This is a genomic window from Paenibacillus sp. FSL L8-0644 (assembly GCF_038008165.1).
Classification (GTDB): domain Bacteria; phylum Bacillota; class Bacilli; order Paenibacillales; family Paenibacillaceae; genus Paenibacillus; species Paenibacillus polymyxa_D.
The window spans coordinates 2190416-2248086 of the sequence record NZ_JBBOYN010000001.1 but is presented as its reverse complement, the minus strand read 5'-3'; the positions used below and the strand labels follow the sequence as shown (position 1 = coordinate 2248086).

Below are 57671 nucleotides of genomic sequence, written 5' to 3'. Positions count from 1 at the left end.
CTGCACCATGGACTCCAGAGCATCCAATCCCTTAAATAAGGTATCGAATATAAATTCATGCATCGCCAGCTTGTTGTTACGTACAAGATCAAGAACGTTTTCCATTTGGTGGGTAAGCGATGCTAGGTCTTCAAACCCCATCGTAGCAGCCATTCCCTTGAGGGTATGGGCAGAACGGAAAATCACCTGAACGATACCTAGATCAGTTGGATTGCTTTCCAGTTGAAGCATTTTTTCGTTAAGAGATTGCAGATGATCATTCGACTCATCAATAAACATGTTTAAATATTGGTTCATGTCCATTGTGAGACACCTCCTCCATGAGTTACACTCCGATTATTTCACAACTTGTACAAGCTTGGGGGCGATCTCCTGCATTGGCAGAAGGTGACGCACACATTTTAACTCTACTGCTGAGCGGGGCATTCCGTACACTACACAAGTTTCCTCATTTTCAGCAAATGTGGATTGTACCCCAGCATCATAAAGCTTCTTCATCATTTTGGCCCCGTCGCTCCCCATTCCAGTGAGCAATACTAGATGCCGCTCCAACGAGGTTAACGAGAGCAACGATTCAAACATCGTATCTACGGAAGGACGGTGACCATTGCGAGCTTCCTCCGTCTTCAGTGACACAGTGTATTTACCACCAGCTCCTGGTACAATTCTTAGTTGATATCCCCCTGGGGCAATGTAGGCCGTTCCAGTCTCCAACGTCATTCCCTGCTCAGCCTCCACAACTCGGAGTGGACTTAACGTGTTTAAGCGTTGTGCCAGCGAACGAGTGAAGTTTGGCGGCATATGCTGAACGATAACGATTGGAGCAGGAAAATCACCAGGAATGCGTTCCAACAGCGTCTTAAGCGCCCGCGGACCGCCCGTAGAACATCCCACCGCCACTAGTTTGCGAAAGTTGGACGTGTGCACACCTTTTTTAAGTGACAATCCCTTAGGTGCGGCAGGAACTGTAGGTGCCGCTACTGGAGGCGTAGCAGCCGCAGGAGTACGAGTAGCTGATGAAATCACCGTCTTATGGGGCTCCGGCTTAACCAAGCCTGCTTTATCCTTACCATGCAGCGATTTGCCAGCGGCCGTAGTAGTACTGTTTAGTTGCCCTGGTGTTCGTCCTATCCCCTTGGACAAATCTTCCTTCTTCTGAACAGTAGGTGCTTGGACTGACTTATTGCTTGGCTGAGCAGCTGGCTGCTGTTCTATGCGCCCCGCTGTAACAGATGTTCCAGACTGTTGTCGTTTAGTTTCCTGCTTGGCTACTGCCGGGGCGGACTTGCCAACATCACGCTTCGGCTGAGCTGATACAGCAGGTGAAGGAGCAAGCGGAACAACAGGAGACTTGTCTGTCGAAGCTTGACTGCCTGATCGCTTCTCAGTCACAGCCTGTCCTGGAGGCTTTTGCTGTGGCGTTTTTTTCGCTTGTTCCAATGCAGCTTTGCGCTCATTAGCTTCCTTGCGCTCCAGACGACTCCGCACTGCTTGCATAGCAGTGTGCATCTGTTCCAGCAGCGCCTTACTCACTTGCTCAATATCTTGCGCATGAGCGATGGAAGGCTTTCTTATAAAATCGAAAGCTCCTGCCTCCAGAGCCATGATGGTCTCCTTCATGCCTTGTTCATTAATGCCTGACAGCATAATTACAGGTAGCGGATGGGCTGCCATAATCAATGGCAATGCTTCAAGACCATTCATTTCAGGCATCTCGACATCCATGGTGACCAAATCGGGCTGCAATTCCTTCACTTTCTCTACAGCCTCTTTGCCATTGGCGGCTGTACCTACGATGTTGAACGACTCATCCCTTACAATTAAATCTGTAATAATTTTGCGCATAAAGGCCGAATCATCTACAACCAGCACCCGGTAAGCACACATGTTAAACACCTCTGTTTCCTCTCATCAAAATCAATGTACAGAACGCCGCAACCATTTTTGCATAAACCCTTTAATTCCACTCAATGCACCTGATTGCGGAATCTGTGGCATTGCTGCAAAACGGTGTGCCAGATTCAATACATCTCTTGAAGCCGCACATCCCGGAAAAGCAACCATAAATGGTACTTGCCTTTTGACTGCTTGCATGACATGAGTATCATCACTGATATGTCCAAGCAACGGGATATCGATCTCCAAAAAGCGTTTCGCAACCAGTGCGATCTTATCGGCAACTTGACGGGCCTCATTATCGTTATCGGCACGATTGACTATAATTTTGAATACCGTATCCTTTTGCAAACCGCTGACGACTTTAATTAGCGCATACGCATCTGTTAAGGACGTCGGTTCTGGCGTAGTTACAACCAGGCATTCGTCAGCTGAAGTGATGAATTTAAGGTTTTCTTTGGATAAACCAGCACCTGTATCAAATAGAATATAATCCATATCTGCCGCCATTTTCTCTACTTCTTCGGCAAAATAATTCAGATCGTCATCCGATAACGTAAACAATTCGCTCAAACCCGATCCTCCAGCAATATAAGGCAAACCACCTACACCCGTTTGAATAATTTCATCAATTGATTTCTCACGTTTTAGCAGATGTAAAAGATTGTATTGTGAATTGGCTCCCATTAATACATCAATATTGGCCATACCTATATCAGCATCAAACACAAGTACCCTTCGACCAAGGGATTGCAGAGCAAGAGCAAAGTTCAGCGTGAAATTGGATTTGCCCACCCCGCCTTTACCACTGGTGATCGTTATAATTTTTGCTTGACGACTACGTGGGGGCAATCGATATTTATCCAAGGAAGAAGCCATTTGTCTAAGTGATTGGGCTTGGTCACTCATATGGAATCTCCGTTAACTCCTGTTGATGTTTTGGGTCCAAGCAGCATGCTTGTGACCATTTCTGTATCGGGATGAAGCAGGTCATCAGGAACATTTTGTCCATTGGTAATATAGGCCAGCTGCATCGGAAATTGATGCAAAAGATTAAACATTCCACCGCAGCTACCTGTCTCGTCCATCTTAGTAAATACAACCTTACCGAGACCAAACTTGCTGAAATGTCCAGTTATATTGAGCATATCTTTACTTTTGGATGTCAGGCTGAGTACCAGATACGTCTCACTTTCATTAATAGGCGAAAGCAGACTTTGCAGTTCCGAAACAAGTAATTCATTACGATAATTTCGTCCTGCGGTATCCATGAGGATCAGGTCACAATGTTCCAGCCGTTGAATGGCTCTGTGGACGTCACCAGGAGATTGCACAACTTCAAGCGGTACATTCAAAATCGTAGCATATGTTCGCAGTTGCTCGACGGCTGAAATCCGGTACGTGTCAGAAGTAATAAATCCAACTTTGCGATGATGCTTAAACAACTGCTCTGCCGCTAACTTGGCAATAGTTGTCGTTTTCCCTACTCCGGTAGGACCTGCCACATACACAATTTTGGTATCTTTGGAGATCCCTTTGTCCAGTCTTTTCTGAATAAAACTGGCCACTTCCTCACGGAAGGCTTGTTCCCAATCAAAAGTTTCAGGTGCAAAAGGATGCTCACTCCGACGCACATATACCTGTTCGAGCCAATACTCCAGTAAATCGCGTTCCACTTCCTGCTCCAGCACACGCTCACAAATCTCTTGCAATGGCTCCGGCCAAGTACTTTCCAATGAAGAATTTCGAGAAAAGCGAGTCATCATAGTCTTCATTTCCCGCAATTCATTAAGCAGAGCTTGATTTTCCTCTGCTCCGCTCTTGCCTGGAACACTTACTTCAATGGGCTGTTTAAACAGTTCACTGGATGACTTCATGTTCGAAAGCAATGCTTCATGATCAAGTGCTTGAGACATAGTCTCCATATTATTAGCAGGCCTAGATAACAAATGCTCAGCTGCTGAAGCTGCTTGTTTTGCATCATTCGTTAATTCAGCTTGTTCTTCTTTGGAACCACCCGTCATCTGCGTTACCCGCCGATAAGCTTCTGGAGCAGCTTGTCTGGGAACCACAGGCATAAATGATTTTTCTGGCTGTTCAGGAGCATTCATTGAAGATGAAGCTGCCTGGGCAAGCTCTTGTGAAGATGGTCCAAAACGTCGTGGCTTTTGAGGTTGCTTCTCCTCTACCGCAGCTACCACTTCGATTTTCTTTTTACTGAACATTCCCATGAAACCGCCGACCTTCATTTCCTTTGTACTTAAAATGACGGCGTCTGTTCCTAAGTCACCCCTGATTTGCAGCATAGCTTCTGGCATGGTATCCACTACATATCGTTTCACTCTCATAAGTTCACCACCCCGACACTTTGAATTTCAACGTTCGGCTCCAGCTCACTGTACGACAGCACTGGGACATCCTGCATCGTCCGCTCCATCACTTGCCGCAAATACATACGAATTGTCGGTGACGTTAACACAATAGGCTGCTGTCCAGATTGAATGAGACGGTTGATTTGCTCCATCATTCTTTGATACACCGTTTGCGTTGACACCGGGTCTAGAGCTAAATAGCTACCTTGCTCCGACTGCTGCACGCTTTCAGCAATTTTCTTCTCCAATCCTGGTCCCACTGTAATAACGCGTAACGTCTCCCCTTGTTGGGCAAATTGCTGCGTAATCTGACGGGACAACGCCTGACGGACATATTCAGTCAGCACGTCGGGATCTTTTGTATAAGTACCGTAGTCAGCTAGTGTTTCGAAAATAGTCACCATATCGCGAATGGAGATTTTTTCTTTCAATAGCTTGGCGAGCACTTTTTGTACATCCCCAATCGCAAGCACAGAAGGAATAAGGTCGTCCACCAGCACTGGATAATTCTCTTTGAGATTGTCGACCAGCGACCGTGTTTCCTGTCTGCCAAGCAACTCATGAGCATGTTTCTTGATCGTCTCCGTAAGATGAGTAGCTACAACTGAAGGTGGATCAACTACGGTATAACCAGATAATTCCGCAACATCCTTGGTGTTCTCATCAATCCAGAGCGCAGGCAATCCGAAGGCTGGTTCCGTCGTTTCGATTCCTGTAATAGAATCATCGTCGTATCCCGGACTCATAGCCAGGTAATGATTTAACAGAAGCTCTCCGCCGCCCACGGTATTACCTTTAATTTTAATTACATACTCGTTTGGCTTGAGCTGAATGTTGTCCCGAATACGAATGACCGGCACAACCAAACCCAGCTCCAAAGCACATTGACGACGGATCATAATAATCCGATCCAACAAATCCCCGCCCTGCTGTGTATCCGCCAGCGGAATTAACCCGTATCCAAACTCAAATTCAATTGGATCTACCTGAAGCAGGTTAATGACACTTTCCGGACTACGAACTTCTTCAATTTGTTGCTCCTCTTCCAGCTGTTCATCGGCTATCTGCTTGCGTTCCATATTGCCCTGCATTCTTCGAGCCGCGAAAAACAGCAGAATCGCCAGTGGAAGAGTTGTAATAATATGAATAGGCGTGAAAAGACCCAATAATGCAATTGTGGCAGCCACAATGTAGATCAGTTTTGGATAAGAAAAGAGCTGTCCAGTTAAATCCTCTGCCAAGTTACCATCTGACGTAGCCCGCGTAACAATCAAGCCTGACGCCGTAGATATGAGCAGTGCAGGAATCTGGCTGACCAGTCCGTCACCGATAGTGAGGACAGAATAAGTCGACAGCGCTTCTTGAAATCCTTTTCCCTGAACGGCCATACCAATAATAAAGCCGCCGACCAAGTTAATGATCAAAATGATAATACTAGCAATGGCATCACCTTTAACGAATTTACTCGCACCATCCATCGCTCCGTAAAAATCTGCTTCCCGCTCAATTTTACTGCGTCGTTCACGGGCTTGCTGCTCATTGATCAGACCTGCATTCAGATCAGCATCAATACTCATTTGTTTACCTGGCATCGCATCCAATGTAAACCGTGCGCCTACCTCAGCAACCCGCTCAGATCCCTTGGTGATAACAATGAACTGTACGACCACGAGAATGAGAAAGACAACAAAACCGACGGCAATTTGCCCTCCTGCAATCCAACTACCAAACGTAGCAACTACTTCCCCTGCATGGCCCTCACCTAAAATAAGTTTGGTTGTAGAGATATTAAGTGCCAAACGAAATAACGTTGTAATGAGCAGCAATGAAGGGAAAATAGAGAACTGTAAAGCTTCCTTCGTATTCATAGAAACGAGTAGAATCATTAAAGCAATAGAAATATTAATGACGAGTAGGATATCCAGCAGCCATGATGGGATCGGGAGAATCATCATAAGAACGATACCGATGACGCCTGCAAGGACAGTTATTTCTTTTATTTTCACGGGTCTCTAGCCCTCCGATCCCTTTATTTCACTTTACCTTTTAATTTATATACATACGCCAGCACTTCGGCAACGGCCTGGAACAGATCAGCTGGTATCGCATCCCCGATTTCGGCTCTTTGAAACAGCGCCCGCGCCAGCGGCTTGTTTTCCATCGTTATAACGCCGTTTTGCTTGGCAATTTCTTTAATTCGGAGCGCAACGTAATCTTGCCCTTTCGCAATAATCTGCGGCGCTTCCATCTCCGAACCGTCATATTTCAAAGCCACAGCAAAGTGCGTAGGGTTGGTAATGATGACATCTGCATTAGGAACCTCCTGCATCATACGCTGCATAGCCATACGGCGCTGACGCTCGCGAATTTTCCCTTTGATCAGCGGGTCACCCTCCATTTTCTTGTATTCATCCTTGATGTCCTGTTTGGACATTTTCAGGTTTTTCTCATGCTCATAACGTTGATACATATAGTCCAATACCGCTAAAACGAACAGCACCACACCAATTTTGAGCCCCAGTTCCATCGTTAATGAAGCTGTAAAGCTCAACATCTGATCGCCGGACATTTCAGACAGTTTGGGTAGGTCAGCCTTTGTTTTCCAGAGTACGCTGTACACCAGATAACCAATTACGGTCATCTTTAAAACAGATTTCAGGAATTCAACCAATGACCTCATGGAAAAAATATTTTTGAATCCTTTAATCGGATCAATCTTGCTAAACTTGGGCGTAATGCCCTCTCCGGTTAATAAAAAACCGATCTGCATGTAATTCGCTGCTATCCCAATGACAATGGCCCCAATAAAAATAGGTGCCAACATAATCAAAATTTGCACACCATATTCGCCCATCATCAGCAGCGTTGTGTTCGGCGTTACCTCCATAGAAAGCCGATTCACAAAAATATCTCGAAATAGTCGAACCGCATGGTCCTTAAAATACCCGCCGAAAATCATGAGGCAAAAAAACGTAACCAGCAGGACACCAGCGGCGGGCAACTCCATGCTTTTTGCAACCTGCCCTTTTTGTCTTGCATCCTGTTTCTTTTTGGGTGTAGCTTTTTCCGTTTTTTCCCCTGAGAACAACTGCAGGTTCATAGCATATTTAAATGACAAACTACGTTCCTCCAGACCAGATATTAAGGACGATTACCCATAATATCCAACAAGTTGCGCATGGATTCGAACATCACAGAAAACAATCTTTCGAATATAAAAGCAAAACTTGGCATGAGAAGCAGTAACATGAACAGTCCCACAATAATTTTAAGAGGTACACCAATGACAAAAATGTTGAATTGTGGCGCTGTTTTAGCTAAAAAACCGAGTCCCACATCCGTTAAAAAGGTAGCTACTACAATGGGGGCAGCAATTTGAAAGGCCAGCATAAATGATTCCGCAAAAGAACGTACCAGGAATTCAGTTACACTGCCACCATACAGCTTTACAAAAAAATCATTTGTCAACGGTACCCAATCATAGCTGTATAAGATAGCATTTAGCAGATGATGGTGCCCATTTATACTTAAAAAGAACAATACAGCTATGGCAAACTTAAAATTCCCTGTTAAAGGCGTTGAAGCCCCTGTCATGGGATCAAACACACTCGCCATTCCGAACCCCACCTGTAAATCTATAAATGAGCCTGCGGTTTGGATCGCTGTCATGAACAGATATGCAGTAAATCCCAATAACAACCCAATCAGCACTTCACGGCCCACTAACAGCACATACGCTACATCGGTCGGTACCTGTTGATGCGTACCATATGTAAGATACACGACCAAAGCTAGAAATCCTGAAATTCCGACCTTAAAGATATTAGGTACACCTCGGGTCGAAAAAATAGGCGCTACTACAAAAAATGAGGTAATCCGACAAAAAATCAGCAAAAAAACAGGAAAACTTTGTAACAATATGTTCATAACATTCAGCCTAACCTATATATTTGTACAAATTGTCCAGAATGTTATACGTAAAGTCCACTAATGTGGTCAATATCCAAGGCCCGAACAAAAGCAATGCCAGCAATACGGCGACAATCTTCGGAACAAAGGCCAGTGTCTGCTCCTGAATTTGGGTTGTCGCCTGAAAAATGCTGATAATCAAACCCACGACTAGCCCCAAAATCAGCATCGGAGCGCTCACCTTGAGTACAATGTACACCGCTTGCCCAGCCAGGGAAATAATAAACTCCGAAGTCATTGCCGTCCTCCTTGATTGCTGTCCTTGCATGAAGTACTCATGTGTTAAAACTTAGAAGCAACGATTTGACTACCAAATACCAACCATCTACAAGTACAAAGAGCAGTATTTTAAAAGGAAGTGAAATCATTACCGGTGGTAGCATCATCATCCCCATAGCCATGAGTGTACTCGACACTACAATGTCTATAACTAAAAATGGTATGAAAATCATAAAGCCCATCTGAAAGGCCGTTTTCAACTCACTGATTGCATAAGCCGGAACCATCACCGTTAGTGGAATATCCTGATAATTCTTTGGTTTTTCCATCTTGGTGTATTTCATAAAGAGCAGTAGATCCTTCTCACGTGTATGAGAGAACATAAAGGTCTTGATCGGTACCGATGCCTTGTCCAGCGCCTGAGACTGTGTTATATCCCCCTTGAGATACGGCTGAAGCGCAGTTTCATTCATAGCTGAGAACGTCGGTGCCATAATGAATAAAGTGAGAAACAAAGCCAGTCCAACAAGCACCTGATTAGGCGGCATCTGCTGGGTTCCCAGCGAAGTTCGCACAAAGCCAAGCACAATCACAATTCGCGTAAAACTTGTCATAAGTACAAGCAACGCGGGCGCTACACTAATGACAGTAATAAGTAAAATAATAGACAGCGAGGTGGCACCGGGCTGTCCTTTGTCCGAATTGCCGACTTGAATATCAATGTTCGGAATCGGTTCCGCAGAGGCCGCCGTCACCGAAATGAAGCTGAATAAGACAAGCAGCAAACATGCAAGTATAATCTTTTTTCTCATGAATCTCCCGACCGATCTGTAGTATTCTCCTCATTGCGCAGCTTTTCAAGTTTATCCTTGCGATTCGGCATTTGCCGAAGCTTGGATTCAAACATCTCGTGAAAAGATGTCTCCTCTTCAGGCTGCTGCTGTGCCGCGTTGTTCCGGCGAAGCTTATCCGCAATTTTAGCGAATAGCGGGGCAATCGGGCCGCGCTGCAGAGAAGCTTCCTGCTCCAGTGCGGCCAAAATTTGCTCCACTTCTTCAGGATCGGATACTTTGTCAACAAGCTGGATATCTTCTCCCACACCAATGAGGTACACACTGCTACCTACTTCAACAAGCTGAAGGGATTTATTGGGACCCAGTCCCACGCCTCCCAGTATGCGAACGGAGCGGTTGCTGAACCAGCTCTGATTTCTTTTACTCAAAAACCGTATCAAGTACACGATCAGTACGATGATAAAGATTAGCACGAAAAGGACCCAGGCAATGTTGCCTATATTGCTGGATGTACTCAATGCGTCAGAGGCACCCTGTTGTGTATCCATACTGGGTGCGCCTTAGACACCCAGTGTTTTGTTGATGGCTTCGATAACCCGATCCGATTGGAAAGGCTTAACGATAAAATCTTTTGCGCCAGCTTGAATGGCATCAATAACCATTGCTTGCTGACCCATCGCGGAACACATGATAACCTTTGCATTCGCGTCAATTTGTTTGATTTCCTTCAGAGCGGCAATGCCGTCCATTTCAGGCATCGTGATATCCATCGTAATCAGGTCCGGACGAAGCTCCTTGAATTTTTCAATGGCCTGTGATCCATCTTGGGCCTCTCCTACTACCTCAAATCCATTTTTGGACAGGATGTCCCGAATCATCATTCTCATAAATGCAGCATCGTCCACGATCAAAATACGGTTTGCCATCTGAAATAAATCCTCCCTAAATTATGCTTTTATTGTAATTTTTGAATACGGTCCCATTGACTTACAATATCTGTTACGCGCACACCAAAGTTCTCGTCGATTACGACAACCTCGCCCTTGGCAATCAGTTTGTTGTTTACCAAAATGTCCACCGGCTCCCCAGCAAGCTTGTCTAGTTCAATAATTGAACCTTGTGAGAGCTCCAGAATATCTTTAATTTGCTTTTGGGTCCTTCCTAATTCTACGGTGACTCTAAGGGGAATGTCCATCAATAAATTTAAATTGTTTTCATCCACTTGCGCAAATGCACCGGACTGCAAGTTAGAAAATTGTACAGGTTGTACATTTACATTACGTCCCGGTACTGCGCCGTAGTGATGAGGCGTTCCGTAAGGAGCTTGCGGCGGTACACCAGCTGGCATTCCATAACCCGGTGTTCCATAGCCTGGAGCGCCCTGCTGCCCATATCCCGGGTCTTGAGGATACATTGGCGGTTGTTGTCCATAGCCTGCGTCTTGCGGCGCCTGCGCGGCTGCAGGTGGCTGTTGATAGGCTGGTGCAGGCGGTTGCTGCGGAACGCTAGCTTGTTGCGGCACTTCGGGAGCAGCTGTTGCAGCTACCTGCTGTGCAGACGCTTGCGGTTGTTCTTCATCCTCTCCGCCATTCATTAGGATGCTCACCATTTTTTTGGCGAAATTAACAGGTAACAGTTGCATCAGCGTAGAGTCAATAAGATCCCCGATCAATAACCGGAAGGAGACTGTGATGAGCGTCTCTTCATCCGGCAGACTGGATACTCCATCACCGTGCATAGGATCCAAAATATCAATCCCCGGTGGAGAGATATTAACAAAACGATTAAACATAGTAGACATTGAGGTCGCCGACGATCCCATCATCTGGTTCATCGCTTCCTGCACAGCACTAATGTGGATTTCATTCAATTCTTCATCTGCTGGGTTTCCTTCACCACCAAGCATTAAGTCCGCTATCACTTGTGCATCACGCTTTTTGATTACGAGTGAGTTAATACCCTCGAATCCATCGACATAATTTACATGTACAGCTACGTGTGGCTTTGGAAATGCAGTTTCAAATTCAGAACGGGTAATAATTGAAACTTTAGGTGTCGTAATATCCACCTTTTGACCGAGCAGTGTGGAAAGAGCCGTAGCTGCGCTGCCGAACGTTATATTACCGATTTCCCCGAGAGCATCCTGCTCCAGAGGAGTCAGAAAATCGTCAACGGTCTTGCCTGCGGGAGTAGAATCCGTCCCCGCTTCAGACTGTTTCAGCAAGGCATCGATTTCCTCCTGGGACAAATAGTCTTTACTCGTCAATTTCTTCAACTCCTTCGTTGACAATTTCATCAATTTGTACGGCAACACGATCTCTTACCATGCCGGGACTTCCCATAAACTTCAATTTCTCGCCTACCCGGATGGATAGTCCTTCTTTGACAGGTTTGTTCAATGAAATGACATCCCCGACCGAAAGACCCAGAAACTCGGCTACATTTATCCGGGATTCACCCAACTCCGCAATAATAGGGAGCTCTGCTTTGGTGACCCGTAATCTCAAGGCGTCAATCTCTTCGGGCGCCCTTGATTTCTTTTCGGATGTAAACCACTGGTGCGTGGACAGTCTAGCCATAATAGGTTCCAATACCACATGCGGGATACAGAGGTTAATCATCCCTGTGGTATCACCAATTTTGGTACTAAGCGAAATCAGAGCAATCGTTTCATTCGGCGAGACAATCTGCATGAACTGCGGATTTGTTTCCATCGCCTCTAGGCGCGGTTCAATGTCCAGTACCGTTTTCCAAGCCTCTTGCAGGCTATCAAAGGTACGACTGAAAATTCGCTCCATAATCGTCGTCTCGATTTCGGTCAACGCAGTAACCTTTGACGGTGCCGAACCTGTTCCTCCGAGAAGCCTGTCCAACATGGCATAAGCAACGTTCGGGTGAACCTCAAGCACCATACGGCCTTCCAGCGGTTCAGCTTCAAAAATGTTTAGAATGGTCATTTTCGGAATGGAGCGAATGAATTCATCATAAGGAAGTTGCTCCACCTGAACGACATTAATTTGGACAAAAGTACGAAGCTGCGCTGAAAAATATGTGGTCAGATACCGTGCAAAGTTCTCGTGTATCCGCGTCAGACTCCGTATATGATCCTTGGAAAACCTAAGCGCTCTTTTGAAATCATAAGCGCGAACTTTCTTTTGGGTATCTTCCTTTTTAAGTTCTTCCGCATCCATTTCACCGGACGAAAGAGCTGCTAAAAGGGCATCAATTTCCCCTTGTGACAGTACATCCACCAATGTTATTCACCCCCTTACGTGTTCCTGACAAGTTCACCTGGAATCAAATGGCTGCCAGCAAAAAGTCTGTAATTTTGGCGTTCCCCAGGTGACCTTCAGGGAGCGACTTGTTGATGAGATCCGTCAGCTTGTCACTGAACTGGTCCCGGCCTTTAGCCGTTCTGAGCTCATCAGGTTTGGTGTCTGCAAGTAATTGAATAACGATGGGCTTAATACTGATGTCTTTGATTTTTTCAAAAGATTCTTTTGCTTTGGCATCGTTCAATTGAAAAGATAGGTTCATCTGAACAATGTAATCTGCGTCTGCCAGATTTGTTTTGATACCGGTAATTTCAGAGCTCACTTCCACCAATTCATCTGCTGACAATCTTGGAAGTTGTTCTGCCTGAGCAGCTTGCGCATTCGGTATGACTTCCGACTTCTTCCCGCTAAGCGCTGGTATAAGTACAAAGGCCGCGCCTGCAATCAAAGTAATCGCGAGTAAAATTGTAATGAGCCATGGCAGCATCTTCTTCATTCGTCTTCCTCCATTTGTTGCACTTTTATCGTGGCGGCATGTATGCCGATTTCACGGCTGTAACCCTTGATCAAGGAGACGACATCTGCCGCTTTTTCCAATACAATCAACCGTTTCCCCGTCACCAAAGTGACGTATGTATCCGGTGTTTCCTCCACAGTCTCAATGAGCAGCGCATTAAGCCACATAGGCGAGCCGTTCAGCCGCGTTAACGGGATCATCGTAATACCAACCTCCTGATAGGTGCGGAGGAGCCTCTACTCCTCCGCGTTTAAATGAGATTATCGTTTCAAGTTTACAACTTCCTGAAGCACTTCATCCGAGGTCGTAATGATACGCGAGTTCGCTTGGAATCCGCGCTGAGCTACGATCATTTCGGTAAATTCGCCTGTCAGATCAACGTTGGACATTTCCAGCTGACCCGCGATGATAGCTCCACGCCCCTCTGAGTTGGCTGCTCCAGGCTCAAGTTCATCAATGTTGGAGTTGACCGTTGTACGATACAGGCTGCCTCCAATTTTCTCCAAACCTTCCGGGTTAGTAACTCTGGCTATACCAATTTGCGTGCCATTATTCACTGTACCATCATCTAATTGCTGTACAATCGTACCATCCTGTGAGATAGAGACTGCCGTAACATTGTCTTCAAGTGTGATTGGATCTCCACCGGCATCTCCTACAAAAAATCCATCGGCAGTAACCAGATTTCGGTTTGCGTCTATGTGGAAATCACCCGCACGAGTCAGATAAGGAACTTCCTGTGCATCATTCATTTTGATCAGGAAAAATCCGTCACCGTTAATACGCAAATCCGTTGGATTGTTCGTAGTCATTGCACTACCTGGAAGATGCAGTGTATCAATCGAGCTGACCGACACCCCTAGACCAACCTGTTTGGCATTTTGACCTGCAGTTGTCGTAGCGTCTGGTGCGCTTGCACCTGAACTCGTTTGGCTCAAGATATCCTTGAACATCACTCGGCTGGACTTGAAGCCTGTAGTATTTACGTTTGCAATGTTGTTACCGATAACGTCCAGCTTTGTTTGAAAGCCCTTCATGCCCGATACACCTGAATACATTGATCTCAACATTGAGTATAAATCCTCCTCTGATTGGTTGCTTAGTTGACCGCATCAGTCGATCCGCGGCTTTTTCATGGCTTTCCTATTCGGGCCAGCCACTCCATATACATTTTTATGAAATAATTACAGCACTATCTATCTGCGTAAATACGTTATCCTCCATGGACTTCTTATCCATCGCGGTAACAACTGTTCGATTAGGTACACTTACAATCAAAGCCATATCCTGCATTAAAATCAATGATTCTTTGGCGCCTTTGGCAGCTGCTTTATCCACAGCAGAGTTGATTTTCGCCATTTGGTCACTTCTCAACTCTATTCCCCGCTGCTCCAGACGCTTGGCTGCATGGTTGCTCAGCTTGAGCACCTGTTCCTGCAACACCTGACCGAACGGTCTGGCATCCTTGGATACCGAATTTACTCGGTTTTGTGAGATTGCTGCCGGGGGCACGTTGGCGGGAAAAAGGCGTCCGACCGTCATTCTATCATTCATGAGTTCTCACCGCTTCCAGTAGAGGAAGAAGATGAAGTATCCGATGTATTTGTAGCGGGAGTCGTTGTATTAGCCTGACTCACTGATGTTACATCTTTTAATGCCACCTCAGCCGCTCCCATTTTGGCATACTGCACACCGTCGCGAATAACGATGGAATCCACGATTCCACTTTTTACGGTACCCGCACCTGTTTCACCTGTGATGGAGTCTTTTTTACCTGCCTCAATCCAGCTGACTTCTTTTCCTATCAAACCGGAAGCCGTACCTAAAGACTGTCCCAATGCATTCAACTGCGTAGAAATGTTCATCAGTTGTTCCACTGAGGAAAACTGGGCCATTTGAGCGATAAATTCTTTATCCTCCAAAGGCTGCATCGGATCCTGATTTTGTAGCTGGGTGATCAAAATTTTCAGAAATTGATCTTTACCCATGGTCTTAGTATCCTTAGCACTCGCCGTTTTGACATTGTTCACATTGTAATTCGGCCAGACGTTGCTGGTGGATACATTGTTGTCTGTCGTCGTCATTGTGTTCTCACCTCCATCATTACGCTTGTGCTGTAAAGGAGCCTGTCCGATTTATATCATCTGCACGTTGTTCTGCTGTCCAGTTACGGAGTTCCTCTGCCATTTCAGCTACCTTCATAGCATCTTCGCTCTCTTCTCTACCACGAGCTTTGGAACGTTGATTGGATTGCTGCTGCTGATTAGCTCCAGATCCGCGTCCATCCTGATACATATGGGAGGAAAGCGACTCATTGTGCGTTACTTCTACCTTATCCACCTGGATACCTTGGCTCTGGAGACTCGAACGCAGCTGCGACATTTGCTGTTCCAGCAAATCCTTCGCTCCGCTATGCTCAGTCATGAACTGGGCAACCAGATGACCATTTTGCATTGTCAGCTTAACCTCCAGCTGGCCCAGATGATCTGGACGAAGCATGATAGTCGCTTCTGTCAAGCCAGTGTGTTTTACAATATCAAGTTTCTGCACTACAAAGTCCGTCATCTCCTTGGCAAATTGCCGCACATGTACGACTGGTTGAGCCGGAGCCGAAGGTGTTGTTCCTTGCGTTTGTACCGAAAGCTGTCCCGCAGTCGTGATCACTGGAGTCTGATTGTCAGTTGCTGTCGAATCCGCTTGCTCAGTTGCATCTACGAATGCACTCGCTTCATCCGTTGCAGTCGTCTTAACTGCAGACTGAACGAGAATATTAGTTGATGAACGTTGCCCTTCTGAACCTTGTTGATTAGTTTTGCCTTGACTAGCTTGCTGCTGAGAAGCAACAACCTGTTTGTCTGTAGTGGCTGTAGCTACGGTCTGAGTACCATTTGTTCGATTTGCAGAAGGCTGAACTGCTTGTGAATCCCCACCATCAGCAAGTTCCACAGCTTTCATTACACCATTCCACTGCTCATCGGAAATTGCTCCCGTACCTGCCGTTGCGCTTTGGAGCGATTGTAGCAACTGTGTCACCTGGGACTTTTGGTCTCCAGAAGCCTGCTCTGCTACATTGGCAAGTTGTGACAAAGCGTCCTGCAATGCAAATCGAAGAGTAGCCGGGTTGGCTGCCAAGGCTGTTAAGCCTGTCGCCTCTGTCGTTTCTCCACCGTTTAACTGTTGATTTGTTCCGTCGCCTTGCAAAAACTGTTGTACTTGCTGAATCCAAGCTTGCAGAGTTGCAAGCAGAGCAGGATCGGCAGCTACTTGATCATCCAACTTTTCGAGATTCTGCAGCAAAGGAGCCAGTGTTTCGACCAGCGACTCCGTTGGAGCTTCCGTGGATTCTCCAGTCGCAATAAGCGGGAGTACCATAACTAATGGAGAACCGTTCGCATCTGTGCCTGCTGAGCCCGTTTGCCCGCCTGTCATCATTTGCGTAAGTGTTTGATTAAAAGCACCCGTGGTTGCTCCAGCAGCTGTGGCTGTAGTCGTTGTTGAGGCCGTTGTACTGCTAGCTGTCTGACTGGAGCCGAGCGATACACTTTGAGAAATAAGGGTCATTTATTTTTCACCTCCCTTCATTTAAATTACTTACTGCCCATCAGTTTGTTTAAAATTTTTGCGGTCTGAGCCGCATCCTTGGCAGACATATTTTGTAGTAAAGAACCACGTGTCGAATCATCTACTGTATTTAATATGTTTAATGCCTTGTCTGGACTGATTTTGTAAGTTTGCAAAATAAGTTCGGCACCGCTCTTCTTGTCCATGGAAGCAAATGTGCTACTGATTTGAGTGCTTTGCAAACTCTTACTCGTCGTGCCAGCTGTGGTACCTTGATCCTTTTTCAGACGAGACTGCAACGCAGCAACTGACAAATCCGTAGATGGCGTTACGTTTTTCAGAGCCATAGTAATATCGGCTGCTTTTTTAGCGTCCATCTTTTGCAAAATCTTCGCACTGTTGGCAGGGTCCATGTAGCTTAGCAGCTGCACAGTCTCTTCCGTAGTCAGATTCTCCATAATCGGTGCCGCTTTACTAGCTGTCATTCCTTCATACATACTAGCAAGATCTCTGGCCTGTTTTACATAAGGATCTTCATTTGTTGTTCCACCTGTAGTTTGCGTACCAGCCTGTCCCTGCTGACTGGCCTGTGGCTGCTGTTCCTGTTGCGTTTGGAGCGTATTGACCTGATTCTGCAGTTCAGTAACCTTTTTATCTTGTGTCGTCTTAGCAGCGGTAGCCTTTTTAAGCTCCTCCGTCTGCTTGGCTAGATCTGCCTTTAACTGCTGAATGGTTGCTTCAGAACTTTCGGACTGAGCCTTTTGATCTGCCTCTTTCGTCTGTGTAGCCTTATCTTTCGGTTCAGGTACCCAATTTTTAACAACTGGTATTTTGTTCCCTAATGAAATCATTTCGCTTCTGAAGTCCATATTGAACAATGTAAGCAGGACCCCGACCAGAACGATTGTGAACACAATCGGAATCAGGAAAAACATAAACCGTTCAAATCCCCCGCCTGATTCTTTTCCTAAATCAATGTCCAGTTCATTTTCTGCTAACTTCTGTGCCATCGTCTTCCTCCTCAGGCAGCTGATATGCGTATCCTATGACTTTCCGCTTACCGGGCTTTCATGGCAAATCGCACGGAAGCCATTTCATCCAGCTCGTTCTGCTCGCGCAGGAGCACTTCCTGTTGGAATTTCACGTTGGCCTTCTCTCTCGCTTTCAGCCAAACCTGTTCATCCAGCATTTTATCGGTCAAAACGGTTTGTTTGCTTTGCACATTTTGCTGCGCATATTGAACATCCCTATGCTTGCGTGTAATACATTGGTCCAGATGATTAACATAAGCCTGTAATTCCTGAATGGTAGAGAGTGGTGCGCAATCCTCGGCAGCCTTTTGAATGGCTGATATGACTCGATTCCTTTCGCCTACAAGCTGTGTTAATGTCTGCTCCTCAGCCTGCAATTGTCCAACAGCACTGGAAAGCAACCATTCGGCCTGTGACTTTTCGTTGGTTTTCAAGTCTACAACTTTCTGAAAGGAATACTGAAATCTCATCGTTCAACCTTCATCTCCTCGTAAATTCAGAAATCAAACGCTCTCTTACCTCGTCCAGCTCAGCCTTTTCATCTGTTCTTTGTCTTGTAAAATCCCATATATCCCGTATACGCTCCATGGATTCGTCAATTTCTGCATTTGAACCCTGCTGATAGGCCCCAATATTAATCAGGTCCTCCGAATCTTTGTAAATGGCCATCAAGCGCTTAATGTTCTCGGCAGCGTCTATCTGATCTCGTGGTGCGATATCCTTCATAACCCGGCTAATACTCGCTAACACATCGATTGCCGGAAAATGTCCTTTGTTCGCAATTCCACGATTCAAGACAATATGTCCATCCAAAATCCCGCGCACCGCATCCGCGATGGGCTCGTTCATATCATCACCATCGACCAGTACCGTATAGAAAGCGGTTATGGAGCCAGTAGGGCCTGTCCCTGCACGTTCTAGAAGCTTAGGTAGACTAGCAAACACGGAAGGTGTGTACCCTCTCATTGCCGGTGGCTCCCCTACGGCTAGACCGACTTCACGTTGGGCCATCGCATACCGGGTAACTGAATCCATCATCAGCATGACATTCAACCCGCGGTCCCGAAAATATTCCGCGATCGTCGTTGCTATAAGTGCACCCTTAATACGGATTAACGCAGGTTGGTCGGAAGTTGCCACAATGACCACGGAACGTTCTAGTCCCTCCGGACCTAAATCCCGTTCAATAAAGTCCAGCACCTCGCGTCCACGTTCCCCGATCAAGGCGATTACATTCACATCAGCTTCCGTATTACGGGCAATCATTCCCATCAAGGTACTTTTACCTACACCCGAACCTGCAAAAATACCAACCCGTTGTCCTTTACCGATAGTAAGCAACCCGTCAATAGCGCGCACCCCGATACTGATTGGTTCCTGCACACGCGGACGATTCAGCGGATTGGACGGAATATTGAAGGTTGAATATCTCGCCATTCGCGAGGGAATCAATGAGCCATCCAGAGGCTGACCCAAGCCGTCCAGCACCTTGCCTAACAGTTCCGACCCGACCTGCACATTCAACGGTTTCCCTGTTCCTACTACATCACAACCGGGACCAATGGATTGCAGTTCTCCAAGTGGCATTAGAAGCACTTTATTGTCCCTGAAGCCTACAACCTCCGCTTGCAACGGCTTTGCCGTTTTACCCGGATAAATGTAACAAACATCCCCGATACTGGCATCCGGACCTTCCGATTCAACCATCAGGCCGATAACCTGCGTAACCTTGCCATTTACCCGAACCGGGTCCAGCTGGCGCAAATGATCCATGTAGCGCTGCGTATTAAGCCCCTTCATGTCTTCGCTCCTCATTCTCATGTGCCAGACGCAGTAGTTCCTTTTTGATCTCAGCTAATTGCGTATCAATCCGCGCATCCACGCTCCCAAAAGAAGAACGGATAACACAACCGCGATCTTTCACGGTACCATCAGGAATAATTTGCAGTTCTGCCTGCGAATCGACAGTTAATGACAATTCTTCCCGTGCACCTTGCACAAATGCGAAATGCTGAGGCGACACACACAATGTAATGGTTCCTTTTTCCCGCTTACGAGCCAAATTTTTACGAATTAATTCAATTGTGTAGTCCGGCTCAAGGCTAAGCTGTTTCTCAATGACCTTCTCAGCAATAGCACTACTCAGTTCAACCAGAAAAGGCTCAGCTTCCTGAATTAGTTGTTCCTTTATCTCATAGGCCTGACGTAGAATATCCTGTGCTTCTTCCATCATCTGCTCTGATTTCGTCTGAAGCTCGGCCTCAGCCAGCTTCTGACCTTCTTCATATCCTTGCTGAAACCCATCAGCCTTTAACGACTGAGTGAGCTGATCGTCATGCTCGCGTCGCTCCTGCCACCAGGCTTCAATCTGCTGCTGCGCCTCCTGAAGCATCCGTTCCGCTTCTTCAGCTGCCTCGCGAACCTGACGTTCGGCAAAATCCTTAGCATCTTTCAGCATTTCATCCCGTAGCCGTTCAGCCTCATGATCTCGCTGAGGCTCCGGCTCCGTATATTCAGTTGTGATTTCTTCGTCCGTCGTTTCTGGCGCATACGTATGTGCCACATCAATTGTTTTCAAAGCCTCTACAGGAACATATTGGAAAGATTTGATCAAGTTAGACAATGATGTCATCTCCTCCGCCGCGTGCGATTATAATCTCACCGGCCTCTTCCAATCTGCGGATCGTCGATACGATACGTGTCTGTGCTTCTTCCACATCACGCAACCGCACCGGTCCCATGTACTCCATTTCCTCTTTGAAGGTTTCTGCCATACGTTTCGACATATTTCGGAAAATCACATCACGTACTTCTTCACTGGATACTTTAAGCGCCAATTGCAAATCTGCATTGTCGATATCGCGGACAATGCGCTGAATGGAACGGTTGTCCACATTGACGATATCCTCGAACACGAACATTCTTTTCTTAATTTCCTCAGCCAGTTCTGGATCTTGAATTTCAAGCGAGTCGAGAATCGTACGTTCGGTTCCGCGGTCTACGCCATTCAAAATCTGAACAATGGACTCGATACCACCTGCATTCGTATAATCCTGCGTCGCGGTTGCAGACAGCTTTTGCTCCAACACTCGTTCCACCTGGGAAATAACTTCCGGAGATGTACTGTCCATGACAGCGACACGCCGGGCCACATCTGCCTGCTTTTCCTGTGGCAGAGACGACAGAATTGCAGCCGCCTGCTCGAATTGCAAGTACGAAAGCACGAGAGCAATCGTTTGCGGATTCTCATTCTGTATAAAATTCAATATCTGGTTTGGATCAGCTTTGCGGGCAAAATCGAAGGGTCTTACCTGTAACGTCGCTGTTAGACGGTTAATGACCTCAACTGCTTTTTGCGATCCGAGTGCTTTTTCCAATATTTCTTTAGCGTAATTAATACCGCCTTGGGAAATGTACTCCTGAGCCAAACAAATTTGATGAAACTCGGCCATGATGGAGTCCTTCTCAATGGCATCGACCTTCCGCACATTGGCAATTTCCAATGTAAGTTGCTCGATCTCCTCATCACGCAAATGCTTGAATATTTGAGCAGATACCTCTGGTCCCATTGTGATCAGAAGTATAGCTGCTTTCTGTCTTCCCGTTAAACCTTGACTGCTTGCCTTTGCCAATGAACTCACCTCTATTCGTCAGCCAGCCATGTACGAAGCAGATTGACGAATTCGTCGGGTTTCTTTTTCGCCAGACTTTCAAGCTGTTTACGCACTTGACTTTCATTTGTCACACTTTCCATGGTAATAGACGGGAACTCCGTCGGCGTTGGCATAAGTTGCAATTCTTCATCCAACTCTTCTTCCTGCTTACGACGACCGCGTACGATGAGGAAGATTACACCCGCCAGCAGTGCCAGAACAGCAGCTCCGATGCCCCATAGCCAAGGGTTGGAAGCTGAGAAGAATGTATTTGTGCTCGCAGGCGCCGGAACTGCTTGTGAGAACACCGAAACCTTCTTAGCCAAATCAGCGTCTGTAATTGTAGTACCAGAATTCGCCAACGACGCTCTTACGATATTAACCAAAATATTTTGAATTGCTGTCTGAGTTGCAGTATCCAACGTTTGCTGACCTGTTGGTGGTTCAACTGCTACATTAATGGTTAAATCTTTTACAGTATACGGACTTTGGATAATATCCCTTGCAATTCGGTTAACTTCGTAGTTAATCGTACTTGAGCTCTTATCTGAGCTGGTATTGCCGGAATTAGCTCCTCCGGGGTAGCCCGGAACATCCTGTGTTCCTGTTCCTGCAACTCCTCCGGTTTGTCCACTACTACCTGTATAGCTTTCCTGAATTTGTTGGGCGCTAATTTCAATACCCTTCATTTTCGTTTGGTCAACAGGTGTGACCATTTGTTCCTTTGATGTTACTTTGTCGAAATTTAGCTGGGACATCACAAGTACATTTACCTTGTCGTCTCCAACAATTTTCGACAAAAATTGTTGAACATTATTCCTTACATCGCTCTCAAACTTCTTCTGTAGAGCCATGTTTTCTTGAACACCACTAGTGAGCCCACCTTGGCCGCCCTTGGCCGTTGGAATCAACTCATATTCCTTATTAGTGATCGTAATGTTTTCCACTGGAAGATTCGGTACTGCCGTTTTTACCAGATTAAAGTATCCATCGATCGCCTGCTGATTTGGAGTAAAGCCAGGCTCGAATTCCATTTGAATCGAAGCGGAGGCTTTGTCCTTTTCCTCAAGTCCGGCAAAAATGTTTTCCTTTGGCATATTAATGACAGCTTTGGAGCTTTGGACACCATCCATCCGTTCCAACAGTTGCTGTATTTCGCCGTTCAATGCATTATTGTACTTCACATTGAACTCGTTCTCCGTCATGCCAATGGCAGAGGAGGACTGGTCAAAAGCGCTCATGCCGATTGAACCCTTCTGAATCAGGCCTTGAGACCCAACATCTACCTTCGCCTTATCCGCATTAGCGGTTGGGACTGAGATTTGTGTCCCACCAGCATTAAGTTGATACGGTATACCCGCAGAATCGAGATATTTAATGACTCCGGCAGCATCGTTAGCATTTAAATCTCGGAAAGCCACTTCATACTCGGTTTTGGTAAACTGCATCGTTAGCACTACAACAGCGATAATGATGAATGCTAATGTCGAAACAAGTAATATCTTCTGTTTTTTGCTAAAATTATTCCAATACCCGGAAATCTTATCCCGATATTGGGCGATTCTCTCGTTCACTCCGTCACCCCATCCGAAACTTTGCTAAACCCTCTTTACATCTGTGTACGCATGATCTCCTGATAGGCTTCGATCGCTTTGTTTCGGACCTGTGTAGTAAGCTGCAGGGAAAGCAGCGCTTGTTGGGAAGTGATCATGACCTGATCTACATCAACTTTGCCTGCCATGAATTGGTCGGACATCTGGTGCGTAGCGGCTTCCTGCTGCCCTACTTCATTGAGAGCATCCTTTAGGAAGGAACCAAAGTCCTTCAAGGATTCGGAAGGCGTCGCTTTCGCCAACTCATTGTTAGGCGATTGAATCTGCTGTATTACCGGTGTCTGTACATTAAACATGGCGTTCTGAATCATGTTTTACTCTCCCTATTAAGTAATTAGTAGTCCTAGAGCTTAGCGACCGATTTCAAGCGCTTTGGAAACCATAGCCTTTGATGCATTCAGAGCTGTTACATTGGCTTCGTATGAGCGTGTTGCGGAAATCATGTCGACCATTTCTTTCATAATGTCTACATTAGGCATATATACATAGCCATCTTTATCAGCATCCGGGTGACCCGGATTGTACACAGGCTTCAAAGGTGACTGATCTTCCTGAATTTGCGAAACCTTAACGCCAGCAGCGCTAGTTCTACTTCCTTCCATTTGAGCCTTCAAAACATCGGCAAAGCCAGATTGGTTCGGCTCCAAAACAACCGTTTTTCTCCGATATGGAACTGCTTGTCCATTCTCTACTTTCGCCCGAGTTGTCTCTGCGTTGGCAATGTTGCTAGATATAACGTCCATCCGCAACCGTTGGGCAGTAAGAGCAGACGCACTAATATCAAAGCCGTTGTTAATCTTCACCTATTCCTATCTCCCTTCTACCGCTGTTCTCATCATCTTGATGCGCTCATTAATTTCTTGGATGTAGGTATTATATCTTAGTTGATTTTCAGCCATAAGACTCATTTCTCTGTCGATATCTACGTTGTTCATATTGTTATTCATGACTGAGTACCCATCTTTGGTGACCGTGGCATCTGGAATGGAGTTCACAGGTCCTATTTGAAAATGTCTTGAATTGGTTACTTTTCCACGTAGTGGTGTGACATCCCCGTCCATTTGCTGCTGAAGCAGTTCTTCAAATGAAACCTCCGAACGCTTAAAATACGGGGTATCCGCATTGGAAATATTGTCAGCCATCACACGTTGTCTCGTATTTGCCGCCTGTACACCTGCCTGAAGCTTTTGAAAGCTCATATCACCCAGCAGATTCATTTAGCTCCTCCCTCCCAGCGTCTACTCCAAAGTAAGATTCAATAAAACAAGATTTTTCACTTTTTTTCGACAATAAAATTTCATAATTATACATTTCTTTTAGGTCTTAAGTAGAAAATAATAACTTTCTGTCATATATTCTAAGTTTCGTAGAGTTGGGACCTAATTACAATAAGAAAAAAGCCCTATCTTTTTAAAAAAAGAGGGCTTTAGATGCATAAATTGTTAAATTTTTCAGGTTTTTTTCAAGAAAATGAATGTTTTCTTAGCACTTTACACCTGTAAAAGATTATACGTCCTACTTTTGGAATAGACAGAAAAATCATCAACTTGACCATTATCTAGGTCTAAATGACGGTGCAAGATAGTGTTATTCTGGACCACACACCCTATTTTTAGAAAACCCTATTCATAAAATATACTGACTAAGGTCCCTGTTTTGGGCAATATCTCCCAGCTTCTCACGTACATATTCCGGGGTAATGATCATACGATCCAATGTAAGCTCTGGTGCTTCAAACGACAGATCCTCCAGCAGCTTTTCTAGAATGGTATGCAAACGACGTGCGCCAATATTTTCGGTGTTGCGATTTACAGACTCAGCAATACTGGCAATCTCACGAATCGCTTCCGCAGAAAATTCGACTTCAATCTCCTCGGTACGGAGTAGATCAGTGTATTGCTTGGTCAGCGCATTTTTAGGCTCCGTCAGTATCGACACAAACTCATCCAAAGTCAGGCTACTTAATTCCACACGGATTGGAAAACGGCCCTGAAGCTCAGGGATCAGGTCAGATGGTTTTGCAACATGAAAAGCTCCTGCAGCAATAAATAGAATGTAATCTGTTCTTACCGGACCGTATTTGGTCATGATGGTAGATCCCTCGACAATAGGTAAAATATCGCGCTGGACGCCTTCTCTCGACACATCGGGGCCACTCCCCTTACCCTGGCTGGCAATCTTATCTATTTCATCGATAAAAATAATACCCGATTGCTCAGCACGCTTCACAGACTCCTGAATCACATCGTCCATATCGATCAATTTGGCGGCTTCATCTTGAATCAACACCTTGCGAGCTTCCTTGACTGGCAGCTTGCGCTTCTTCGTCCGCTTGGGCAGAAAACTTCCGAACATCTCCTGCATATTCATACCCATTTGTTCATTCCCTTGCCCAGCAAACATATCGAGCATATTGGGTGCAGTATCCTCCACATCAATCTCTATGACATCATCCTCAAGCTTACCGGACAACAGATCGAATTTAACCTTACGGCGCTTTTCTGCCAAAGATCCATCCTGTTGTGGTGGTTCTTCTTCTACCGAAGTTCCCGTGTTATTGCCAAACAGCATTTCAAAGGGATTACGTTGCGATTTGTTTGACTTTTCTGCAGGTACAAGGATGCTGACAATCCGTTCATTTGCCATGTCCTCCGCTTTGTCCTTCACATTCTCTGTTCGTTCCGACTTGACGATGCGAATGGAGGTTTCCATCAGATCACGCACCATGGATTCCACATCACGACCGACGTAACCTACTTCTGTAAATTTGGTCGCCTCTACCTTGACAAAAGGAGCCCCCACGAGCCGTGCAAGTCTACGTGCAATTTCAGTTTTACCCACACCAGTCGGTCCGATCATCAAAATATTTTTAGGCACAATTTCATCCCGTATGTCATCCGGCAGCTTGCTACGCCGATAGCGGTTGCGCAAGGCAACAGCAACAGATTTTTTTGCTTCCTTTTGTCCGACAATATACTTATCCAGCTCGGATACCACTTGTCTGGGCGTCAACGATTGATTATTCATTTTGCACTCCTCCACCCTTGAATACTCAGAGCCGATTTACAGTTCTTCCACGATAATCTGATTGTTCGTATACACACATATTTCCGAAGCAACCTCTAGCGCTTCCCGTGCCATGTCCTTTGCTTCCATGCCAGAGCCATGGCGTTTGAAAGCGCGGGCAGCAGCCAATGCAAAATTGCCACCTGAGCCAATGGCAAGCACATCATCATCCGGCTCGATAATTTCGCCGCCTCCAGAAATGAGCAGCATCCCGGAAGAGTCCATCACAATCATAAGCGCTTCCAGTTTACGCAGGATACGATCCTGACGCCAGTCCTTGGCCAGTTCCACGGCTGCTCTTTGAAGATTTCCGTGGTGTTCCTCTAGCTTATTTTCAAACTTTTCAAATAACGTGATAGCATCGGCCACCGAACCCGCAAATCCTGCAACGACCTGACCACGATACAATCTGCGTACTTTTTTTGCCGTCTGCTTCATTACAACACTGTTACCGAACGTTACCTGTCCATCACCCGCAATAGCTCCTTTGCCATTGTGGCGTACAGCGCAGATGGTGGTAGCATGAAAGGACATATCCATAACGCGCTCCTCCTTTTCCTTCATCCCTATGCCTGTACTTCAGCTGATATAACTCCCGTTTCATTGATATAACCGCGCAAACTTTCCAACGCGCGACTAGCGAGAGCTTCATTCTTTTCCTTTTTGTTACGAATCCGTTTTTCCAACTTTGGAAGCAAACCAAAGTTTGCATTCATCGGTTGAAAATGTTTAAAATCAGCGGTCGTAATATACCGCGCCATGCTGCCTAATGTCGTTTCTGCAGGAAATACAAACATTTCCTGTCCACGTGCTGCTCGTGCCGCATTCATCCCGGCCAGCAGACCAGAAGCTGCCGACTCCACATATCCCTCTACACCGGTCATTTGTCCGGCGAAGAATAGATTACTTCTTCCCTTGAACTGATAGGTTGGATGAAGTTGCTGCGGTGAATTAATAAAGGTATTGCGATGCATCACACCATAACGTACAAACTCTGCCTCTTCAAGACCCGGAATCATTGAAAATACACGCTTTTGCTCCCCCCATTTGAGGTGAGTCTGGAAACCAACCAGATTATACAGCGTTCCTGCAGCGTTGTCCTGCCGAAGCTGAACAACTGCGTGAGGCAGTTCACCTGTATGCGGATTTACGAGACCCACAGGTTTCATAGGTCCGAACAATGCCGTTTGTTTCCCACGTTGCATCATCACTTCGATGGGCATACAGCCTTCAAAATAAATTTCTTTTTCGAATTCCTTGACTTGCGCTACCTCAGCCGTAATCAGAGCCTCATAAAAAGCATCAAATTCCGCTTCGTTCATCGGACAATTCAAGTACGCTGCTTCTCCCTTATCATAACGGGAAGCCAGATAAACCTTGCTCATGTCGATAGAGTCCTTTTCCACAATCGGGGCCGCCGCATCGTAAAAATAAAAATACTCCTCTCCCATCAGTGATTTAATCTGTTCCGACAAAGCTGGAGAAGTTAAAGGCCCCGTCGCAATAACCACAATACCGTCCTGTGGGATTTCCTGAAGCTCTTCATTAACAACCTCGATCAAAGGATGTTGATGAAGCGTATCAGTAATATGACCGGAAAATCCGTCACGATCTACTGCCAATGCACCGCCAGCCGGAACAGCATGACGATCTGCTGCGCTCAGAATCAAGGAGTTCAGTATTCTCATCTCTTCCTTCAGTACGCCTACTGCATTCGTTAGGCCGTTTGCCCTCAAGGAATTACTGCATACCAGTTCGGCAAATTTATCTGTATGATGTGCTGGTGTTTTTACAACCGGCCTCATTTCATATAACTTGACTGGCACTCCACGGCTTGCAATTTGCCAGGCAGCTTCGCTGCCCGCCAAGCCTGCTCCGATGACCGTTACCTTTTGTAGTTCACTCACGTTTAAATCCCCCTGCTAATGTTGTTCTTAAGAAGTCTCTACACTCTCATCGCTCTCTTCCAGCATTTCGCTGTGATCGCAGACAGTACAGTTGAGCTTCGTTCCTTGTTTCGTACGTTTTTCAACCATTAGGCTACTGCAACTTGGGCAAGGCTTAATGGACGGTTTATCCCAGGATACAAAATCACATTCCGGGTAGCGGTCACATCCGTAAAAGATACGTCCCTTTTTACTTCGTCGTTCGACAACATGTCCCTCACCGCATGTAGGACAATCAATCCCGATATCCTTAACAATTGGCTTTGTGTTACGGCAATCTGGAAAAGCAGAACAGGCCAGGAATTTACCAAATCGGCCAAGCTTATAGACCATTTGGCTGCCACACTTATCACAAATAACATCGGATACTTCATCTTTTATTTCAATTTCTTTCATTTCTTCTTCAGCCACTTCAAGTCGCTTCTCGAATGACTCGTAAAAGTCACTCAACACTTTGACCCAATTACCTTCGCCTTCTTCGACGTGGTCAAGATCACCTTCCATATGAGCTGTAAACTCCACATTCAAAATCTCTGGAAAGAACTCCTCCATCTGTTCGATGACCAATTCGCCCAGCTCTGTAGGGAAAAACTTCTTCTCTTCAATAGCAACGTACCCACGTTTCTGAATGGTTTCCAGCGTCGGCGCATACGTACTTGGACGTCCTATACCCAGTTCTTCCAGCGTCTTAACAAGTCGCGCTTCCGTATAACGGGGAGGCGGTTGTGTAAAATGCTGCTTCGGCTCAACTGCTTCTTTTTTTAATTTATCGCCTGGTTGAAGTGGTGGCAGCAGTTTATCTTCTTCGGTTTTACCGTCGTCATTTCCCTCTACATACACTTTCATGAAACCTGGAAAACGAACCTTCGAACCTGCTGCCCGGAATATCGTCTCACCCGCTTCAATATCTACGGACAAAGTATCCATAATAGCAGAAGCCATCTGGCTGGCCATGAAACGTTCCCATACCAATTTGTACAAACGGAACTGATCCCGACTCATAAACGGTTTAACTGTTTCCGGTTCGCGTAACGCAGAGGTTGGGCGAATCGCTTCATGCGCATCTTGGGCGTTGGCCGCTTTTTTTGAATATTGACGAGGAGTTTCAGGTACAAAAGCTTCGCCATATTTTTGAATAATTAATTCTTTCGCTTCCTCTTGAGCTGAAGCGGCGATCCGTGTGGAATCCGTACGCATATACGTAATTAGACCCACGGTCCCTTCTTTACCTAAATCCACACCCTCATATAGCTGCTGAGCTACAGACATCGTTTTAGAAGCACGGAAGTTGAGCTTCCGAGCCGCCTCCTGCTGCAAGGAACTTGTTGTGAATGGAGGAGAAGGATTGCGTAAACGCTCTTTCTCTTTCACATCGCGCACCTTGTAAGACGATTTTCCGATAGCTTCCAACACTTCTTGTACATCCGCTTCGCTGGAGAGTTCTTTCTTTTCACCGCGCAGCTTATGAAATTTCGCTTCAAAGGTGCTGTCTTTAATAGCTAGTTTAGCTGTAATCGTCCAGTATTCTTCTGGTACAAACTCACTGATCTCGTTTTCCCGGTCCAGAATAATTTTCACCGCAACCGACTGCACACGCCCAGCGGATAGGCCCTTTTTCACCTTTTTCCAGAGCAACGGGCTGATTTTGTAGCCTACAAGTCGATCCAGTATCCGTCGTGCCTGTTGAGCATTGACCAAATCCATATTGATTTTACGGGGTGTTTTAAAAGCATCTTTGACAGCCTGCTTTGTAATTTCATTAAATACCACACGGCAATCTGCCGTATCGTCCAGTTCCAGCGCATGCGCTAGATGCCAGGCAATAGCCTCACCTTCGCGATCCGGGTCAGCCGCCAGATATACTTTTTTCACTTTTTTTCGGGCATCCTTTAATTCTTTTAGAATTGAGCCTTTACCTCGAATGGTAATGTATTTGGGATTAAAATCATTTTCGACCTCTACGCCGATCTGACTCTTCGGTAAATCCCTGATATGACCCATGGAAGCCTTGACGATATATTTGCTGCCTAAGTATTTGCCGATCGTCTTCGCCTTGGAAGGCGATTCCACGATGACGAGTGAATCCGCCATAGGCTCTTCCTCCTCTCAATTACACACATGAGTATGATAGACTTCCTGAAATGTGGTGAGCTATAGTTCGTAGAGAAGTTACACGATGGAATTGATCTTACAATTGCTGTTTGTAACGGAATTCTTAGATTTTATAAACCTTCGATAAAGTTAGAATTCCATTACAAAGGCGAACGCTGTCGCTTTTCCAAGTTCAAATCCAACGCTTCACTAGTACGAGCTATAAATTCAACACATTTCAGGAAGTGGGGAAGGAGTAGGAATCCGCGGCGCGGATAAATGCCATACTGCCCTCCACCTGATGTTTAAAATTGAATTTGTGCATTTACTAAGGACTTTGCAAAAACAACTACTAAATAAGCTTGTATTTTGTGCCCGCTAGCTGGGCGATCCTTTTTTTTATGATTAACGATAACAGAACTGCGTGTAAAAGTCCAAAATCCCATGCCGTAGCATCGAGCAGTTCATCCAGAGTCATGGTTCCCTGTTCGAGCAACAGTATGACACGGTTTTCCTCAGAAGTCTCACTTTCTGGCAATTTGGAGACCTCCTTCAGATTAGGACTCTGCTCTCTATTGTATGAAGAAACCTCCCTTGTACGCAAATCCGCTTCATACTCCTCAATAATATCCGAAGCTTCAGTGACTGTTTTGGCTCCTTGCTTAATCAAGCTCAGCGTGCCTCTACTCTTCGGTGACGTAATGGGTCCGGGAACAGCAAACACATCTCGATTTGCCTCTAGCGCAGCATCAGCTGTAATCAAAGAACCGCTTCTTGCATCTGCTTCGACGACAAGCGTTCCCTTCGTTAGGCCGGCTATAATCCGATTACGTTGTGGAAACATTCCCGGATGCGACCTTGTGCCTGGAGGATACTCTGATACGATCAAGCCTTTGCTAGCCAGCTCTGCAAATAAAGACGCATTTTGGGGAGGATAAATTTGATCGATCGCTGTTCCCAGTACACCAATCGTGTTTCCTCCCCGGCGCAGGGCTGTTTCGTGACAAATACTGTCAATGCCTCTCGCCAATCCGCTAACTATTGTAATCCCTGCATTACATAATCCCTCTGTTAGTATCTCCGCTGCTCTACGTCCATAAGCGGTGGGAACGCGGGTTCCTACCATGGCTACAGAACATGTATGCAAAAGTGATTTATCCCCTATTGTATACATTACCCAGGGTGGATCAACTGTTTCCTTCATTAATAGGGGATAATCCTCGTCCACATAAGTTACCGTTCCAATATCACCGGATTGGACTCGCTGATATCGTTCATGCACCCATTCTTCATCGTAACACTGGGCCGCAATGCGTGCCTGAGCAGGGCTTAACCCTATCTCAATCCATTTTTGTTCGCTAAAATGCAGTAGCTCATGCAATTGATAGTCACTCGACCAAATACGCTGGATTGTTTTTCTTCCGATTCCCTCTAACTCATGTAAGCCTAACAAAAGCCATCTTTCTTCCAAACTATGGTTCCCCCATTCACGGAAGAGTGAACCCTCCCTTATTTTGTGGCACAATGAGTCATTTTGCAAGCGTTTCCCTGATAAGCCTGTCTTAACGCAAAAAAAGCAACCTTTTCATCCCCTGTTTCAGAAGATAAAAAGGTTGCTTACCTTTCTTTCATTATACACTAGCCTGCGGCAAATTTCGATGCGTTTTATGGCCTGTATATTAATGAAGGAACACGATTTAATGTGTCGTGCACAAATTCAAAATACCACGTGCTTCCAGCACACTTACCAGTGTCGAGCCCATTTCGGAAGGAGTCGGTGCCACCTGGATCCCGCAGGCTTCAAGCGTGGCGATTTTCTCTTTAGCCGTTCCTTTTCCGCCAGAAATAATGGCACCAGCATGCCCCATCCGTTTGCCCGGAGGCGCAGTCACACCGCCGATAAAACCAACCACCGGCTTCGTCATATTGTCCTTAATCCACTCAGCAGCCTCTTCCTCGGCTGTACCCCCAATTTCTCCAATCATAATGACAGCGTGAGTGTTGGGGTCCTCATTGAAACGTTGCAAAATATCAATGAATTCCGAACCTTTAACGGGGTCACCGCCAATACCAACAGCGGAAGATTGTCCTATACCCCGGGTCGTTAACTGATGCACTGCTTCATAGGTCAAAGTGCCACTACGTGACACAACGCCTACATGACCTGGTAGATGAATGTAACCTGGCATAATACCGATTTTACATTCTCCTGGTGTAATAACACCTGGACAGTTAGGGCCAATCAGAACGGTCTTTTTACCTTCCATAAAACGTTTGACCCTAATCATATCAAGCACCGGAATGCCCTCCGTGATACAAATCACGAGATCTAAATCCGCATCTACAGCCTCCAAAATGGAATCTGCTGCAAAAGCCGGTGGCACGTAAATCACGCTCGCTGTTGCGCCAGTAGCTTCCTTGGCTTCGCTCACTGTGTTAAACACTGGCAATTTGACCTGTTGTCCGTTCTCCAGTGTAATTTCTACCTCGGTGCCCCCCTTACTTGGAGAGGTGCCACCTACCATTTGTGTACCGTAATCAAGTGCACCCTTGGCATGAAACAACGCCGTTTTTCCCGTAATCCCCTGTGTAATCACCTTTGTATGCTTATCGACCAAAATACTCACGATCTTCACATCCCCTATCGTTTATTCGGCATATCGGAATGCAAACAGGCTATTGAACAAGTTCGACGATTTTTTGGGCGCCATCCGCCATAGAATCGGCTGCCACGATATTCAAACCGGATTCCGCTAAAATCTGTTTACCGAGCCCAACATTCGTCCCTTCAAGACGGACAACAAGCGGACGAGTCAGCCCCAACTGTTTGGCAGCCTCCACGACGCCGTTCGCAATGATGTCACACTGCATAATTCCGCCGAAAATGTTCACGAAAATACCTTCTACCTTCGGATCGGACAAAATGATTTTGAACGCTTCGGTTACCTTTTCCGTCGTCGCACCGCCCCCCACGTCCAGGAAGTTGGCCGGATCGCCACCGTAATATTTGATAATATCCATGGTTGCCATCGCCAAACCCGCACCATTGACCATACAACCAATATTTCCGTCCAGAGCGATATAGCTTAGATCGTATTTAGATGCCTCAATTTCCTTCTCATCCTCTTCATCCAAATCACGCAGTTCCAAAATATCCTTGTGACGGAACAATGCATTAGAATCAAAATTCAGTTTGGCATCCAACGCCAGTACATTCCCATCACCCGTAACGACTAAGGGATTGATTTCTGCAATCGAACAGTCCTTGTCCACAAAAGCTTCGTATAGTGCCAACATAAACTTGACCGCTTTGTTTACCAGTTCATTAGGAATATTAATGTCATACGCCAACTTACGGGCCTGATACACCTGAAGCCCAATCGCTGGATCAACAACCGCTTTAAAAATCTTCTCCGGAGTAGCTGCAGCCACCTCTTCGATTTCCGTACCACCTTCTTCTGAGGCCATCATTACGATACGTCCAGTCGCACGATCTACGACAACACCGACGTAATATTCTTTACGAATATCGCAGCCTTCCTCAACCAAAAGGCGTTTGACCTCTTTACCTTCAGGTCCAGTCTGATGCGTCACCAGCACCTTACCCAAAATTTCAGCAGCAAAAGTCCGCACCTCATCCAAACCTTTGGCAACTTTCACGCCACCCGCTTTACCGCGTCCACCAGCATGAATTTGTGCTTTTACCACCGTAACAGCGCTCCCAAGCGATTCTGCCGCAGCAACGGCTTCCTCCACCGTATAGGCAACCTTACCGTTCGGTACAGCCACTCCGTACTGTTTCAATACTTCTTTACCCTGATATTCATGGATATTCATTCTGGAATCCTCCTATCAACATGACTGCAACAAGGGCGGTTCACAAGGAAATCTATACTAAACCTACATCATTGTAACATGTTTTTAAAACGCTTTCCTTATAATTTAACCTTATGAATTACAGTATTTTGATATCATTATCATTCCCAAAATCGAATGTTTGGATATTATTGGATATTATATATAATACAAATTCACACAAAAAAAGCACCTCTACAATATGGGATTACTAATCCGCATTAAGAGGCACTTTATTTCTTCAAGCATGATTAGGTATTTTTTCTTTCAGTGGAGATTAACTCATGCCGTAAGATTCGCAGAGCAACTGAAAATACCTTATGATTTTTCGATTTGTACATTCGCTTGATGAACACGATCGAGCAGATCATTGAATTGGAGCAGAAGCGACCCAAATTGATCATGGGTCATACTTGTTTTTTCCTGGATGCATCCAGGTACAGACAGAGCTTTTTCCCGTAATGCGATTCCCTCTGTCGTCAAAGAAATCAGCACCTTACGCTCATCCTGAGTGGAACGCTTTCGATCGATCAGCCCGGCGTTCTGCAATCTCTTCAATAGCGGAGTTAGTGTGCCGGAGTCCAAATATAGTGCCTCACCTAATTCCTTCACTGTACACTCTTCACGCTCCCAGAGCACGATTAGCACCAAATATTGTGAGTACGTCACACCGAGCTTTTCCAGATAAGGCTGGTATAGCTTCGTAATCTCTCTGGAGCATGCATATATGGCAAAGCATAACTGATTATCAAGTTTCAACGCTGCGTGTTCATTGAAGTTATTTTCCATACTGTCTAGTCACCTACTTTCGTCATTATTTTAGCACATTATATAGCAAAGTACATTCTAATTGCATAAAATACTTTACAAACAATAATTATTTTGATAAATTAAATTGTGTAAAACATAAGTTAAGCGAGAGGCAGTGATTGGATTATGATGACCATTCAACAAAAAATGTATGAAACAACAGTAAAAGCGGTTGGTGGACGTAACGGTTATATCGAGTCTTCTTCCCCTGAAATTCGTTTAGATATTGATACCCCAAAAGAAATGGGCGGCGCAGGCGGTGCTGGTACGAATCCAGAGCAATTGTTCGCAGCAGGCTATTCCGCTTGCTTTGATAGTGCCTTAAATATGGTTGCCCGCATGCAACGTGTTAAGCATGAAGGTACTGAAGTAACAGCTACGGTCCATTTCGGCAAAGTGGAAGACGGTGGTTTCGGAATCGGAGTAAACCTCGACATACTGGTAAAAGGCGTCGATCATGAAACTGCAGTAAAACTGGTGGAAGGCGCGCACGAACAATGTCCATACTCCCGCGCTACCCGCGGAAATATTGAAGTGAAACTGAACGTTTTGTAACATAGAGTTAGAATGAATTTCACAACAAGCCCCTGAACCGTATTGGTCGAGGGGCTTGTTGTTTTTCCATCAAGTAACATGGGAGATGATGCATAATCGTATATACGAAATTGATATACTCATAGTATAATCACTATTGTCATAATCTTTTTTGCTTCTCCAGGTCTTTTTGCCTGGAGCTTTTTTTTGTCCTTATTTCCGTTTTCTCTCGTATACATATCCTTTGGAAAAACCTTTTCATAAAAATGATCGTGCTGTATCTGCTAATTTTATCGCCTCTTTACATTTCGGGAAAATTGGAATTTGCTCTATCCATCTGGCGGTATTGAATAGCTTCAGCCACATGTGAAGTCGTAATTTTCTCTGACTCATGTAAGTCTGCAATGGTGCGGGACAGCTTGAGAATTCGATCATACGCACGCATGCTTAAACCAAGTGCATCCATCGTCTGGTCAAGCAACTCCGCTGCATTTTGTTCTAATACCGCATATTTACGCAGCAGCTGACCGGACAGCTCACTATTCCATGAAAAAGGAAGCTTGCTGTATCTGCGGATTTGTATTGCTCGAGCAGCCAACACCTGCCTTCGCATTTCAGCGGACGACAATGATTCTTTTTCCTCCCGCCAATCCTTCGGCTGCGATACTTCAAGCTGAAGATCGATCCGATCCAGCAGTGGACCGGAAATACGTGAACGGTATCGAGCGACTGCTGCAGGTGAACAGGTACAGCGCTGATGTTCCGTATCATTTCCGAAAAAGCCACAGTGGCACGGATTTAAAGAGGCAGCAAGTAAAAAATGCGCCGGATACTTAAAAACAGCACGTGAACGACTGATCGTGACATTGTGGTCTTCCAAAGGTTGGCGCAGTACTTCTAGTACATGACGGCTAAACTCAGGCAGTTCATCCAGAAATAAAATCCCTCGGTGTGCAAGACTGATTTCTCCTGGTTTGGGTATGCCTCCTCCGCCTACCAATCCAGCAGCAGAGATCGTATGATGAGGCGAACGGAAGGGACGAACATGCATGAGATGGGGCGATGACTCCTTCCATTTTCCTGCTGCGCTGTATACCTTGGTCACTTCTAGCGACTCCTTTTCAGTCAAAGGCGGCAGGATAGAGGACAATCTGCGGATGAGCATCGTTTTTCCAGCACCCGGCGGCCCCATAAGCAAAATATTATGCATTCCTGCTGCAGCAATAACTAACGCACGTTTGGCGTGTAGCTGACCCAGCACATCGCTGTAATCCTCCATATTACTGGCTAGTTCCTCTTGCTCGCACAACGCTATATGCTCTGCTTGGGATAAATGGTCATAGGAATGGATTATAACTTGTTTACTGGCAGTACAATTTTGATTGGTCACTTGGCCGTCCGGGGTGTCTTGTACATGCTCATTAACCGGGATAAGATCCACCAGATGGCGTATAGCGTAAATACGTATATCCGCAATTAGACGAGCCTCGCTTGCGTTTTCTTGAGGAAGCAGCACGGAATCGAATCCTTCTCGCTTGGCCAGATCAACCATAGACAACACCCCATTTACAGGACGAATGCTGCCATCCAGTGCCAGCTCGCCAATAAACAGCGTTCGTTCCCCTACTGGTAAAACAACCTGTCCGCTGGTTGTCAGCAAGCCTAAAGCGATAGCAAGATCAAAAGATGAGCCTTCCTTACGCAAATCTGCAGGAGCTAAGTTAATCGTGACACGCTGGGACGGATATTTGAAACCGCAGTTTTTGATTGCTGCTCTCACACGCTCTACTGCCTCTCGAATCGCTGAATCTGGCAATCCGATAATTGCGGTCTGAGGCAAGCCATTGGACAAATCAGTCTCAACTTCGATCAGAACGCCATCTATCCCATATAGGCAAGCTCCATGTAATTTTCCATACATATCAAAAAAGCACCTCTCCTCATATTGAAATGTCCCTCTCGGGAATCATTGCCTATATGAAAAAAGGTGCTTCCAAATTTTCATTTATTGCAAATATAATGTTCTAATTTTAGCTCCGAACATGCTTTCAAAATTCTTGACTAAGTTTATCTAACGAAAGATTATTTGTCAAACAAGGTCAGCTTATCGGCTGCCGGAGTACGTGGCCTTGATTCTGGGATAACGTCAGGATAGCCTGCATATATCATTCCTATTACCTTCTCACCCGGTTGGATTCCCAAATGTTCACGGAACTTAGGCGAGTATAAAAATGGCTTTGTCACCCAAAACGTTCCGATCCCTTTGCTCCATGCAGCAAGCATAAAGTTTTGAACAAGCGCGCTGACTGCTGCAAAATCCTCATCCCAAACCGCTTGACGCGGATCTTCTTCCATCACCACTAAAAGCTGAATCGGGTTGTGCAGAATTCCACTTTCAAACTTGTTGTCTTTACCAATATCGGCTGCAATGGCTTTTGCAAGCCTTTTCCGTCCTTCACCAGCAAACAACAAAAAACGCCACGGCTCACGCATTTTATGATTAGGAGCCCACACAGCGACGTCCAACAGTTCTTTGATCGTTTCTACCGGAATGGAATCGGATTTAAATCGTTTAATCGTTCGACGTTCCTGAATTACATCTATGACATGTTCACTAAAGGTATGCTTTGTCACGTAAATCCTCCTTTACAGGTACAACTTCTCGATATTCATTTTAAGATGAAAATGATAACTATTCTCAATAAAATATACCTGTAGCTTTCCTTCATGTCAACCTGCACATTTGAATTCAGTCCCGCACTCTTACCTTCGCGAAAGCTCTTACTCTTTTAAAATGCACCTATTAAATGGTCCGTAACAACTGCCTTTTCGTCAGTTAATTGTACAGAAATCATGTCGAAGCGGATCGGAGCATCTCCAATCCCATTCATATGCAAATATACAGCAGCTGTTTGGCGAACTTGGGCTATTTTACGCGTAGTAACTGATTCTGCTGGCGTTCCATATTTGGAGCTACTACGACTACGTACCTCAATAAACACGAATGTATGCTCCTGCTTGGCAATCAGATCTATTTCACCACTGCGGCATCGCCAATTACGCTCTATGATACGGTAACTCAAGTTTTCTAAAAACAAAGCCGCTGCCTCTTCGCCCATCGCTCCTTTGGCTTTCCGTTGATCCTTGCCTCCAGCCTTCATCTCATTCCTCATCACCAGTCATCCCTTGATGCAAGTCGATCCATTTGATAAATATAGGTAAGCACCTCTGCCACCAACTGATAGAGCTCAGCAGGGATTTGTTCGTCCAAATCAAGTTTGGATAGTACTTCAACCAGCGCAGCGTCCTCCTGTACCGGAACACCATGTTCTTTAGCTTTTTCTAAAATGCTATCCGCAATACGGCCGCTCCCTTTGGCAACGACAATCGGTGCTTCGCTCTCACCAGGCGTATATTTAAGGGCGACCGCCTTCTTTATGGAAGGAGAAGGAGGCTCCAACGGCTCTTTCATATTTTAAGATCGACTCCTTTATACGGCTGAGGTACATAGCTTTGTACTTCAGAAGAGACGAGGCTGTTCTGTTCAGTCCTTATGGGCATGGGCTCGGTACGAAGCGATAGAAGTTGGTATCCTAGTGACTCCAACGCTGTGTGAATGGACTCACGCCCACTGGTTAACAACGAAGCCGCCCATTCATGATCATTATGGAGCTTGACACTTACAATCCGATCTACAACCTGGACATCTACCAGGGTCGGTCCAAGCCCCTTCATGTCCAAATCAAACCAAAGACGACAGTTGGAGGCGTCCAGTTCTCCCCGTTTGCCGCGGCGAGACTGAATCTGGATCGTAGCTGTTTCACGACCGTCCGGTCCAACAAACGGTATAAACATGTGTACTTGTGCAAAAGGCGCCGTTCGGTCTGTATTGAGCAGCAACTGCTGACCTGTCAGGTGCTGTACAACCTGCTGAGCCGCCTCTTTCAAAGCGGGCGGCAGGTCGTCACTGCTCATCAGCTGGAGCAGCGCACCTTTTACGGTGGCTGCGTCTGCTGACACTGTGTCGCCTGACGTAGCCGCTAATCCCGGCAGTGTCTGGGGCATTCCCTCTGGCGACTCCATACGTGCCGTCGCCCCTTGCGCGACCTGTGTAGTCGCGCGGTGCACTTGCTGCTCATGCTCTGCACCGAGCAACTTCAGTACGCGGCCCACCCACGGGTCTTCCGTGGGGGTGAGCTGCGGACTGGATGACGCACGCTGCGATGCAGTGGCGTCTGCGGCCCGCAAAGCGCCAGCCATTGGCTGCGCCACTTCCGTTGCGGGCTGCTCTGGCGCAGCCGTGCTCAGTGCGGGTGGCACCACCGCGCGTAGCTCTTGCAGCAACGTGCGTAGCCGCTGGAGCGGCACCTCTGGCGCAGCAGTGTTGCCTGCATTAGATTGCGACACAGAGCCACCAGCCTGCTGTGCGGAGAGACGGTCAGCCGCGGCTGCAGTTAAGGCAGACTTCGTCCCCGTAGGCTCTGCCGTGGCCGGAGTTGGAGCACCATCGGCATCCTTAAGCTGCGTACCTGCCGCAGTAGCTTGCTGTTGTTGCTCCGCTTTGACGCGGGAGCCGTTTAATGCATCAGCAGCGCCCGATTCAGACGCATTGGCACCAGCATCCAATACCACTGTCGCTCCTCGCCCGCTAACTGCTTGCGGTTCTTCTGAAGCAGTCCCGTTGGATGCAAATGCAGTAGATCCCGCCGAAGTATCCGAATCTGTAGCCAAAACACTCGCTTCGCTTACTGTAGCAGCGAGATTGGCTGCCTGAGTCCCTTTTAACAATTCCTTGCCACCTGTGACTTGTTGTCCTGTTTCTGCCTGTTTTGTAGCAGCAGAGGCAGAAGCATCCTTGGACAATGTTAAAGCTTGGCCTTCCTGTCCATCTGCAATCACCACAGAAGAAGTGCCTGTTGGACTAACTGACGTTCGGTCAGTGCTTTTTATTGTGGCTGCTTCCCCTACTGAACGGTCAGTAGGCGTTCCCTGTCCTTGCTGCTTTAACACCGCTTCAAGTTCTTGCTCCAGCGAAGACAACAGATCATTTAAAGGAGGCCCAAACATCGCTTGACGCAATCCGTTTATGCTTTCTGCCGTCAATGGAAGTCCCCGCTGAAAAGCAACTGCCGCCGCCTGCACAAACGTTCCCAACTGTACATTGCCACTTTGCTTCGCCATAGCTTCTCGCAAAGAAGCCGCATTTTCAGATGTCAACGGCACACCATTCTTTTGCATTGCCTGTATAAGCTCCCTGTTCTGAGCTGTATCCGGCAGTCCCACCGATTCCAATACATCTGTCAGCGCTACGGTTTGCTGTGGTGTATTGGCCACATCGTTCAAAGGTTTAAGCACCGTCATTCCGCTGGGGGAAGCCGGTTGAACCTGAAACGTTGTAGTCTGCCCAGGTTGAAGAGGGGTCTCCAGCTTTGCCCTGACCTGAGAACCTTGTATTTGCAATACAGCCTCGTCGCCGTCCTCAGACACCTTTAATACGACTCCTCTTACGACCTGGCCTGGCTGCATATCAAGTTTTTTTGCCTCTCCCGCCTTCACATCTCCAAGTAATCCCCGAAATACAGATCCGATGTTCATATCGCCCCTCCTCTCACTCTCCCCCTACTCAAAAGGGGCTTATGGTATTAGTTATCCTTTATATCGGCATTGTCCCGATTCACAATAAGTAATCACAGATCAAACAGCGTCGGTTGCTCCGTCAACAGATTTCCCAGAAAGCTGCGTCTATGCATCTTTGTAGGTCCTAGCGCCAAAATTTGTTCCCTATGCAACTTGGTAGCGTAACCTTTATGTATACCGATCCCATATTCCGGATACTTCGCATCCCATTCACCTTTGCACAGCCGATCACGGGTTACCTTGGCGATGATAGAGGCCGCCGCAATAGACTGACTGTTCGCATCTCCTTTAATAATAGAGAGCTGAGGAATAGGCACATCTACCTTTTCTGCATCCACCAGTAAATAATCAGGAGACACATGTAAAGCCTCAATAGCCTGCTTCATAGCCAAACGAGCTGCTTGCTTAATATTGATATCATCAATCGTCTGCGCATCTACATAGCCAACTCCTACAGCAATGGCCTTCTCCATAATCAGCTCGTAGTACGCTTCTCTCTTCTTATCCGTCAATTTTTTGGAATCATCCACACCTTCCAGTAACTCACCCACTGGTAAAATGACTGCTGCGGCCACAACATCACCAAACAGACATCCGCGACCTACCTCGTCAATTCCTGCAATCCGCTCACAAGACTGCTCCCAGCATTTTTTTTCATAATGTAGCATGTCCTTCACTACAATCTCTTTATCTTCCATATTCAATACCTTCCCATCTATATGTAGTTTAACGCGTCATTCATGCCGTAGCTCTAGCGATTGAATTCAGCTTACCACAGACCTTCACCGTCCAAAACCCTTTTCTAACTGCCTTCAAATACCAAAAAAAACCTTCCTCCTCTCCGGAGAGATGGGGAAGGTTCTTCCTTGCCACAAAATGCTGTGTTCTGTATCGGTGTACCTGTAGAATCAGTAAGGAGCTTCCAGACTGAACCGTCCCAGCTTCCCTGCACGCAGCTCACGCAAAATGATTTTTGACGCCTTTTCGAGATCCACACGTCCGCCACTAACAATACAGCCGCGTTTACGTCCGATCGCTTCCATGACGTTGACAATTTCATCAGGATTTTCTGTATCTTCAGGACGTTTGGTGAGCTCAAAGCGCTCTGCCATTACATCCCAATAGTACTGGACCAAATATTTAGTCGCAAAAAAAGCAATATCCTCGACATTCAGAATTTCTTCCTTGATCGCACCTGTAACAGCCAGACGATAGCCTACATTCTGATCCTCGAATTTAGGCCATAGAATACCTGGTGTATCCAGCAATTCAATTTCACCGATCTTGATCCACTGCTGTGCCTTCGTTACCCCTGGACGGTCACCCGTAGCTGCAATATTACGTCCCGCCATTCGGTTGATCAATGTCGATTTACCGACATTCGGAATACCAACAATCAACCCACGCATAGGACGCGGGTTCATTCCCTTCCGAATCTGCCGATCTATCTTTTCCTTAAGCAACAGCTTAGCCTGAATCGGGATTTCTTTTAGCCCCGTTCCAGTTGTGGCATCTACTGGTAAGGCCACATGCCCCTGCTCCTTAAAGTAGGCAATCCATTGCTGTGATACTACGGGGTCCGCCAAATCTGCTTTATTCAATATAATCATTCGCGGCTTGCCTTGCAAAATATCATCAATCATTGGATTTCGGCTGGAGAGCGGCAATCGAGCATCAATCAGCTCAATAACCAAATCAATCAGCTTTAATTTTGCTTCAATTTGGCGGCGCGCTCTGGTCATGTGACCAGGAAACCATTGAATCGTCACCGTCATCACCCCATTGTGCGTAACTCCAACTTTTACCCTTAGGCTCTTAGTTAGGATTACGGCAGCTATGCTGCTTAATAGTTATTCTAGTGGTTAATCCACTGCATATCTTTCGCCGGCCAGAAAATAACGTCAGCCCGACCCACGACTTCTTTCAAATCAATATATCCGATCATCCGACTGTCTGTACTATTGGAACGGTTATCTCCCATTACAAAAATATGCCCAGCCGGAACTTTTCCATCCTTAAACTTCTCATTTGGAAAATTTGTAAACTTGTTGTAAAGCTCGCCATTTTGATGCGCTTCTTCCAAAGGAGCTTTCAGGTAAGATTCCTGAATCGGCTTGCCATTTACTGTAATTGTGTCACCTTCTACCTTGACCGTATCTCCTTCAACGGCAATGACGCGTTTGATAAAGTCTCTTCCTTCCTCCGGCACATGAAACACGATCACTTCGCCTGGTTTAGGGGCACGGAAATCATACAAAATCTCATTCACAATGACGCGTTCTCCGGTATGAAAGTTAGGCTGCATCGACGGGCCATCCACAATAAACGGCTTAAAGAGAAGCCAGCGGATTAAAAAGACAAGCACTAACGCAATAATGATGGCCTTGAGCCACTCAAAAATCTCATTTTTTGGTTTACGCTTGGGCGTACCATCCTGATCAGTTGGCTGCTGTACAGCTCCTTGTCCTACTTCTTGCTCCATAGCTCACTGTCCTCTCTTTACGGTCAATAATCCACAGTTCCCTATGTACGTAGAAAAAACGAAAGGAGCTTGTAACCAAGCCCCTTTCGTTATTCGTTGTATTAACGACGAATTTCTTTAATTCTCGCTGCTTTACCGCGCAGTTCACGAAGATAATAAAGCTTCGCACGACGCACTTTACCACGGCGAGCCACGTCGATTTTATCGATTTTCGGGGAATGAAGCGGGAAAGTTCTTTCCACACCTACACCGTAAGAAATTTTACGAACTGTAAAAGTCTCACTGATTCCACCACCACGGCGTTTAATTACAACACCTTCAAACAACTGGATACGCTCACGAGTTCCCTCAATAACTTTCACGTGCACTTTCAAAGTGTCACCAGGACGAAAGTTAGGCAAATCTTTACGCAGTTGTTCTTCAGTGATCGCTTGGACGATATTCATCTATGACTCCCTCCTTCCGTACAGGTGTTCATGCTTCTTCTGGAAACACAACCGTTTCCTTCATCATCCACAGAGGACCACCGTATTACACACAACAGATGTATTGTATCATGGAGGATACCGCATTGCAACAACAAAAAGGGATTTGACCAAACATTATTTAATTGACTTTATTATAGAACAGGTCCTGCCTGCTTTCAAATCCACTCATGTTTAAAGCGTTTTAATGCTTGTCTTCCAAAAATTCAGCTTTGCGTTGCTCCTCAATCCACACACGCTCCTTGCCTGTCAGTTCAGCTTGTTCCAATAGATCCGGTCGGCGTTCCATCGTGCGACGTAACGCCTCTTGTCGTCTCCAAGAATCAATATTGACGTGATGCCCTGACAGGAGTACATCGGGTACTTTCCAGCCCCGAAACTCCGCAGGCCGGGTATAATGGGGGTATTCCAGCAGCCCCGTACTAAACGAGTCCGTTACCGCACTCGTTTCGTTCCCCAGAACTCCTGGAAGCAACCGTGTCACACTGTCAATGACGGTCATGGCTGGAAGCTCACCACCAGTCAATACATAATCTCCGATAGAAAGCTCATCCGTCACCAAATGCTCTCGAATACGCTCATCATAACCCTCGTAATGCCCACATATAAAAATAAGATGGTCCTCTTTGGCCAGCTCTTCCGCTTTCTTTTGCGTAAAAGTCTTGCCTTGTGGACACATCAAAATGATACGCGGAGATTTTATGTCTGTGTTACGTTCTACCCCTTCAAGTTGGTTAACTTCAGCGGCAGTCTCTAATGTTGGTTGCTCTGATTTATCCAACAGCGCTTCCACAGCAGCAAAAATAGGGTCAGGCTTCAAAACCATGCCGCCCCCACCGCCATAGGGCGTATCATCCACTTGTCCGTGTTTGTTGCCGGCATACTGACGAAAATTAACCGCTTGCAGTGATACAATTCCCTTATCCCTTGCTTTTCCCAGAATGCTTGCATTAAATACTCCATCAAACATCTCTGGAAACAGGGTCAGCACATCCACCCGCATTACAGCAGACCTTCCATTAACCGTACCGTAACCCGTTTTTCACGCACGTTTACATCCAAAATAACATCCTCTATATACGGCAATAGCAGTTCCTTGCCTTTAGGCATTTTGACTACCCATACGTCATTGGCTCCCGGAGTCAAAATTTCCTTGACCACGCCGAGCTCATTTCCGTCCTCGGTCACCACTTCCATGCCGACTACTTCATGAAAATAGAATTCATTTTCTTCCAATTCGCCTAACCGCTCAGCAGATACCTTCAACAATGTACCTTTATATTTTTCAACTTCATTAATATTGTGATATTCCTTAAATTTAGCGACAACCATATTTTTTTGAAAACGCGCTGTTTCAACAGTTACGGGGATCGGTGCTTTACCTTCAGCCGGAACAATCAAAAGCTCACTGCCTTTTGCAAAGCGATCCTCTGGAAAATCTGTCGTCGTTAATATTTTTAGCTCCCCACGGATTCCATGGGTATTCACAATTTTTCCGACATTAAACAATTGTTGCATCGTGTTCCTCCTGCTTGTAATCGGTCCCGCTCCATATACATCTTCATCATGTACGAAAAAGGGTTAGGACATACATCCTAACCCACTTTCGTATATCTTTAAGATATGATGTCTACGGTAACCCGTTTATCCATCTTAACGGCTGCTGATGCAACCACAGTGCGAAGCGCCTTGGCGATACGACCCTGCTTACCAATGATCTTGCCTACATCCTCAGGATGTACACTAAGCTCATATACAACAAGCCGATCCTTCTCCAAGGTCTTCACGGTTACATCTTCCGGATGATCGACTAAAGCCTTAGCAATGATTATCACTAATTCTTCCATGGTTGACCCTCCGTATCAGCACCTTATTTCTGTAGTTTAGACTCATGAAACTTTTTCATTACGCCCGCTTTGCTAAGCAAGTTACGGACTGTGTCGGATGCTTGTGCACCATCTTGCAACCATTTCAGCGCTTTATCTTCATCAATTTTTACAACCGCTGGTACTGTGATTGGGTTGTAGTAACCGATTTCTTCGATAAAACGACCGTCACGCGGGGAACGAGAATCAGATACCACGACGCGATAGAAAGGAGCTTTATGTGCACCCATACGTTTCAGACGAATACGAACTGCCACGAAAATTCACCTCCTTCAAAAAGTAGACTGTATATTGTTATCCATAATTCCAAGGGCCTATTGGCCTTAGCGGAAAGGAAACTTCATACCTTTACCCATACTCTTTAACTGCTTCATAGCCTTGTTTTTGCCACCCTTAGGTCCCATCATATCTGAGAACTGCTTCATCATGCGACGCATTTCGTCAAATTGCTTTATCAGACGATTTACCTCAGCCAGTGATGTTCCACTGCCTACAGAAATACGTTTGCGACGGCTATGATTAATCATGTCTGGGTTTTGCTTCTCCTGTGTGGTCATAGAATGAACGATAGCCTCAATTCGGCCCATCTGTTTGTCATCCACTTTGATATCTTTCATTTGCTTCATATTGCCCATACCGGGAATCATATCAAGAATCTGGTCGATTGGGCCAAGCTTCTTAACTTGATCCATTTGCTCCAGAAAATCTTCGAAAGTAAACTCGGCATTACGCATTTTCCGTTCCATTTCCTTCGCCTTATCGGCGTCGATATTGGACTGCGCTTTTTCAATCAGGGACAACATGTCACCCATACCTAAAATCCGTGAAGCCATCCGTTCAGGATGAAACGGCTCCACCGCATCCAGCTTTTCACCCAATGTAGCAAACTTGATCGGACATCCCGTTACAGCTTTAACCGATAAAGCTGCGCCACCACGAGTGTCGCCATCCAGCTTCGTCAGTACAACTCCCGTTAACTCTAGGCTAGTATTAAAGTGCTCCGCAACGTTAACCGCGTCCTGCCCCGTCATGCTATCTACAACCAGTAGAACTTCATCCGGGTTGACGTTGGTATGAATCTGGCGCAACTCTTCCATGAGTTCTTCATCAACATGAAGACGACCGGCAGTATCTATAATAACGTAGTCATTTCCATTATCCTTAGCATGCTGCAAACCCTGTTTTGCGATTTCCACTGGGCTTGTCTGATCTCCCAGAGTAAATACAGGAGTATTAATCTGCTCCCCAAGAACCTGAAGCTGCTTGATCGCGGCTGGTCTATAAATATCACCAGCTACAAGCAATGGGCGATGATTTTGCTTTTGCAGCAATTTCGCCAGTTTACCAGATGTCGTCGTTTTACCTGCGCCCTGGAGACCCACCATCATAATGACCGTAGGCGGTTTGTTTGCTTTGGCAAGCTTGGCCTGACTGCCACCCATCAATTCGGTCAGTTCCTTGTTCACGATGTCGATGATGACCATGCCTGGCGTAAAGCTGTCCATCACTTCCTTACCAACGGATTTCTCCTTTACCTTGGCAATAAAGTCCTTTACAACCTTGAAGTTAACGTCCGCCTCAAGCAAAGCTAATCGTACTTCGCGCATCGCCTGAGCTACATCATCCTCAGACACTTTTCCTTTACCGCGCAGTTTACTGAATACATTTTGCAAGCGAGTCGATAATCCTTCAAATGCCATACTTTCGCACCTCCTTGTCTACCAGGGTTGTTTGTTCTTAATCTATATGTCCTACAGTTCCTGCAGGCGATTTACAATTTGATGGACATGTTGCAGAGTGCCTTCATCGGACTCACTGATTTTACCGAATGCCTCATACAACGTCTTATTTAATTCATCGAGATCTTGGATTCTGCGCTCATACTTACTTAGCAAACCAAGCTTTTCCTCGTACATTTCCAATACCTGTTCAGCACGTTTAATATGTTCATATACTGCCTGACGGCTAATTTGAAATTCCGATGCAATTTCCCCTAAAGAAAAATCATCATGGAAGTAATATTTTAAAAACATCTGTTGCTTCTCTGTAAGCAGAGGTTCATAGAAGTCAAACAGTCGGTTAATCCGGTTTGTCTTTTCCAGCCGATTCTCCTGACTCATCTTGTATACCTCCATCGTCAAGGAAAAACACTTTACAGTTCTTTTCAACGTTCCTTATGATACCTAAAAGAAAAGAAGATGTCAAGCGTTATCCCTTGTCATACAAAAAAAAGCCGATCCACTGTCCTTAAACGGAAGTACGGATCGACTTTTTACCCATTGTTACTTAAACCCTTACCGGAGTAAGATACAGCAGAACAGCCAGAAAATGAAGTATGCTGCCTGCCAGAACAAACAGATGCCAGATCGCATGGTGATATGGAAATGCCCGCCACACATAGAAAATCGTGCCCAACGTATACATAAGGCCACCTACGAACAATAACGTCATCCCTCCGGCGGGAACAGTCGCAACCAGAGGATTCCAGGCAATGGTGATGAGCCAGCCCATCACAATGTAAAACACGGTAGACATAAACAGGAAGCGCTTGGTGAAGAACGCCTTGAACAACACACCGAACAGTGCAATCCCCCAAATCACTCCAAACAGTGTCCATCCCAGAGTACCTCGCAGTGCAACGAGCATAAACGGGGTGTAGCTACCTGCAATAAACAGGTAAATGCAAGAATGATCGAATATTTCGAACAAATCCTTCATTTTTCCTTCACGCAGGCTATGAAGCAACGTTGAATTGGTGTACAACAACAGCATCGTAATCCCGTAAATCGTAAAGCTGACGACATGCCAAGTGGTTCCTTTCATGCTAGCAAAAACAATAAGCAACACAAGCGCTGCCACGCTTAAAACGGCTCCAATTCCATGTGTAATGGCGTTGGCTACTTCTTCCCGTCGGGAGTAGGTATAGGTGTTTGCCATCGGTTTTTCACCCGGCTTCCTGATTTATATTTTACATACAAGATACATTACATATACGACATCGACAGACCTCTTGCTTTCATTATACATCTGGGCAAACTTGAACAGCAACAGGATGGCTACTTAGTTATCCCAAACGTAGCATGAAAGCCCACTTTAAACGTATCAGTTCTGTTCTTCCTCGCCTGTAGCAGTTGCTTCGACCGTCTCTTCCTGAATCAACCCCGCGAACAACGCATGAACGAATTGCTCGGAATCAAACGGTTGAAGATCATTCACTTTTTCACCTAAGCCCACCAGCTTAACAGGCAAATTCAGCTCCTGACGGATGGCCACAACAATCCCGCCCTTCGCTGTACCATCCAACTTCGTTAGTACCAGCCCGGTTACACCGCTTTTCTCACCAAACAGCTTGGCTTGGTTAAGTGCATTTTGTCCAGTCGTCGCATCAAGTACCAACAACACTTCATGAGGAGCATCTGGAATTTCGCGTTGAATCACACGGAAAATTTTGTTCAGTTCCTCCATCAGATTGCTTTTATTCTGAAGACGTCCTGCGGTATCACACAACAAAACATCCACTTGTCGCTGCTTGGCAGCCTGTACGGCATCAAACATAACTGCAGCCGGATCGGAACCGGATTGCTGCTTAATAACCTCTACACCTGCCCGCTCGCCCCATACCTCCAACTGTTCGATCGCACCCGCCCGGAACGTATCTCCGGCAGCCAATAATACTTTTTTTCCCTCTTGTTTAAAACGATGAGCTAACTTGCCAATGGTTGTCGTTTTGCCGACGCCATTGACTCCCACGAATAGAATGACTGTAATTCCGTCAGGACTCATTTTGAGCTGACTGTTGTCATTCCCCCGCAGCAACTCGGACAGCTTTTCCGACAATACAGGCTGTAATTCGGATGCATCCTCAATTTTGCGCTTTTTCACTTCTTCTCGCAGGTCTTCAATGAGGTTCATAACCGTGTTGACGCCTACGTCCGCTCCGATCAGAATTTCTTCCAGTTCCTCATAAAATTCCTCATCAATCTTTTTACGGCGAATCATCAAGTCCGTTACTTTTTCAACAAAACCTTTACGCGTTTTTTCCAAACCATCTTTGAACTGTTTTGTGACCGATTCAGTTTTGTTTGCAATGCTTTCCTTCAATTTCCTAAAGAAACTCATGGATTCCCTCCGTTGGTCTGAAAGTATGTTGTTTAATGTCAGGCAATCTCAGCTTCATCGTTGTCCAGCTTGACAGATACGAGTTTGGAAACCCCGCCTTCCTCCATCGTAACCCCGTACAGCACATCAGATTCTTCCATTGTGCCCTTGCGGTGTGTGACTACAATGAACTGTGTCTGCTCCGAGAATTCTCGTAAATACTGGGCAAAACGCACCACGTTTGCTTCGTCCAATGCAGCCTCTACTTCATCGAGTACACAGAATGGAACAGGTTTAACGTGTAAAATGGCAAATAGTAACGCCATCGCTGTTAACGCACGCTCACCGCCCGACAGTAGCTGCAAGTTTTGCAGTTTTTTGCCCGGTGGCTGAGCTACGATGTCAATTCCCGTCTCCAATAAGCGTTCCGGGTCAAGTAACACGAGATCAGCACGTCCGCCTCCGAACAGCTTGGAGAATACCGTTCCAAATTCGCGCCGAATAGCATCGAACGTAGTCTTAAAGCGTTTGGACATTTCTTCATCCATTTCACGAATAACCTGATAAAGTGTTGTCTTGGCCTCCACCAAATCAGACTTTTGCTCATCAAGAAACGTATAACGCTCATGCACACGCTGGTATTCATCAATGGCGCCCAGGTTCACCTCACCCAACGCGGAAATACCACGTTTGAGCCTTTCCACCTCGCTCTGCGTACCTTCAATATCTTCCGGTATAGGGTAACGCTGCTTGGCTAACTCATAGCTGAGTTCATAATCATCACTTAATTTTTTCAGAACGTTTTCCAGCTCCACATCAAGTCGATTTACTCCAATTTCCGTTTGACGAAGCAACTCCTCCACTGACTTGAGCTGAATTCGCTGTTCTTTTGTATCGTTTTCAGCCACTTCAAGCTTTTTGGACAAGCTGCTGCGTGCAGCCCGCTTGAATTCCAGTTGCTGTGCGGCTTCTTCCTTTTTCAAACGGTATTGATTGAGATTTTCAATCTGTTTCACGGTCTCCTGCTCATTGGTCAGCAAATCTGCTTCAATGGAAGCTAGTAAGGTCTTGTTTTGTCTCGAATCCTTACCAAGAGTATCATAATCCCCACGCAATCTGCGCAACTGCTCTTCCAATGAAAAGCGTTCCTGGTCCAGCTTTCCTTCTCTTACTTTGAGATTCGTGAGCTCTCCCTGCAACTGCTCTTTGGCAGATTCGTTGGCTTTACGGGCGAATTCAGCAGCGTGAATGGCCTGATGCGTTTTCTTTTCTTCTTCCTCCAGCGCAGCTAACTTTACCAACGCTTCTTCCCGGGAAGTTTCCAGCTCCTTGATTTCCTGATCAAAGCCCTTTTTCTCCTGACCAGACGCAGCGACCTGTTCCAGAACATGACGAAGTTCATGCTCCAGTTGCTTAAGTTCCATTGCCATCTGTTGCTCTTCACCGCGCTTCACATCGCCGCCCTGACGCAGCTCGTCCAGACGGGTCTGTGTCTCCTCCAACTGGCGTTTGGTATCTATTGCACTCTGACGCAACCTTGCAATTTGCTGCTCTGTATCTATAATGTCTTGATCCAACTGATCCAGCTGGCGTTTGCGTCCAAGCAGATTAGCACTTTTCTTGAACTGGCTTCCCCCAGTCATGGAACCCCCTGCATTGACAACATCGCCTTCCAAAGTGACAACGCGGTATCTATATTGGCAACGGGCAGCAATACGGTTTGCATCTTCCAATGTACGGGCAATGACCACATTCCCCAACAAACTGCCTACAATTCCAGCATATCGATCATCGTACTGAACAAGATCAGCACCGATCCCGACAAAGCCCTCAGCTCCTTCTGCAATTTGGCGTTCCCCTGCGCCGATTTGACGCGGGCGGATAACATCCATAGGCAAAAATGTCGCTCTGCCCAGTTGACGTTGCTTTAGAAAACTGATTGCCTGTCTGGATACGGATTCATTTTCCATCACGATATGCTGAACTGATGCACCCAAAGCAGTTTCCATTGCCTGCTCTAAATGCTCAGGCACCCGAATCAGCTCTGCTACCGCTCCATGCACACCGTGCAAGGTTTCTTTTCGTGCAGCCTTCAATACCTCTTTAACTCCAAGCATGAAGCCGTCAAAGTCATCCTGCATTTCCTTCATTGTATCTCGCCGTGAAATTTGAGCCTCACGTTTTTGTTCCCATTTACGAACTGTACCCTGGTTTTCTTCCAAAAGTTTTTGCAGGGCCTGGTACTTTTCACTTCCCTGAATATAGCCACTACGCAAACTACTGATTTCCTGCCCCAGCTTCTGAACCGCAGCTTCCAATCCCTTTTTGCGCTGTTCAAGTTGTACTTTCTGGGCTTCCCATTTGCCGGATTCGTCACTTACACGAGTCACACGCCGTTCCAATGCTTCCTTCTGTTGGTCTGTATAACGGATTTCGTTACGCGCCTGCGCCATCTGATTCATCAGCTCCAGCAGACCACCCTTTAGGCTTTCTTCCTGCTCCTGGCTGATTCCGCCTGTAACTCCAATCAGTTTGGCCTCTTCGTCAGACAGCCGTGCACGCAACTCGTCAAGCTCTACATTCAGTGCAGACAGCTTTTCGTTCAGCTGATCCAGTTCACTCTTGCGCTCGGAATGCCGTGATTCGCTTGTGCTAAGTGATAAGATCAGCTGTTCCCGATTAGCCGCCAGATTGCGTGTGCGCTCTTTGAGCAATTCGCCGTAGCCTTCACTTTTCTCCGTCGCTTCACTGTATTGCAGCAGATCCCTTTGCAACTGTTCTACCTGCTCTTCCAGCTGGCGTAATTCGTTGCGGTCGCTTTCCAGCATCGCATCATGGCGGGAGACCACCGTAGACAACTGAAGTTGCTCCTGCTGCAGCAAAGCTAATTTGGAAGTCGCATCGCTCCATGAAGTATGAATTTGTTCAATTTGATGGACGTACATAGAGATTTCTTTTGATTTCAATTCACCGCGTAGCTCTTTAAAATGAATCGCCTTTTCAGACTGCTCCTTAAGCGGTCCAATCTGATCTTCCAGTTCACTAACTAAATCGTGAATACGCAGCAAATTTTGCTCCGTCTCATCCAGCTTGCGAACCGCATCTTTTTTACGGGATTTATATTTTACGATACCCGAGGCTTCCTCAAAAATACCTCGACGATCCTCAGATCGAGTACTTAGGATTTCTTCAATGCGTCCCTGCCCAATAATGGAATAAGCTTCTTTACCAATCCCTGTATCCATAAACAGCTCTGTAATATCTCGGAGTCTGCATGATTGCCGATTAATGAAATATTCACTATCCCCACTTCGATGTACACGTCGCGTTACCGTAACTTCACCAAAATCCAGAGGCAACGCCTGATCTTCATTATCCAACGTAAGCGATACTTCACCGTAATTAACAGCCTTACGAGCATCACTACCTGCAAAAATAATGTCCTCCATTTTGCCGCCACGCAGTGATTTGGCACTCTGTTCGCCCAGCACCCAACGAATCCCGTCGGAAATATTACTTTTTCCGCTTCCGTTGGGTCCGACGACTGCCGTAATGCCGCGGACAAATTCCATTTCCGTTTTATCTGCAAACGATTTGAAGCCCGCCAGCTCAATGCGCTTTAAAAACATGCTCAATCTCACCTCTAACATTTCAAATATGCTTGTACAACACCGTTTACCTGATTGATATGAATTATCCCTATTGTAGCATAAACTAGCTTGTTTAAAGCACAGTACCAACACTCACATTACACCAGCAAGCCACGAAAAAAGAGCAAAACGCAGTCCATTCGCCATTACGGGCCGGGACTCCCCGCGGACTGCCCTTTGCTCTTACTTTGTGCCCCTGCTTGCGTAACCCGTCCGGGCTGCTCAGGTACCGATTACGATTCTGCCAGCTTCAAACGGTTTAAAGCTACTGCCGCCGCTTGCTGCTCTGCTTCTTTTTTGGAGCGCCCCGTACCTGCCCCTAGCCGTTCGCTGTCCATATATACCTCGGCTACAAACTCGCGCTCATGGGCTGGTCCGCGCTCCTCTACAATCTTGTATTCAAGCATCCCCATGTTATGATGCTGTGTCAGTTCCTGAAGCTCTGTTTTGAAATCACTCATCTGAAGTTTACCATTTAATACAATTTGAGGAAAAATATAATGTTCCAGAAACGAACGGACGGCCTCCAGACCCTGATCCAAATAAAGCGCACCTACGAACGCTTCGAATACATCAGCCAACAGAGCCGGACGAGTACGTCCACCTGTCAACTCTTCACCTTTTCCAAGCAGCACATATTGCCCGAACTCAAGCCCGACAGCAAACTTCACCAGAGAAGGCTCACAGACAATAGCTGCACGCAGCTTGGTGAGTTCGCCTTCGGGTCGGTTAGGGTACTGATTGTACAATTGCTCGGACACCGTCAATTCCAGAACAGCGTCACCTAAAAATTCAAGACGCTCATTGTCTGCATGCTGACTGAACCGATGTTCGTTTACGTAGGAAGCGTGCGTAAAGGCCTGCTTCAGAAGCTGCCGATTGTTGAATTGAATATGAAGTTTCTGCTGTAATTGCTTCAAGTCTCCACTCAACGAACTGACCCCTTATGCTTCATATTTTTTTAGAATAACCGTAGCATTGTGACCGCCAAAACCAAAGGAATTGGACATAACCACATTCAGTTCCGCTTTTCTAGGCTTATTAGGTACATAATCAAGATCGCATGCCGGGTCTTGATTATCCAAATTAATCGTTGGCGGAATCGTCTGGTGCTGAAGGGCGAGACCACAGATCACGGCTTCAACGCCGCCCGCTGCACCCAATAAATGCCCTGTCATCGACTTAGTTGAGCTGATCGCTACCTTATAGGCATGATCTCCAAGCGTTTTCTTAACTGCTTCCGTTTCGGATTTATCACCGACTGGCGTAGACGTACCATGTGCATTGATATAATCAATCTCTTCAGGATTCAATCCGGCATCACGGATCGCCATTCTAATGCAGCGTGCTGCTCCCTCTGGATCAGGCTCCGTCATATGATGAGCATCGCCAGAAAGACCGTAGCCAATCACTTCACCGTAAATACGCGCACCACGCTTCAAAGCATGATCCAACGATTCCAGAATAAGAACACCAGAGCCTTCGCCCATAACAAACCCGTCTCTTTCGGTATCAAAAGGGCGGCTTGCCTTTTCAGGCTCGTCGTTACGCGTGGACATCGCTCGCATGGAACAAAATCCAGCCATACCAATCGGACGAATAGTCGCCTCAGCTCCTCCGCAAATCATGGCGTCTGCGTCACCGCGCTGAATCATGCGGAAGGAATCGCCAATAGCATGACTGCCCGTGGCACAAGCCGTAACTGGTGATGTATTGGGGCCTTTAGCACCGAGCGAAATCGACACTTGACCGGAACCCATATTAGCAATCATCATCGGGATGAAGAAAGGGCTTACGCGTTTAGGTCCTTTTTCAATCAGTGCGTTGTGCTGATCTTCCCAAGTTCCCAATCCGCCAATACCGGAACCGACAGATACACCAACACGCTCAGCTTCCGCATTTTCTCCGATTACAAGTCCGCTGTCCTCAAGCGCCAATTTACTAGCAGCAACCGCAAACTGCACAAAGCGGTCCATTTTACGCGCATCCTTACGTTCAATATAATCCTCTGGATTAAAATCTTTAATGGAAGCGGCTATTTTCGTAGTGTACTCACTTGTATCGAAAGCTTCGATTTCACTGACGCCGGATTTTCCGGCCATCAGATTATCCCATAGTGTGTTCAAATCCTGTCCCAGCGAAGTGATTACACCCATTCCTGTTATGACAACACGTTGTTTCAAAGATAATCACCTCTATGTCTACTGCATATTGTATTTTAAGACCGCACACTCTTGTGCGTAAAAATAATATAGAATCAACTAAAGTTAGTAATGCCGCATACTTCTCAGCCTTTGACTAAGTTAAGCTGAACCAAACTCAAAAACACGCAGCAATTCCGCCTTTAGTTCAATCTGTATAATTAGGAGAAAGTCCCGCCTGTAACAGAACGGGACTTTTGATGACATGAATTAGGTATGAGATTGTATGTACTTCACAACTTCACCTACAGTTGTAATTTTCTCTGCATCTTCATCAGAGATTTCCATATCAAACTCATCTTCCAATTCCATTACCAATTCAACTACATCGAGAGAATCAGCGCCTAAATCATCTTTAAAAGATGCTTCAAGTGTAACTTCGGCTTCGTCGGCTCCCAAACGGTCAACGACAATGCGTTTTACGCGCTCCAATACATCGGACATCCGGCTCACCTCCTCTTAGGTATTATACGAAAATTACAATTAAAATGCCATAGAAGAGAGTTTTCTTTGACAACTCTTCATCGGGGCATGCAGATTGGCAACATGCTACTACATATACATGCCGCCATCCACATGCAAAGTCTGGCCCGTCATATATGAGGAAGCATCCGAGGCCAAGAACAGCACCACGTCAGCAATTTCCTCAGGCCGTCCAAGACGGGCCAGCGGAATACCGCTAAGCATATTGTCACGCAAATCATCAGCCAGTACCTGTGTCATCTCAGTATCGATGAATCCGGGAGCTACACAGTTCACTGTAATACCTCTCGATGCAAGCTCTCGAGCAGAGGATTTGGTAAGACCAATCACCCCTGCTTTAGCAGCAACGTAGTTGGCTTGTCCTGCGTTGCCAAGGACACCAACCACGGAGGAGATATTGATAATTCGGCCAGAACGCTGTTTCATCATTGGACGTGTTGCCGCCTTAAGACAATTAAACACACCCTTCAGATTCGTTTCGATCACCTGATCGAATTCCTCTTCCTTCATGCGCATGATTAAATTATCTCTTGTTATGCCGGCATTATTCACCAGGATGTCAATCTTGCCCCAAGCGCCAATCACATCCTTGATCAACTGATCTGCTTCGTCAGCGCGACCGACATTAGCCTGAACTGTAATAGCCTCCACACCTTTGGCACGAATCTGCTCAGCTACCTCAGTCGCAGCCGCTTCACTGCCAGCATAGTTTACCGCCACATTAGCGCCTGCATCAGCCAGCGCCAGCGCGATACTACGGCCAATTCCGCGCGACGCTCCCGTAACGAGCGCCGTTTTTCCACTTAATGGCTTAGACATCATAGTCCTCCCTTGCAAGTATATAACCCGTTAAGGCAATGATTATACTTTTAACGGGCCTCCAAGGCTTCCGTTACAGAAGCAATCGACTCCAGGCTACTTATATTATACAGCTTAACCGTTTTGTCGATTTTTTTAACCAGTCCAGTCAAAACACTTCCCGGTCCAAACTCAACAAAAGTGTCAACACCTTGTTCCAGTAGCCATGCTACACTGTCTTCCCACAGTACCGGAGAATAGACCTGATCCACCAACAGTTGGCGGATTTCACTCCCCTCACGTACAGGTTTAGCTGTTACATTAGCCACCACCGGAATCTGAGCTTCAGAGAAAGTTACAGTCCCCAACTTGTCTGAGAGCTTGGTCGCTGCTTCCTTCATCAATGACGAGTGGAAAGGACCGCTAACCTCCAGAGTAATAGCACGCTTGCCGCCTGCTTCCTTCACACGTTCAGCGACAGCAGCTACGCCCTCCTTCGTACCAGATACAACAATTTGTCCAGGACAATTGATATTAGCTAGTTCGACCAGTTGACCAGACTCCGTAATATCACGGCACAATGCTGTCAATGCTTCACGATCAGCTCCCAACACAGCAGCCATACCGCCTTGTCCATCAGGAATAGCCTGTTCCATAAACTGACCACGTGCACGAACAGTCTCAACCGCATCCGCAAATGCAAGGACACCTGAAGCAACTAGCGCGCTGTACTCTCCTAGACTGTGTCC

General features: G+C 46.2%; 60 protein-coding genes (2 of these 60 running past the window's edge). 1 reads left to right on the top strand and 59 read right to left on the bottom strand.

Annotated features, from left to right (window positions below):
• From NSS94_RS10335 to NSS94_RS10160, 36 genes are all read right to left on the bottom strand, one after another.
• On the bottom strand, positions 1-303 hold the start of the coding sequence (locus NSS94_RS10335) for a chemotaxis protein CheA (RefSeq protein WP_069011401.1). Its footprint begins 1794 nt before the window's first position; 303 of the gene's 2097 nt are visible here — the first part of the coding sequence; its start codon is at positions 301-303; its stop codon lies off the left edge, out of view.
• Positions 304-336: 33 nt separating this feature from the next.
• Positions 337-1887, bottom strand: a complete 1551-nt coding sequence (locus NSS94_RS10330) for a chemotaxis protein CheB (RefSeq protein WP_029517004.1) — start codon at positions 1885-1887, stop codon at positions 337-339.
• A gap of 30 nt (positions 1888-1917) precedes the next feature.
• Positions 1918-2805, bottom strand: a complete 888-nt coding sequence (locus NSS94_RS10325) for a MinD/ParA family protein (RefSeq protein WP_029517003.1) — start codon at positions 2803-2805, stop codon at positions 1918-1920.
• Positions 2802-4244: a flagellar biosynthesis protein FlhF gene (flhF, locus tag NSS94_RS10320; protein ID WP_341039250.1), complete on the bottom strand. Its 1443-nt coding sequence runs from the start codon at positions 4242-4244 to the stop codon at positions 2802-2804. Before flhF ends, NSS94_RS10325 begins: the two co-directional genes overlap by 4 nt.
• The gene (flhA, locus tag NSS94_RS10315; RefSeq protein WP_016820963.1) at positions 4241-6274 is read right to left on the bottom strand and encodes a flagellar biosynthesis protein FlhA; all 2034 of its coding nucleotides are present in this window, start codon (positions 6272-6274) and stop codon (positions 4241-4243) included. The genes flhF and flhA overlap by 4 nt, the downstream gene beginning before the upstream one ends.
• A gap of 23 nt (positions 6275-6297) precedes the next feature.
• Positions 6298-7410 carry a flagellar biosynthesis protein FlhB gene (flhB, locus tag NSS94_RS10310; protein ID WP_049816971.1) on the bottom strand — a complete coding sequence of 371 codons (1113 nt, stop codon included), beginning with the start codon at positions 7408-7410 and terminating at the stop codon, positions 6298-6300.
• Positions 7410-8195, bottom strand: a complete 786-nt coding sequence (gene fliR, locus NSS94_RS10305; RefSeq protein WP_023988198.1) for a flagellar biosynthetic protein FliR — start codon at positions 8193-8195, stop codon at positions 7410-7412. The genes flhB and fliR overlap by 1 nt, the downstream gene beginning before the upstream one ends.
• A gap of 10 nt (positions 8196-8205) precedes the next feature.
• A complete protein-coding gene (gene fliQ, locus NSS94_RS10300; RefSeq protein ID WP_007430038.1) occupies positions 8206-8475 on the bottom strand; it encodes a flagellar biosynthesis protein FliQ in 270 nt (89 codons plus the stop codon).
• Between the two features lie 37 nt (positions 8476-8512).
• Positions 8513-9268: a flagellar type III secretion system pore protein FliP gene (fliP, locus tag NSS94_RS10295; RefSeq protein ID WP_013309901.1), complete on the bottom strand. Its 756-nt coding sequence runs from the start codon at positions 9266-9268 to the stop codon at positions 8513-8515.
• Complete coding sequence (locus tag NSS94_RS10290; RefSeq protein ID WP_029517000.1) at positions 9265-9798, bottom strand: flagellar biosynthetic protein FliO; 534 nt, start codon at positions 9796-9798, stop codon at positions 9265-9267. The genes fliP and NSS94_RS10290 overlap by 4 nt, the downstream gene beginning before the upstream one ends.
• A gap of 12 nt (positions 9799-9810) precedes the next feature.
• Positions 9811-10176, bottom strand: coding sequence for a response regulator (locus NSS94_RS10285; protein ID WP_010346372.1), 366 nt, complete (start codon positions 10174-10176; stop codon positions 9811-9813).
• A gap of 29 nt (positions 10177-10205) precedes the next feature.
• Positions 10206-11516, bottom strand: coding sequence for a flagellar motor switch phosphatase FliY (gene fliY / locus NSS94_RS10280; RefSeq protein WP_029516999.1), 1311 nt, complete (start codon positions 11514-11516; stop codon positions 10206-10208).
• The gene (fliM, locus tag NSS94_RS10275) at positions 11506-12504 is read right to left on the bottom strand and encodes a flagellar motor switch protein FliM (protein ID WP_029516998.1); all 999 of its coding nucleotides are present in this window, start codon (positions 12502-12504) and stop codon (positions 11506-11508) included. Before fliM ends, fliY begins: the two co-directional genes overlap by 11 nt.
• Before the next feature lie 43 nt (positions 12505-12547).
• Positions 12548-13021, bottom strand: a complete 474-nt coding sequence (locus NSS94_RS10270; RefSeq protein ID WP_023988194.1) for a flagellar basal body-associated FliL family protein — start codon at positions 13019-13021, stop codon at positions 12548-12550.
• Positions 13018-13242 (bottom strand): flagellar FlbD family protein, encoded by a 225-nt coding sequence (locus NSS94_RS10265; RefSeq protein WP_014281086.1) that lies wholly within the window; start codon positions 13240-13242, stop codon positions 13018-13020. The genes NSS94_RS10270 and NSS94_RS10265 overlap by 4 nt, the downstream gene beginning before the upstream one ends.
• Positions 13243-13302: 60 nt before the next feature.
• Positions 13303-14112 (bottom strand): flagellar basal-body rod protein FlgF, encoded by an 810-nt coding sequence (flgF, locus tag NSS94_RS10260; RefSeq protein WP_039274702.1) that lies wholly within the window; start codon positions 14110-14112, stop codon positions 13303-13305.
• A 103-nt stretch (positions 14113-14215) separates the two neighbouring features.
• Positions 14216-14596 (bottom strand): TIGR02530 family flagellar biosynthesis protein, encoded by a 381-nt coding sequence (locus NSS94_RS10255; RefSeq protein ID WP_039274704.1) that lies wholly within the window; start codon positions 14594-14596, stop codon positions 14216-14218.
• Positions 14593-15126, bottom strand: coding sequence for a flagellar hook capping FlgD N-terminal domain-containing protein (locus NSS94_RS10250; protein ID WP_318626667.1), 534 nt, complete (start codon positions 15124-15126; stop codon positions 14593-14595). The genes NSS94_RS10255 and NSS94_RS10250 overlap by 4 nt, the downstream gene beginning before the upstream one ends.
• 19 nt (positions 15127-15145) lie before the next feature.
• On the bottom strand, positions 15146-16603 hold the full coding sequence (locus NSS94_RS10245; protein WP_341039249.1) for a flagellar hook-length control protein FliK: 1458 nt from the start codon (positions 16601-16603) through the stop codon (positions 15146-15148).
• A gap of 26 nt (positions 16604-16629) precedes the next feature.
• Positions 16630-17613 (bottom strand): magnesium transporter MgtE N-terminal domain-containing protein, encoded by a 984-nt coding sequence (locus tag NSS94_RS10240; protein ID WP_341039248.1) that lies wholly within the window; start codon positions 17611-17613, stop codon positions 16630-16632.
• Positions 17614-17660: 47 nt separating this feature from the next.
• A complete protein-coding gene (fliJ, locus tag NSS94_RS10235) occupies positions 17661-18104 on the bottom strand; it encodes a flagellar export protein FliJ (protein WP_029516992.1) in 444 nt (147 codons plus the stop codon).
• A 10-nt stretch (positions 18105-18114) separates the two neighbouring features.
• Positions 18115-19434 carry a flagellar protein export ATPase FliI gene (fliI, locus tag NSS94_RS10230; protein ID WP_029516991.1) on the bottom strand — a complete coding sequence of 440 codons (1320 nt, stop codon included), beginning with the start codon at positions 19432-19434 and terminating at the stop codon, positions 18115-18117.
• The gene (locus tag NSS94_RS10225) at positions 19421-20257 is read right to left on the bottom strand and encodes a FliH/SctL family protein (RefSeq protein ID WP_029516990.1); all 837 of its coding nucleotides are present in this window, start codon (positions 20255-20257) and stop codon (positions 19421-19423) included. Before NSS94_RS10225 ends, fliI begins: the two co-directional genes overlap by 14 nt.
• Complete coding sequence (gene fliG, locus NSS94_RS10220; RefSeq protein WP_013309887.1) at positions 20250-21266, bottom strand: flagellar motor switch protein FliG; 1017 nt, start codon at positions 21264-21266, stop codon at positions 20250-20252. The genes NSS94_RS10225 and fliG overlap by 8 nt, the downstream gene beginning before the upstream one ends.
• Positions 21267-21277: 11 nt before the next feature.
• Positions 21278-22861, bottom strand: coding sequence for a flagellar basal-body MS-ring/collar protein FliF (gene fliF, locus NSS94_RS10215; protein ID WP_013309886.1), 1584 nt, complete (start codon positions 22859-22861; stop codon positions 21278-21280).
• Between the two features lie 35 nt (positions 22862-22896).
• Positions 22897-23211 carry a flagellar hook-basal body complex protein FliE gene (gene fliE / locus NSS94_RS10210; protein WP_029516989.1) on the bottom strand — a complete coding sequence of 105 codons (315 nt, stop codon included), beginning with the start codon at positions 23209-23211 and terminating at the stop codon, positions 22897-22899.
• 39 nt (positions 23212-23250) lie between these two features.
• Positions 23251-23703, bottom strand: coding sequence for a flagellar basal body rod protein FlgC (gene flgC / locus NSS94_RS10205; protein WP_029516988.1), 453 nt, complete (start codon positions 23701-23703; stop codon positions 23251-23253).
• 6 nt (positions 23704-23709) lie between these two features.
• Positions 23710-24117, bottom strand: a complete 408-nt coding sequence (gene flgB / locus NSS94_RS10200) for a flagellar basal body rod protein FlgB (RefSeq protein ID WP_013309883.1) — start codon at positions 24115-24117, stop codon at positions 23710-23712.
• Positions 24118-24526: 409 nt separating this feature from the next.
• A complete protein-coding gene (gene hslU / locus NSS94_RS10195) occupies positions 24527-25927 on the bottom strand; it encodes an ATP-dependent protease ATPase subunit HslU (RefSeq protein WP_029516987.1) in 1401 nt (466 codons plus the stop codon).
• A gap of 36 nt (positions 25928-25963) precedes the next feature.
• A complete protein-coding gene (gene hslV, locus NSS94_RS10190) occupies positions 25964-26506 on the bottom strand; it encodes an ATP-dependent protease subunit HslV (protein ID WP_013309881.1) in 543 nt (180 codons plus the stop codon).
• 26 nt (positions 26507-26532) lie between these two features.
• Positions 26533-27873, bottom strand: coding sequence for an FADH(2)-oxidizing methylenetetrahydrofolate--tRNA-(uracil(54)-C(5))-methyltransferase TrmFO (trmFO, locus tag NSS94_RS10185; RefSeq protein ID WP_039274718.1), 1341 nt, complete (start codon positions 27871-27873; stop codon positions 26533-26535).
• Positions 27874-27900: 27 nt separating this feature from the next.
• Positions 27901-30003 carry a type I DNA topoisomerase gene (gene topA / locus NSS94_RS10180; RefSeq protein WP_029516985.1) on the bottom strand — a complete coding sequence of 701 codons (2103 nt, stop codon included), beginning with the start codon at positions 30001-30003 and terminating at the stop codon, positions 27901-27903.
• 352 nt (positions 30004-30355) lie between these two features.
• Positions 30356-31474: a DNA-processing protein DprA gene (gene dprA / locus NSS94_RS10175; RefSeq protein ID WP_029516984.1), complete on the bottom strand. Its 1119-nt coding sequence runs from the start codon at positions 31472-31474 to the stop codon at positions 30356-30358.
• A gap of 226 nt (positions 31475-31700) precedes the next feature.
• Positions 31701-32630: a succinate--CoA ligase subunit alpha gene (gene sucD / locus NSS94_RS10170; protein WP_341039247.1), complete on the bottom strand. Its 930-nt coding sequence runs from the start codon at positions 32628-32630 to the stop codon at positions 31701-31703.
• Positions 32631-32679: 49 nt separating this feature from the next.
• Entirely contained in the window at positions 32680-33840 is a 1161-nt protein-coding gene (sucC, locus tag NSS94_RS10165; protein WP_029516982.1) for an ADP-forming succinate--CoA ligase subunit beta, read from the bottom strand.
• Between the two features lie 336 nt (positions 33841-34176).
• Positions 34177-34647, bottom strand: coding sequence for a MarR family winged helix-turn-helix transcriptional regulator (locus NSS94_RS10160; protein ID WP_209948035.1), 471 nt, complete (start codon positions 34645-34647; stop codon positions 34177-34179).
• A gap of 147 nt (positions 34648-34794) precedes the next feature.
• Between NSS94_RS10160 and NSS94_RS10155 the strand changes: the two genes are divergently transcribed.
• Complete coding sequence (locus tag NSS94_RS10155) at positions 34795-35223, top strand: organic hydroperoxide resistance protein (RefSeq protein ID WP_209948033.1); 429 nt, start codon at positions 34795-34797, stop codon at positions 35221-35223.
• Positions 35224-35503: 280 nt separating this feature from the next.
• Here the strand turns inward: NSS94_RS10155 and NSS94_RS10150 are convergent, their stop codons facing one another.
• The 23 genes from NSS94_RS10150 to fabD form a co-directional block, all read right to left on the bottom strand.
• A complete protein-coding gene (locus NSS94_RS10150; RefSeq protein WP_445671535.1) occupies positions 35504-37123 on the bottom strand; it encodes a YifB family Mg chelatase-like AAA ATPase in 1620 nt (539 codons plus the stop codon).
• Positions 37124-37284: 161 nt separating this feature from the next.
• Positions 37285-37836: a nitroreductase family protein gene (locus tag NSS94_RS10145; protein ID WP_341039246.1), complete on the bottom strand. Its 552-nt coding sequence runs from the start codon at positions 37834-37836 to the stop codon at positions 37285-37287.
• Between the two features lie 155 nt (positions 37837-37991).
• Positions 37992-38375 (bottom strand): YraN family protein, encoded by a 384-nt coding sequence (locus NSS94_RS10140; protein WP_029516978.1) that lies wholly within the window; start codon positions 38373-38375, stop codon positions 37992-37994.
• Positions 38375-38674, bottom strand: a complete 300-nt coding sequence (locus NSS94_RS10135) for an EscU/YscU/HrcU family type III secretion system export apparatus switch protein (RefSeq protein ID WP_023988176.1) — start codon at positions 38672-38674, stop codon at positions 38375-38377. The genes NSS94_RS10140 and NSS94_RS10135 overlap by 1 nt, the downstream gene beginning before the upstream one ends.
• On the bottom strand, positions 38671-40797 hold the full coding sequence (locus NSS94_RS10130) for a DNA ligase (RefSeq protein ID WP_341039245.1): 2127 nt from the start codon (positions 40795-40797) through the stop codon (positions 38671-38673). Before NSS94_RS10130 ends, NSS94_RS10135 begins: the two co-directional genes overlap by 4 nt.
• Before the next feature lie 92 nt (positions 40798-40889).
• The gene (locus NSS94_RS10125) at positions 40890-41537 is read right to left on the bottom strand and encodes a ribonuclease HII (RefSeq protein ID WP_081112524.1); all 648 of its coding nucleotides are present in this window, start codon (positions 41535-41537) and stop codon (positions 40890-40892) included.
• A 210-nt stretch (positions 41538-41747) separates the two neighbouring features.
• Entirely contained in the window at positions 41748-42608 is an 861-nt protein-coding gene (gene ylqF, locus NSS94_RS10120) for a ribosome biogenesis GTPase YlqF (protein WP_029514994.1), read from the bottom strand.
• An 86-nt stretch (positions 42609-42694) separates the two neighbouring features.
• Positions 42695-43321: a signal peptidase I gene (lepB, locus tag NSS94_RS10115; RefSeq protein WP_025721709.1), complete on the bottom strand. Its 627-nt coding sequence runs from the start codon at positions 43319-43321 to the stop codon at positions 42695-42697.
• Positions 43322-43422: 101 nt separating this feature from the next.
• Positions 43423-43767 carry a 50S ribosomal protein L19 gene (rplS, locus tag NSS94_RS10110; protein WP_010346403.1) on the bottom strand — a complete coding sequence of 115 codons (345 nt, stop codon included), beginning with the start codon at positions 43765-43767 and terminating at the stop codon, positions 43423-43425.
• A gap of 223 nt (positions 43768-43990) precedes the next feature.
• Positions 43991-44809 carry a tRNA (guanosine(37)-N1)-methyltransferase TrmD gene (gene trmD / locus NSS94_RS10105; RefSeq protein ID WP_341039244.1) on the bottom strand — a complete coding sequence of 273 codons (819 nt, stop codon included), beginning with the start codon at positions 44807-44809 and terminating at the stop codon, positions 43991-43993.
• The gene (gene rimM / locus NSS94_RS10100; protein WP_013309864.1) at positions 44809-45324 is read right to left on the bottom strand and encodes a ribosome maturation factor RimM; all 516 of its coding nucleotides are present in this window, start codon (positions 45322-45324) and stop codon (positions 44809-44811) included. The genes trmD and rimM overlap by 1 nt, the downstream gene beginning before the upstream one ends.
• 98 nt (positions 45325-45422) lie before the next feature.
• Positions 45423-45653 carry a KH domain-containing protein gene (locus NSS94_RS10095; RefSeq protein ID WP_013309863.1) on the bottom strand — a complete coding sequence of 77 codons (231 nt, stop codon included), beginning with the start codon at positions 45651-45653 and terminating at the stop codon, positions 45423-45425.
• A gap of 23 nt (positions 45654-45676) precedes the next feature.
• Positions 45677-45949, bottom strand: a complete 273-nt coding sequence (gene rpsP, locus NSS94_RS10090) for a 30S ribosomal protein S16 (protein WP_013309862.1) — start codon at positions 45947-45949, stop codon at positions 45677-45679.
• A 66-nt stretch (positions 45950-46015) separates the two neighbouring features.
• Positions 46016-47392, bottom strand: a complete 1377-nt coding sequence (gene ffh / locus NSS94_RS10085; RefSeq protein ID WP_341039243.1) for a signal recognition particle protein — start codon at positions 47390-47392, stop codon at positions 46016-46018.
• A gap of 51 nt (positions 47393-47443) precedes the next feature.
• Entirely contained in the window at positions 47444-47812 is a 369-nt protein-coding gene (locus tag NSS94_RS10080; RefSeq protein WP_029514999.1) for a putative DNA-binding protein, read from the bottom strand.
• A gap of 166 nt (positions 47813-47978) precedes the next feature.
• The gene (gene trhA / locus NSS94_RS10075; RefSeq protein WP_025721713.1) at positions 47979-48629 is read right to left on the bottom strand and encodes a PAQR family membrane homeostasis protein TrhA; all 651 of its coding nucleotides are present in this window, start codon (positions 48627-48629) and stop codon (positions 47979-47981) included.
• A 165-nt stretch (positions 48630-48794) separates the two neighbouring features.
• Entirely contained in the window at positions 48795-49811 is a 1017-nt protein-coding gene (ftsY, locus tag NSS94_RS10070; protein WP_025721714.1) for a signal recognition particle-docking protein FtsY, read from the bottom strand.
• 38 nt (positions 49812-49849) lie between these two features.
• Positions 49850-53419, bottom strand: a complete 3570-nt coding sequence (smc, locus tag NSS94_RS10065; protein ID WP_341039242.1) for a chromosome segregation protein SMC — start codon at positions 53417-53419, stop codon at positions 49850-49852.
• Between the two features lie 254 nt (positions 53420-53673).
• Entirely contained in the window at positions 53674-54372 is a 699-nt protein-coding gene (rnc, locus tag NSS94_RS10060; protein ID WP_029515003.1) for a ribonuclease III, read from the bottom strand.
• A gap of 12 nt (positions 54373-54384) precedes the next feature.
• On the bottom strand, positions 54385-55623 hold the full coding sequence (gene fabF, locus NSS94_RS10055; protein ID WP_029515005.1) for a beta-ketoacyl-ACP synthase II: 1239 nt from the start codon (positions 55621-55623) through the stop codon (positions 54385-54387).
• Positions 55624-55851: 228 nt separating this feature from the next.
• On the bottom strand, positions 55852-56085 hold the full coding sequence (locus NSS94_RS10050) for an acyl carrier protein (RefSeq protein ID WP_007429985.1): 234 nt from the start codon (positions 56083-56085) through the stop codon (positions 55852-55854).
• Between the two features lie 108 nt (positions 56086-56193).
• Positions 56194-56943: a 3-oxoacyl-[acyl-carrier-protein] reductase gene (fabG, locus tag NSS94_RS10045; RefSeq protein WP_039274753.1), complete on the bottom strand. Its 750-nt coding sequence runs from the start codon at positions 56941-56943 to the stop codon at positions 56194-56196.
• Positions 56944-56993: 50 nt separating this feature from the next.
• Positions 56994-57671, bottom strand: partial view of an ACP S-malonyltransferase gene (fabD, locus tag NSS94_RS10040; RefSeq protein WP_165147628.1) — the 3' portion only. It continues 267 nt past the right edge of the window; the window shows 678 of its 945 coding nt (coding positions 268-945); the start codon falls outside the window, past its right edge — the gene reads right to left on this strand; the stop codon is at positions 56994-56996.

Coding starts and splice junctions, on each gene's coding strand:
- lepB (WP_025721709.1), bottom strand. CDS start 43,321: ATGGAGCAAGAAGTAGGACAAGGAGCTGTACAGCAGCCAACTGATCAG.
- smc (WP_341039242.1), bottom strand. CDS start 53,419: ATGTTTTTAAAGCGCATTGAGCTGGCGGGCTTCAAATCGTTTGCAGAT.
- fliJ (WP_029516992.1), bottom strand. CDS start 18,104: ATGAGATTTCAGTATTCCTTTCAGAAAGTTGTAGACTTGAAAACCAAC.
- NSS94_RS10095 (WP_013309863.1), bottom strand. CDS start 45,653: ATGGAAGAATTAGTGATAATCATTGCTAAGGCTTTAGTCGATCATCCG.
- hslV (WP_013309881.1), bottom strand. CDS start 26,506: ATGGATATGTCCTTTCATGCTACCACCATCTGCGCTGTACGCCACAAT.
- fliI (WP_029516991.1), bottom strand. CDS start 19,434: ATGAAGGGGCTTAATACGCAGCGCTACATGGATCATTTGCGCCAGCTG.
- NSS94_RS10270 (WP_023988194.1), bottom strand. CDS start 13,021: ATGAAGAAGATGCTGCCATGGCTCATTACAATTTTACTCGCGATTACT.
- fliE (WP_029516989.1), bottom strand. CDS start 23,211: ATGATTCAGAACGCCATGTTTAATGTACAGACACCGGTAATACAGCAG.
- NSS94_RS10155 (WP_209948033.1), top strand. CDS start 34,795: ATGATGACCATTCAACAAAAAATGTATGAAACAACAGTAAAAGCGGTT.
- fliR (WP_023988198.1), bottom strand. CDS start 8,195: ATGAACATATTGTTACAAAGTTTTCCTGTTTTTTTGCTGATTTTTTGT.
- NSS94_RS10125 (WP_081112524.1), bottom strand. CDS start 41,537: ATGGAAGATAAAGAGATTGTAGTGAAGGACATGCTACATTATGAAAAA.
- NSS94_RS10285 (WP_010346372.1), bottom strand. CDS start 10,176: ATGGCAAACCGTATTTTGATCGTGGACGATGCTGCATTTATGAGAATG.
- trhA (WP_025721713.1), bottom strand. CDS start 48,629: ATGGCAAACACCTATACCTACTCCCGACGGGAAGAAGTAGCCAACGCC.
- NSS94_RS10150 (WP_445671535.1), bottom strand. CDS start 37,123: ATGTATGGAAAATTACATGGAGCTTGCCTATATGGGATAGATGGCGTT.
- NSS94_RS10135 (WP_023988176.1), bottom strand. CDS start 38,674: ATGAAAGAGCCGTTGGAGCCTCCTTCTCCTTCCATAAAGAAGGCGGTC.
- NSS94_RS10325 (WP_029517003.1), bottom strand. CDS start 2,805: ATGAGTGACCAAGCCCAATCACTTAGACAAATGGCTTCTTCCTTGGAT.
- rplS (WP_010346403.1), bottom strand. CDS start 43,767: ATGAATATCGTCCAAGCGATCACTGAAGAACAACTGCGTAAAGATTTG.
- NSS94_RS10290 (WP_029517000.1), bottom strand. CDS start 9,798: ATGGATACACAACAGGGTGCCTCTGACGCATTGAGTACATCCAGCAAT.
- NSS94_RS10240 (WP_341039248.1), bottom strand. CDS start 17,613: ATGGCACAGAAGTTAGCAGAAAATGAACTGGACATTGATTTAGGAAAA.
- hslU (WP_029516987.1), bottom strand. CDS start 25,927: ATGAATAATCAATCGTTGACGCCCAGACAAGTGGTATCCGAGCTGGAT.
- trmD (WP_341039244.1), bottom strand. CDS start 44,809: ATGCGGGTGGATGTGCTGACCCTGTTTCCAGAGATGTTTGATGGAGTA.
- NSS94_RS10130 (WP_341039245.1), bottom strand. CDS start 40,797: ATGAACATCGGATCTGTATTTCGGGGATTACTTGGAGATGTGAAGGCG.
- ffh (WP_341039243.1), bottom strand. CDS start 47,392: ATGGCATTTGAAGGATTATCGACTCGCTTGCAAAATGTATTCAGTAAA.
- flgB (WP_013309883.1), bottom strand. CDS start 24,117: ATGAATCTGCTGGGTGATATGAGCTTTCAAAAGCTTCAGGCAGGTGTA.
- fliQ (WP_007430038.1), bottom strand. CDS start 8,475: ATGACTTCGGAGTTTATTATTTCCCTGGCTGGGCAAGCGGTGTACATT.
- fliP (WP_013309901.1), bottom strand. CDS start 9,268: ATGAGAAAAAAGATTATACTTGCATGTTTGCTGCTTGTCTTATTCAGC.
- topA (WP_029516985.1), bottom strand. CDS start 30,003: ATGGCGGATTCACTCGTCATCGTGGAATCGCCTTCCAAGGCGAAGACG.
- flgF (WP_039274702.1), bottom strand. CDS start 14,112: ATGTTGAGATCAATGTATTCAGGTGTATCGGGCATGAAGGGCTTTCAA.
- rimM (WP_013309864.1), bottom strand. CDS start 45,324: ATGCAACAATTGTTTAATGTCGGAAAAATTGTGAATACCCATGGAATC.
- NSS94_RS10080 (WP_029514999.1), bottom strand. CDS start 47,812: ATGAGTCAGGAGAATCGGCTGGAAAAGACAAACCGGATTAACCGACTG.
- NSS94_RS10255 (WP_039274704.1), bottom strand. CDS start 14,596: ATGAATGATAGAATGACGGTCGGACGCCTTTTTCCCGCCAACGTGCCC.
- NSS94_RS10250 (WP_318626667.1), bottom strand. CDS start 15,126: ATGACGACGACAGACAACAATGTATCCACCAGCAACGTCTGGCCGAAT.
- NSS94_RS10160 (WP_209948035.1), bottom strand. CDS start 34,647: ATGGAAAATAACTTCAATGAACACGCAGCGTTGAAACTTGATAATCAG.
- sucC (WP_029516982.1), bottom strand. CDS start 33,840: ATGAATATCCATGAATATCAGGGTAAAGAAGTATTGAAACAGTACGGA.
- ftsY (WP_025721714.1), bottom strand. CDS start 49,811: ATGAGTTTCTTTAGGAAATTGAAGGAAAGCATTGCAAACAAAACTGAA.
- NSS94_RS10050 (WP_007429985.1), bottom strand. CDS start 56,085: ATGTCCGATGTATTGGAGCGCGTAAAACGCATTGTCGTTGACCGTTTG.
- NSS94_RS10245 (WP_341039249.1), bottom strand. CDS start 16,603: ATGACCCTTATTTCTCAAAGTGTATCGCTCGGCTCCAGTCAGACAGCT.
- NSS94_RS10140 (WP_029516978.1), bottom strand. CDS start 38,375: ATGAGGAATGAGATGAAGGCTGGAGGCAAGGATCAACGGAAAGCCAAA.
- NSS94_RS10265 (WP_014281086.1), bottom strand. CDS start 13,242: ATGATCCCGTTAACGCGGCTGAACGGCTCGCCTATGTGGCTTAATGCG.
- fabG (WP_039274753.1), bottom strand. CDS start 56,943: ATGTCTAAGCCATTAAGTGGAAAAACGGCGCTCGTTACGGGAGCGTCG.
- NSS94_RS10330 (WP_029517004.1), bottom strand. CDS start 1,887: ATGTGTGCTTACCGGGTGCTGGTTGTAGATGATTCGGCCTTTATGCGC.
- flhF (WP_341039250.1), bottom strand. CDS start 4,244: ATGAGAGTGAAACGATATGTAGTGGATACCATGCCAGAAGCTATGCTG.